The 54,522-nt window shown below is 68.0% G+C and carries 53 protein-coding genes (2 of these 53 cut by a window edge); 26 read left to right on the top strand and 27 right to left on the bottom strand.

Annotation, left to right across the window (positions count from 1 at the left end):
* A protein-coding gene (gene dkgB, locus ACUXVE_RS02055; protein WP_093819486.1) for a 2,5-didehydrogluconate reductase DkgB crosses the window boundary here: on the bottom strand, positions 1-166 show its 5' portion. It extends 644 nt beyond the left edge of the window; only the first 166 of its 810 coding nucleotides appear in the window; its start codon is at positions 164-166; the stop codon falls past the left edge of the window.
* Positions 167-251: 85 nt separating this feature from the next.
* Entirely contained in the window at positions 252-1,466 is a 1,215-nt protein-coding gene (locus ACUXVE_RS02060) for an MFS transporter (RefSeq protein WP_093819484.1), read from the bottom strand.
* A 105-nt stretch (positions 1,467-1,571) separates the two neighbouring features.
* Here ACUXVE_RS02060 and ACUXVE_RS02065 point away from each other — a divergent pair, with 105 nt between their 5' ends.
* Positions 1,572-2,474, top strand: coding sequence for a LysR substrate-binding domain-containing protein (locus ACUXVE_RS02065; RefSeq protein WP_445513715.1), 903 nt, complete (start codon positions 1,572-1,574; stop codon positions 2,472-2,474).
* Positions 2,475-2,576: 102 nt separating this feature from the next.
* Here ACUXVE_RS02065 and ACUXVE_RS02070 read toward each other — a convergent pair whose 3' ends face one another.
* Positions 2,577-4,697, bottom strand: a complete 2,121-nt coding sequence (locus tag ACUXVE_RS02070; protein WP_445513716.1) for a methyl-accepting chemotaxis protein — start codon at positions 4,695-4,697, stop codon at positions 2,577-2,579.
* A gap of 183 nt (positions 4,698-4,880) precedes the next feature.
* Between ACUXVE_RS02070 and ACUXVE_RS02075 the strand changes: the two genes are divergently transcribed.
* Together ACUXVE_RS02075 and ACUXVE_RS02080 are read left to right on the top strand one after the other, a co-directional pair.
* Complete coding sequence (locus tag ACUXVE_RS02075; protein WP_117311710.1) at positions 4,881-5,336, top strand: Rrf2 family transcriptional regulator; 456 nt, start codon at positions 4,881-4,883, stop codon at positions 5,334-5,336.
* Complete coding sequence (locus ACUXVE_RS02080; RefSeq protein WP_445513717.1) at positions 5,326-6,231, top strand: NAD(P)/FAD-dependent oxidoreductase; 906 nt, start codon at positions 5,326-5,328, stop codon at positions 6,229-6,231. The genes ACUXVE_RS02075 and ACUXVE_RS02080 overlap by 11 nt, the downstream gene beginning before the upstream one ends.
* Before the next feature lie 65 nt (positions 6,232-6,296).
* Here the strand turns inward: ACUXVE_RS02080 and ACUXVE_RS02085 are convergent, their stop codons facing one another.
* Positions 6,297-7,253: an aldo/keto reductase gene (locus tag ACUXVE_RS02085; RefSeq protein ID WP_445513718.1), complete on the bottom strand. Its 957-nt coding sequence runs from the start codon at positions 7,251-7,253 to the stop codon at positions 6,297-6,299.
* A 169-nt stretch (positions 7,254-7,422) separates the two neighbouring features.
* Here ACUXVE_RS02085 and ACUXVE_RS02090 point away from each other — a divergent pair, with 169 nt between their 5' ends.
* Together ACUXVE_RS02090 and ACUXVE_RS02095 are read left to right on the top strand one after the other, a co-directional pair.
* A complete protein-coding gene (locus tag ACUXVE_RS02090) occupies positions 7,423-8,280 on the top strand; it encodes a class I SAM-dependent methyltransferase (RefSeq protein ID WP_445513719.1) in 858 nt (285 codons plus the stop codon).
* 80 nt (positions 8,281-8,360) lie between these two features.
* Entirely contained in the window at positions 8,361-8,900 is a 540-nt protein-coding gene (locus ACUXVE_RS02095) for a pseudouridine synthase (protein WP_093819472.1), read from the top strand.
* A 90-nt stretch (positions 8,901-8,990) separates the two neighbouring features.
* Here the strand turns inward: ACUXVE_RS02095 and ACUXVE_RS02100 are convergent, their stop codons facing one another.
* Together ACUXVE_RS02100 and hrpB are read right to left on the bottom strand one after the other, a co-directional pair.
* Positions 8,991-9,380, bottom strand: a complete 390-nt coding sequence (locus ACUXVE_RS02100) for a hypothetical protein (protein ID WP_093819471.1) — start codon at positions 9,378-9,380, stop codon at positions 8,991-8,993.
* Between the two features lie 128 nt (positions 9,381-9,508).
* The gene (hrpB, locus tag ACUXVE_RS02105; protein WP_445513791.1) at positions 9,509-12,016 is read right to left on the bottom strand and encodes an ATP-dependent helicase HrpB; all 2,508 of its coding nucleotides are present in this window, start codon (positions 12,014-12,016) and stop codon (positions 9,509-9,511) included.
* Positions 12,017-12,084: 68 nt separating this feature from the next.
* On the opposite strand from hrpB, the gene ACUXVE_RS02110 reads away from it, so the two are divergent.
* Complete coding sequence (locus tag ACUXVE_RS02110) at positions 12,085-12,882, top strand: TatD family hydrolase (RefSeq protein WP_025877584.1); 798 nt, start codon at positions 12,085-12,087, stop codon at positions 12,880-12,882.
* A 17-nt stretch (positions 12,883-12,899) separates the two neighbouring features.
* On the opposite strand, the gene ACUXVE_RS02115 is transcribed toward ACUXVE_RS02110, so the two are convergent.
* From ACUXVE_RS02115 to ACUXVE_RS02130, 4 genes are all read right to left on the bottom strand, one after another.
* Positions 12,900-13,817 carry an NAD-dependent epimerase/dehydratase family protein gene (locus tag ACUXVE_RS02115; protein ID WP_445513792.1) on the bottom strand — a complete coding sequence of 306 codons (918 nt, stop codon included), beginning with the start codon at positions 13,815-13,817 and terminating at the stop codon, positions 12,900-12,902.
* A 10-nt stretch (positions 13,818-13,827) separates the two neighbouring features.
* Positions 13,828-14,766, bottom strand: a complete 939-nt coding sequence (panE, locus tag ACUXVE_RS02120) for a 2-dehydropantoate 2-reductase (RefSeq protein WP_445513720.1) — start codon at positions 14,764-14,766, stop codon at positions 13,828-13,830.
* A gap of 233 nt (positions 14,767-14,999) precedes the next feature.
* Positions 15,000-15,800: an ABC transporter permease gene (locus ACUXVE_RS02125; RefSeq protein ID WP_088101854.1), complete on the bottom strand. Its 801-nt coding sequence runs from the start codon at positions 15,798-15,800 to the stop codon at positions 15,000-15,002.
* Entirely contained in the window at positions 15,797-16,765 is a 969-nt protein-coding gene (locus tag ACUXVE_RS02130) for an ABC transporter ATP-binding protein (protein WP_177177050.1), read from the bottom strand. The genes ACUXVE_RS02125 and ACUXVE_RS02130 overlap by 4 nt, the downstream gene beginning before the upstream one ends.
* An 84-nt stretch (positions 16,766-16,849) precedes the next feature.
* Here ACUXVE_RS02130 and ACUXVE_RS02135 point away from each other — a divergent pair, with 84 nt between their 5' ends.
* Complete coding sequence (locus ACUXVE_RS02135; protein WP_080149594.1) at positions 16,850-17,599, top strand: ferredoxin--NADP reductase; 750 nt, start codon at positions 16,850-16,852, stop codon at positions 17,597-17,599.
* 65 nt (positions 17,600-17,664) lie between these two features.
* Here the strand turns inward: ACUXVE_RS02135 and ACUXVE_RS02140 are convergent, their stop codons facing one another.
* Both ACUXVE_RS02140 and ACUXVE_RS02145 read right to left on the bottom strand, forming a co-directional pair.
* Positions 17,665-18,834 carry a lytic polysaccharide monooxygenase gene (locus ACUXVE_RS02140; protein WP_093819463.1) on the bottom strand — a complete coding sequence of 390 codons (1,170 nt, stop codon included), beginning with the start codon at positions 18,832-18,834 and terminating at the stop codon, positions 17,665-17,667.
* 236 nt (positions 18,835-19,070) lie between these two features.
* Positions 19,071-19,556, bottom strand: coding sequence for a DUF1203 domain-containing protein (locus ACUXVE_RS02145; RefSeq protein ID WP_445513721.1), 486 nt, complete (start codon positions 19,554-19,556; stop codon positions 19,071-19,073).
* 145 nt (positions 19,557-19,701) lie between these two features.
* Here ACUXVE_RS02145 and ACUXVE_RS02150 point away from each other — a divergent pair, with 145 nt between their 5' ends.
* The 4 genes from ACUXVE_RS02150 to ACUXVE_RS02165 all read left to right on the top strand — a co-directional run bounded on the left by ACUXVE_RS02150 (position 19,702) and on the right by ACUXVE_RS02165 (position 24,465).
* Positions 19,702-20,895 carry a GGDEF domain-containing protein gene (locus ACUXVE_RS02150; RefSeq protein WP_445513722.1) on the top strand — a complete coding sequence of 398 codons (1,194 nt, stop codon included), beginning with the start codon at positions 19,702-19,704 and terminating at the stop codon, positions 20,893-20,895.
* Positions 20,896-21,014: 119 nt separating this feature from the next.
* Positions 21,015-22,541, top strand: a complete 1,527-nt coding sequence (locus tag ACUXVE_RS02155) for an alpha/beta hydrolase (RefSeq protein ID WP_445513723.1) — start codon at positions 21,015-21,017, stop codon at positions 22,539-22,541.
* Positions 22,538-23,284, top strand: a complete 747-nt coding sequence (locus tag ACUXVE_RS02160; protein ID WP_025877565.1) for an ABC transporter ATP-binding protein — start codon at positions 22,538-22,540, stop codon at positions 23,282-23,284. Before ACUXVE_RS02155 ends, ACUXVE_RS02160 begins: the two co-directional genes overlap by 4 nt.
* Complete coding sequence (locus tag ACUXVE_RS02165) at positions 23,281-24,465, top strand: ABC transporter permease (protein WP_445513724.1); 1,185 nt, start codon at positions 23,281-23,283, stop codon at positions 24,463-24,465. Before ACUXVE_RS02160 ends, ACUXVE_RS02165 begins: the two co-directional genes overlap by 4 nt.
* Positions 24,466-24,537: 72 nt before the next feature.
* Here the strand turns inward: ACUXVE_RS02165 and ACUXVE_RS02170 are convergent, their stop codons facing one another.
* The gene (locus ACUXVE_RS02170) at positions 24,538-25,341 is read right to left on the bottom strand and encodes an AraC family transcriptional regulator (RefSeq protein WP_445513793.1); all 804 of its coding nucleotides are present in this window, start codon (positions 25,339-25,341) and stop codon (positions 24,538-24,540) included.
* A gap of 75 nt (positions 25,342-25,416) precedes the next feature.
* Here ACUXVE_RS02170 and ACUXVE_RS02175 point away from each other — a divergent pair, with 75 nt between their 5' ends.
* Entirely contained in the window at positions 25,417-25,671 is a 255-nt protein-coding gene (locus ACUXVE_RS02175) for a hypothetical protein (protein ID WP_105164841.1), read from the top strand.
* 74 nt (positions 25,672-25,745) lie between these two features.
* On the opposite strand, the gene ACUXVE_RS02180 is transcribed toward ACUXVE_RS02175, so the two are convergent.
* Complete coding sequence (locus ACUXVE_RS02180) at positions 25,746-26,753, bottom strand: energy transducer TonB (protein WP_025877557.1); 1,008 nt, start codon at positions 26,751-26,753, stop codon at positions 25,746-25,748.
* A 200-nt stretch (positions 26,754-26,953) separates the two neighbouring features.
* Positions 26,954-27,583, bottom strand: a complete 630-nt coding sequence (locus ACUXVE_RS02185) for a TIGR00645 family protein (protein WP_117311696.1) — start codon at positions 27,581-27,583, stop codon at positions 26,954-26,956.
* 113 nt (positions 27,584-27,696) lie between these two features.
* Here ACUXVE_RS02185 and ACUXVE_RS02190 point away from each other — a divergent pair, with 113 nt between their 5' ends.
* The 4 genes from ACUXVE_RS02190 (at position 27,697) to ACUXVE_RS02205 (ending at position 33,183) form a co-directional block, all read left to right on the top strand.
* On the top strand, positions 27,697-28,386 hold the full coding sequence (locus ACUXVE_RS02190) for a glutathione binding-like protein (protein ID WP_033832494.1): 690 nt from the start codon (positions 27,697-27,699) through the stop codon (positions 28,384-28,386).
* Between the two features lie 157 nt (positions 28,387-28,543).
* Positions 28,544-30,769, top strand: coding sequence for a S9 family peptidase (locus ACUXVE_RS02195; RefSeq protein ID WP_222388163.1), 2,226 nt, complete (start codon positions 28,544-28,546; stop codon positions 30,767-30,769).
* 25 nt (positions 30,770-30,794) lie between these two features.
* Positions 30,795-31,310, top strand: coding sequence for a cytochrome c oxidase assembly factor Coa1 family protein (locus tag ACUXVE_RS02200; RefSeq protein WP_222388164.1), 516 nt, complete (start codon positions 30,795-30,797; stop codon positions 31,308-31,310).
* A gap of 76 nt (positions 31,311-31,386) precedes the next feature.
* The gene (locus tag ACUXVE_RS02205; protein WP_049467778.1) at positions 31,387-33,183 is read left to right on the top strand and encodes a DUF885 domain-containing protein; all 1,797 of its coding nucleotides are present in this window, start codon (positions 31,387-31,389) and stop codon (positions 33,181-33,183) included.
* A 76-nt stretch (positions 33,184-33,259) separates the two neighbouring features.
* On the opposite strand, the gene ACUXVE_RS02210 is transcribed toward ACUXVE_RS02205, so the two are convergent.
* Positions 33,260-33,718 carry a hypothetical protein gene (locus ACUXVE_RS02210; protein ID WP_025877548.1) on the bottom strand — a complete coding sequence of 153 codons (459 nt, stop codon included), beginning with the start codon at positions 33,716-33,718 and terminating at the stop codon, positions 33,260-33,262.
* Between the two features lie 181 nt (positions 33,719-33,899).
* On the opposite strand from ACUXVE_RS02210, the gene ACUXVE_RS02215 reads away from it, so the two are divergent.
* The 4 genes from ACUXVE_RS02215 (at position 33,900) to ACUXVE_RS02230 (ending at position 36,501) form a co-directional block, all read left to right on the top strand.
* Positions 33,900-34,148, top strand: a complete 249-nt coding sequence (locus ACUXVE_RS02215) for a hypothetical protein (protein ID WP_032952021.1) — start codon at positions 33,900-33,902, stop codon at positions 34,146-34,148.
* Positions 34,149-34,271: 123 nt separating this feature from the next.
* Positions 34,272-35,189: a bestrophin family protein gene (locus tag ACUXVE_RS02220; RefSeq protein ID WP_445513725.1), complete on the top strand. Its 918-nt coding sequence runs from the start codon at positions 34,272-34,274 to the stop codon at positions 35,187-35,189.
* 19 nt (positions 35,190-35,208) lie between these two features.
* On the top strand, positions 35,209-36,198 hold the full coding sequence (gene hemB / locus ACUXVE_RS02225; protein WP_025877543.1) for a porphobilinogen synthase: 990 nt from the start codon (positions 35,209-35,211) through the stop codon (positions 36,196-36,198).
* 33 nt (positions 36,199-36,231) lie between these two features.
* Positions 36,232-36,501, top strand: coding sequence for a gas vesicle protein GvpG (locus tag ACUXVE_RS02230; RefSeq protein WP_025877541.1), 270 nt, complete (start codon positions 36,232-36,234; stop codon positions 36,499-36,501).
* 159 nt (positions 36,502-36,660) lie between these two features.
* Here the strand turns inward: ACUXVE_RS02230 and ACUXVE_RS02235 are convergent, their stop codons facing one another.
* Complete coding sequence (locus tag ACUXVE_RS02235; RefSeq protein WP_445513726.1) at positions 36,661-37,524, bottom strand: hypothetical protein; 864 nt, start codon at positions 37,522-37,524, stop codon at positions 36,661-36,663.
* 48 nt (positions 37,525-37,572) lie between these two features.
* On the opposite strand from ACUXVE_RS02235, the gene aroE reads away from it, so the two are divergent.
* The 3 genes from aroE (at position 37,573) to dinG (ending at position 41,027) form a co-directional block, all read left to right on the top strand.
* Entirely contained in the window at positions 37,573-38,418 is an 846-nt protein-coding gene (gene aroE / locus ACUXVE_RS02240; protein ID WP_033832490.1) for a shikimate dehydrogenase, read from the top strand.
* 3 nt (positions 38,419-38,421) lie between these two features.
* A complete protein-coding gene (locus ACUXVE_RS02245) occupies positions 38,422-38,772 on the top strand; it encodes a hypothetical protein (protein ID WP_032976849.1) in 351 nt (116 codons plus the stop codon).
* 152 nt (positions 38,773-38,924) lie between these two features.
* Positions 38,925-41,027, top strand: a complete 2,103-nt coding sequence (gene dinG / locus ACUXVE_RS02250) for an ATP-dependent DNA helicase DinG (RefSeq protein ID WP_025877533.1) — start codon at positions 38,925-38,927, stop codon at positions 41,025-41,027.
* 40 nt (positions 41,028-41,067) lie between these two features.
* Here dinG and ACUXVE_RS02255 read toward each other — a convergent pair whose 3' ends face one another.
* Together ACUXVE_RS02255 and ilvD are read right to left on the bottom strand one after the other, a co-directional pair.
* Entirely contained in the window at positions 41,068-41,679 is a 612-nt protein-coding gene (locus ACUXVE_RS02255) for a hypothetical protein (protein ID WP_222388169.1), read from the bottom strand.
* 81 nt (positions 41,680-41,760) lie between these two features.
* Positions 41,761-43,599 (bottom strand): dihydroxy-acid dehydratase, encoded by a 1,839-nt coding sequence (gene ilvD / locus ACUXVE_RS02260; RefSeq protein WP_445513727.1) that lies wholly within the window; start codon positions 43,597-43,599, stop codon positions 41,761-41,763.
* A gap of 322 nt (positions 43,600-43,921) precedes the next feature.
* Here ilvD and ACUXVE_RS02265 point away from each other — a divergent pair, with 322 nt between their 5' ends.
* The 3 genes from ACUXVE_RS02265 to ACUXVE_RS02275 are packed head-to-tail and all read left to right on the top strand — an operon-like array spanning position 43,922 to position 46,327.
* The gene (locus ACUXVE_RS02265) at positions 43,922-44,491 is read left to right on the top strand and encodes a DUF1190 domain-containing protein (RefSeq protein WP_032976852.1); all 570 of its coding nucleotides are present in this window, start codon (positions 43,922-43,924) and stop codon (positions 44,489-44,491) included.
* 7 nt (positions 44,492-44,498) lie between these two features.
* On the top strand, positions 44,499-45,677 hold the full coding sequence (locus tag ACUXVE_RS02270; RefSeq protein WP_025877526.1) for a glutathionylspermidine synthase family protein: 1,179 nt from the start codon (positions 44,499-44,501) through the stop codon (positions 45,675-45,677).
* Positions 45,677-46,327: a hypothetical protein gene (locus tag ACUXVE_RS02275; RefSeq protein WP_222388171.1), complete on the top strand. Its 651-nt coding sequence runs from the start codon at positions 45,677-45,679 to the stop codon at positions 46,325-46,327. Before ACUXVE_RS02270 ends, ACUXVE_RS02275 begins: the two co-directional genes overlap by 1 nt.
* Before the next feature lie 147 nt (positions 46,328-46,474).
* Here the strand turns inward: ACUXVE_RS02275 and ACUXVE_RS02280 are convergent, their stop codons facing one another.
* The 8 genes from ACUXVE_RS02280 to ACUXVE_RS02315 all read right to left on the bottom strand — a co-directional run.
* Positions 46,475-47,773 (bottom strand): DUF58 domain-containing protein, encoded by a 1,299-nt coding sequence (locus ACUXVE_RS02280; RefSeq protein WP_059065525.1) that lies wholly within the window; start codon positions 47,771-47,773, stop codon positions 46,475-46,477.
* Complete coding sequence (locus tag ACUXVE_RS02285) at positions 47,770-48,756, bottom strand: AAA family ATPase (protein WP_025877520.1); 987 nt, start codon at positions 48,754-48,756, stop codon at positions 47,770-47,772. Before ACUXVE_RS02285 ends, ACUXVE_RS02280 begins: the two co-directional genes overlap by 4 nt.
* A complete protein-coding gene (locus ACUXVE_RS02290) occupies positions 48,753-49,943 on the bottom strand; it encodes a DUF4350 domain-containing protein (protein ID WP_154881221.1) in 1,191 nt (396 codons plus the stop codon). Before ACUXVE_RS02290 ends, ACUXVE_RS02285 begins: the two co-directional genes overlap by 4 nt.
* Positions 49,940-51,574, bottom strand: a complete 1,635-nt coding sequence (locus ACUXVE_RS02295) for a DUF4129 domain-containing protein (protein ID WP_445513728.1) — start codon at positions 51,572-51,574, stop codon at positions 49,940-49,942. Before ACUXVE_RS02295 ends, ACUXVE_RS02290 begins: the two co-directional genes overlap by 4 nt.
* Positions 51,564-52,556 (bottom strand): stage II sporulation protein M, encoded by a 993-nt coding sequence (locus ACUXVE_RS02300; RefSeq protein WP_032976855.1) that lies wholly within the window; start codon positions 52,554-52,556, stop codon positions 51,564-51,566. Before ACUXVE_RS02300 ends, ACUXVE_RS02295 begins: the two co-directional genes overlap by 11 nt.
* Positions 52,553-53,242, bottom strand: coding sequence for an RDD family protein (locus ACUXVE_RS02305; protein WP_445513729.1), 690 nt, complete (start codon positions 53,240-53,242; stop codon positions 52,553-52,555). Before ACUXVE_RS02305 ends, ACUXVE_RS02300 begins: the two co-directional genes overlap by 4 nt.
* A 124-nt stretch (positions 53,243-53,366) precedes the next feature.
* Complete coding sequence (locus tag ACUXVE_RS02310) at positions 53,367-53,897, bottom strand: gamma carbonic anhydrase family protein (protein ID WP_093819425.1); 531 nt, start codon at positions 53,895-53,897, stop codon at positions 53,367-53,369.
* Between the two features lie 145 nt (positions 53,898-54,042).
* Positions 54,043-54,522: the 3' portion of a nucleotidyltransferase domain-containing protein gene (locus ACUXVE_RS02315; RefSeq protein WP_445513730.1), read on the bottom strand. 339 nt of this gene lie beyond the right edge of the window; only the last 480 of its 819 coding nucleotides appear in the window; its start codon lies off the right edge, out of view — the gene reads right to left on this strand; the stop codon is at positions 54,043-54,045.

The following is a 54,522-nucleotide window of genomic DNA, read 5'->3' on the forward strand; positions in this document are numbered from 1 at the left end:
GCGGCACGCCGGACTCGGCGATGGCCTGGCCGACCTCGGCTTCGTTGCCGTAGATCTGCGCGGTGTCGATGGCGCGGTAGCCGACGTCCAGCGCGTTGCGCACCGAGTCGATCACGGTCTGGTCTTTCAGGCGGAAGGTGCCGAGGCCGAAAGCGGGGACAGTCATGGAGAACTCCAAAGCGGGGGAAGGAGATGATGGGAAAGGGTAGGGCAGGGGCCGTGTGCATGCCGGCAACGGTGCATTGCACGCATCAGTGCGCGCTCACCGCGATGCCTTCGGCGCGATCATCGATGCCGTCGCGACGGTCCAGGCGGCCGCTGAGTGCCGTCAGGGCGAACGCACCGACCACCACCAGCGCACCCAGCCACGGCGTATGCATCAGGCCGATGTGCTCGACCACCAGGCCGCCCAGCGACGCACCCAGCGCGATGCCGATGTTGAAGGCGGCGATGTTCAGGCCCGAGGCCACATCGGTCGCCTGCGGTGCGTAGCGCTGTGCCTGCTTGACCACATACACCTGCAGGCCGGGCACGTTGCCGAACGCCACCGCGCCCAGTGCCAGCACGGTCAGCAGCATCAGCCAGGTGCTGTGGGCGGTGAAGGTCATGACCAGCAGCACGATGGCCAGCAGCGCGAAGATGCGCTTCAGTGCGGGAATCGGGCCCATGCGGTCGGCCATGCGGCCGCCCCACAGGTTGCCGATCGCCACCGACACGCCATACACCAGCAGCACCAGGCTGACCGCGTTGGCCGAGAAGCCGGTGACGTCCTGCAGGATCGGCGCCAGGTAGGTGAAGGACAGGAAGGTACCGCCGTAGCCAAGCGCGGTGATGGCATACACCATCAGCAGGCGCGGCTGCGCAAGCACGCCCAGCTGCTGGCGGAAGGTGGCCGGCGCGCTCTGCGCCAGCCCGCGCGGCACGAACAGCAGGCTGCCCAGCAGCGCGATCACGCCCAGGCCGGCCACGGCCAGGAAGGTCGCGCGCCAGCCCAGGTGCTGGCCGATGAAGGTGCCCAGCGGCACGCCGGTCACCAGCGCCACGGTCAGGCCGGTGAACATGATGGCGATCGCGCTGGCGGCTTTCTCTTTCGGCACCACGGCGGTGGCGATGATCGAGCCGATGGAGAAGAACACGCCGTGCGCCAGGCCGGTGAGGATGCGGGCGACGATCAGCGAGGTGTAGCCCGGTGCCATCCATGCGATGACGTTGCCGAGGGTGAACAGCACCATCAGCGCCACCAGCAGGGTCTTGCGCGGCACGCGGCCGGTGAGCGCGGTCAGCACCGGCGCGCCGACGGCCACGCCCAGGGCATACAGGGAGACCAGCAGGCCGGCCGAGGGCAGGCTGACCTGCAGGTCGGCAGCGATGGTCGGGATCAGGCCGACGATGACGAATTCGGTGGTGCCGATGGCAAAGGCACCGAGGGTCAGCGCCAGCAGGGCGAGCGGAATGCCACGGATCATGACAGTGTCCAGAGGGAAGGAAGGCGCGCAGTGTGCGCGGCCGACCTTTGCCGAAAAACCGGTCTTCACGCCAATCACTCTTGCCGCCTGGTCAATAATGGCGCCATGAAAACCACCCTCGACGAAATGCAGGCCTTCCTGGCGGTGATCGACAGCGGTTCGATCAGCGCGGCTGCCGAGCAGCTGGGGCAGACACCCTCGGGTGTGAGCCGCGCGCTGGGTCGGCTGGAGGACAAGCTGGGCACGACCCTGCTGACCCGCACCACCCGCCGCCTGCACCTGACCGCCGAGGGCGAGGCCTACCTGCGCCATGCGCGGGCGATCATCGATGCGGTGGAATCGGCCGAGGAACAGATGGCGGCGCGGCGCGAGCGTCCGGCCGGCCGGCTGCGGGTGGATGCAGCGATGCCGTTCGTGCTGCACGTGATCGCGCCGCTGGTGGCGGGTTACCGCGCGCGCTATCCGGACGTGCAGCTGGAGTTGAACAGTTCCGAGCGCTACATCGACCTGCTGGAACGGCGCACCGATCTGGCGATCCGTATCGGCCCGCTGGCCGATTCCACCCTGCATGCGCGGCCGCTGGGGCGCTGCCGGCTGCAGGTGCTGGCCAGCCCGGCCTATCTGGCCACGCACGGCCAGCCGGCCAGCGTGATGGCACTGGGTCAGCACACGCTGCTGGGGTTCAACGAGCCGGAGTCATTGAACCGATGGCCGCTGCCGGGTGATGCCGAGGGGCAGCTGCTGGTGCGGCCGGACATCGCGGTGTCCAGCGGCGAGACCCTGCGCACGCTGGCGGTGGAGGGCGTGGGCATCACCTGCCTGTCCGACTTCGTGACCGAACGCGACCGCGCGGCCGGCACCCTGGTGCCGGTGCTGGCCGCGCAGACGCTGGATGTGTACCAGCCGATCCATGCGGTGTACTACCGCAACACGGCCGTGTCGGCACGGATCAGCTCGTTCCTGGATTACCTGGGCGAGGCGATGGCCGCATCGGATTACCTGCGCTGATGGAGTGTCCGGGTTGCCGGCCAGCGGCCGGCACTACCGGGAATCGCACGCATGGTAGTGCCGGCCGCTGGCCGGCAACCCCCACACTGCCCGGTGGTTCCGTCAGGCCGCGCGCGCCAGCGCACCCTTGCTCGCCGTCGCGGTTCCCAGATCAAACACATCCACCGCTTCGATCAGGCGATCCGCCTGCTGTTCCAGGCTGCGTGCCGCGGCGCTGGCTTCTTCCACCAGCGCGGCATTCTGCTGGGTGGTGCCATCCATCTGGATGATGGTCTGGCTGACCTGCTCGATGCCGGCCGACTGTTCCTGCGACGCAGCGGAGATCTCGGCCATGATGTCGGTCACGCGCTGCACCGACGCGACGATCTCGGCCATGGTGTCGCCGGCCTGGCGCACGCGCTGCGCACCGTGGCCAACCTGTTCCACCGACGCCTCGATCAGCGATTTGATTTCCTTGGCCGCTGCCGCCGACCGCTGCGCCAGCGTACGCACTTCACTGGCGACCACCGCGAACCCGCGGCCCTGCTCGCCGGCACGCGCCGCTTCCACCGCGGCATTCAGCGCCAGGATGTTGGTCTGGAACGCGATGCCGTCGATGACGCTGATGATGTCGGCGATCTGCCGCGATGAGCCTTCGATCGCATCCATCGTCGCCACGACCTGGCCGACCACTTCACCGCCGTGCGAGGCCACGCTGTGTGCACCGATCGCCAGCTGGTTGGCCTGCCGCGCATGCTCGGCGTTCTGGCGCACGGTGGAGGTCAGTTCCTCCATCGACGCGGCGGTTTCTTCCAGGTTCGCCGCCTGCTGTTCGGTGCGGCGCGACAGGTCGTTGTTGCCGGCGGAAATTTCCGCAGCGGCGGTGTGGATGCTGCCGGAGGCGTGCTTGATGTCGCTGACGATCGTCGCCAGCTGTGCAGCGGTGGCGTTGGCATCCCCCGCAATGCGGGCGAACACGCCCTGGAAGTCGCCGTCCATACGCGCACCCAGGCGGCCATCGGCAATGGCACGCAGCATGGCCGAAACCTCCCCCAGGTTCTGTTCGGTGGTCTGCATCAAGCGGTTCAGGCCATCGACCATCGCGCGGAAATCATGCTCGAAGCGCGCACTGTCGCCACGCTGGCTGAAGTCGCCTGCGGCAGCGCCTTCGGCCAGGCGGCGGATCTCGCCGTTGATCGCGCCCAGGTTGGATTTGACCGCATCCAGCGCCTGGGTGATCACGGCCTTCTCGCCGGGCAGGCGCTCCATGTCCAGGCTGAGATCGCCCACGGCATAGCGGCCCATGATCGTGATCGCGCGCATTTTCACCTGGATGTGTGCATCGACCAGGGTGTTGGTGTCGGCCACCATCGTGCCGTAGGCGCCGGGGAAGGCGCTGCTGTCCATGCGGTGGCTGATCGTGCCGGCGTCGTGAGCCCTGGCCATCGCGGTCTGCGCATCAAGCACCCCACGCAGGGTGCTCTGCACGGCCTGCATCGCCTGTGCCAGGCGACCGATCTCGTCGCGGCTGCGCACCTGCACCACGTGGTCGAGGTCACCGGCGGCGACCGCACGCGCGGCCGCTTCCACCGCCAGCACCGGCTGCACCACGGCGCGCCGCAGCCACCAGCCAAGGGCGATCAGCAGCAGCACGGCGGCGCCGATGGTCAGCGCGGCGCACAGCAGCAGCGTCTGCCGTGCCTGGTGCGAACGCGCGGTCACCGCGGCTTCGGCCACCTCGGTGGCCTGCGTACCCAGCGCATCCAGCGCGGCCGCCACCGGACGGTCCTTGCCACGCACCAGGGAATCGCCCACCGCCGGGTCGTAGCTGGCGTCAGCGAAGGCCTGCAATGCGGCGTGGTAGTCCTGCTGCAACTGTGCGTGCCGGCCGGAAAACGCCTGTGCCAGTTCGCGCGTGCGCGCATCGGGGCTGGCGGCCAGGCCCGTGGCCAGTTCGGCAACGATGCGGCCCTCGTTGTCGAAGGCCTGCAGGTGGTGCTGGCGCAACGCGTCATCGTGGCCGCGCAGCAGCACGTTCTTCCACTCCTGCACCTGCCCGCGGAATTCGCGTTGCAGGCGCTCGGCATCGCGGCTGTGGGCAACCTCCGGCGGTACGTCGGTGGACAGCTTCAACCAGGCCGACGCCAGGCCCGCCAGGGCGCATACCAGGACAACAGCCAGACCTACGGAAACGGCACCGAGCAGCTTCGACTGCAGCCGCGGCGCATGGGAAGAGGCGTTCATGGGACGAGATCTCGGAAGGGGTGCGATGCGGTATCGACCATCCTTTAGGTCTCTGAAGTGCGATGTCTGTCACATTACCGTTCTGTTTAGTGATGTGAAGGATATGTTTACTTGGACAAATGTGTCCATTTGGAACAAAAGCAGACCCTCGACAGGTGGATTAAATGTAACTACTGTAGTTACATGAAATCCGCCAACCCGCTTTCCGACGCCCTGCACGTGATGGCCCATCTGGTCGGCCAGCACGGGCCGCGAACCTCCGAACAGCTGGCGACCTGCCTGCCGACCCATCCGGTGGTGATCCGCCGCCTGCTGGCGCAGATGCACAAGGCCGGCCTGGTACGCAGCACGCGCGGTCACGGTGGCGGCAGCCAGCTCGCCCGCGATGCGGCGACGATCACCCTGCACGACGTCTACCAGGCCATCGGCGCGCCGCCGATGGTCCAGGTCGGTACCCGCGAAGGCAGGGGTGGCTGCCCGATCCAGCAGCTGGTCAACCAGGCCCTGCTGGACAGTGCCCGCCAAGCGCAGCGCCTGCTCGAGCAGCGGCTGCAGGCAACCACGCTCGACCAGCTTGGCGCCGACTTCGCCCGCCATCTTGCCCATCACCGTTCCCTGGAAGGTCACCATGAATCCTGATGTCCTCATCGTCGGCGGCAGCTACGCCGGCATCGCCGCCGCACTGATCCTGGCGCGTGCGCGCCGGGCGGTCACGATCATCGATGCGGGTTCGCCGCGAAACCGCTTCGCCAGCCATTCGCACGGCGTGCCGGGCCTGGATGGCATCAGTGGCGCCGAGTTGCTGAAGAACGCGCGCCAGCAACTGCTGGACTACCCGACCGTGCGTTGGCTGAATGCCGAAGCGGTGCAGGCCACGCTCCGCACCGAAGGTGTGGAGGTGCGTACGGCTGACGACCAGGTACTGACCGCGCGCAAGCTGCTGCTGGCCACCGGCATCGCCGACCAGCTGCCCGATCTGCCCGGCCTGGCCGAGCGCTGGGGCAGCACCGTGCTGCACTGCCCGTACTGCCATGGTTATGAAGTGGGGGGCGGCTCGATCGGCCTGCTCGGCGGCCATCCGATGTCGGCCAGCAAGGCGCCGCTGTTCGCCGACTGGGGCAACGTCACCTTCTTCAGCCAGGGCCTGCCGATCAGCGACGAGGAACTGGCCGCCATGCAGCAGCGCGCTGTGCAGGTGGAAACCACGCCGGTGGTAGCTGTGCACGGCGAGCAGCCGACGTGGCTGGAAGTGGAGCTTGCCGACGGTCGCCGTGTTGCCCAGCGTGCGCTGTTCGTGCCGGCCATGCAGCAGATGGCCACGCCGCTGGTGCAGCAGCTGGGCTGCGCGTTGGTGGAGGGTCCGCTGGGCGTGCTGATCGAGGTGGACATGATGAAACAGACCTCGGTGCCGAATGTGTACGCCGCCGGTGATGCGACCACGGTCGGCAACATCACCCTGGCCATGGCCGAAGGCGTGCGCGCGGGCATCGGCATGCACCATGCGCTGGTGGCCGAGGACAGCCTGCCGCGCTGAGGCAATGCATCCACGCAGGGCGCGGATCCATTGAAGGGTGCCGACGTTGCCGGCACCCTCCGCCTTCAACCTTCCACGCTGGCCGCGTCCAGCTGCGCCACATCCTGCCCGCTCAACGCCACGTTCGCCGCCGCCAGCAGGTCGTGCAGCTGCTCCACGCTGGTGGCACTGACGATCGGTGCGGTGATCGACGGCCGTGCCATCTGCCATGCCAGTGCGATCTGCGCGGCAGTGGCGTTGTGCTTGCTGGCCACGTCATCCAGTGCCTGCAGAATGCGCAGGCCGCGCGGGTTCAGGTAACGCTTGACCACGGTGGCGCCGCGCGCGGAACTCTTGCCGGCATCGTCCGGCGTGCGGTACTTGCCACTGAGGAAGCCGCTGGCCAGTGCGTAGTAGTTGATCACGCCGATCTGCTCGCGCTGCACCAGCGGTTCCAGTTCTTTCTCGTAGCCGGCGCGGTCGTACAGGTTGTACTCCGGCTGCAGGGTTTCATAGCGTGGCAGCCCGTAGTCGGTAGAGACCTTCAAGGCATCGGCAAGACGCGTGGCGCTGTAGTTGGACGCACCGATCGCGCGCACCTTGCCCGCTTCGATCAGGCGACCGAACGCGGCCAGGGTCGCTTCCAGCGGCGTGGATTCATCGTCCTCGTGGGCCTGGTACAGATCGATCACCTCGGTCTGCAGGCGACGCAGCGAATCCTCCACCGCCGCATTGATGTTGTCCGGGGTGAGGCCGGGGCGCTCGGCCCATTTGGCCACCTTGGTCGCCAGCACCACCTTGTCGCGCTTGCCGCTGCGCGCGAACCACTTGCCCAGCAGTGTCTCCGACTCGCCACCCTGGTTGCCCGGCACCCACGCCGAGTACACGTCGGCGGTGTCGACCAGGTTGAAGCCGGCATCGACGAAGGCATCCAGCAGGGCGAAGCTGGCCTTCTCATCAGCGCTCCAGCCGAACACGTTGCCACCGAAGGCGAGCGGAGCTACATGCAGGCCTGAACGGCCCAGTTCGCGGTTTGCCGTCATGGGCACGGACTCCTTGGGGGAAGTCCTTCAGGATAGAACGCGATGTGTGACCGCGCTGCGGCGCTGACCACAAAACTGTGTTCCGCACCGCGCACGCGGCTAACGTTTTGTGAACACCTGCGGCGCGGCGGCTGCTAGTCTCGCCGCATCTTCCGCTGGAGTCGCCCCGATGATTGCTGCCTCATCCCTGCGTGGTTGCCGCCTGCTGCTTGCTTCGGCCCTGCTGGTTGCCGTTCCCGCATTCGCCGCGCCAGCCACGGTCGCACCGGCAAAGATGCAGGTGTCGCCCGCGATCGATGCCGCGGTCAACGCCTCGACCCGCGACCCGGCCAACGTCAAGCGCGACGGTTTCCGTCATCCTGCGCAGACCCTGGGCTTCTTTGGCGTCGCGCCGGAAAAGACCGTCATCGAGATCACCCCGGGCAATGGCTGGTACTCGGAGATCCTGGCGCCGCTGCTGCGCGACAAGGGCCATTACATTGCTGCGGTGGTCGATCCGCAGGCCGTGGCCGAAGGTCGTGGCCGCGACTACCAGCAGCGCAGCCGCGACAGCCTGGAAAAGAAGTACGCCGCCGCACCGGCACAGTTCGACAAAACCACCGTGGTTGCCTACGACCCGGCCAAGCCGGTGTTCGGTGCAGCCAACTCGGCCGATGTGGTGCTGACCTTCCGCAACGTGCACAACTGGCGCAAGGCCGGCCAGGCGCAGGGCATGTTCCAGGGCTTCTTCAACGTGCTCAAGCCGGGCGGCGTGCTCGGCGTGGTCGAGCACCGCGCCAAGGCCGACGTGGCCGACGCTGACGACACCGGTTATGTGGGCCAGCAGCAGGTGATCGCGATGGCCGAGGCCGCCGGTTTCAAGCTCGACGCGCGCACCGAGGTCAATGCCAACCCGCGCGATACCAAGGACCATCCGAATGGCGTGTGGACCCTGCCGCCGACCAACCAGCATGACAAGGCGGATGACGCCAAGTACCAGGCCATCGGTGAAAGCGACCGCATGACCCTGCGTTTCGTGAAGCCGTGACCCGGTAGCGCCGGGCCATGCCCGGCGAGCACGCGGCGTGGCATGGGACAATGCCCTGCCCGCCGCCTGCCGTCCCCGCGATGCTGATTGCCTTCAACAAGCCGTTCAACGTGCTCTGCCAGTTCACCGACCGCAGCGTGCCACCGCGGCCGACATTGGCCGGCTTCGGTTTGCCGCCGCGCGTCTACGCTGCCGGCCGTCTCGACCATGACAGTGAAGGCCTGCTGCTGCTGACCGACAACGGTACGCTGGCGCACAAGTTGACCGACCCGAAGCACAAGGCGGACAAGCTCTACTGGGTGCAGGTGGAAGGCACGCCCAGCGACGGGCAGCTGCAGCAGCTGCGCGATGGCGTGGTGCTCAATGATGGGCCGACGCTGCCGGCGAACATCGAGCGCCTCGATCCTGCGCCTGAACTGTGGCCGCGCGATCCGCCGGTGCGCTTCCGCAAGACGGTGCCCGACAGCTGGCTGGCGATCACGATCCGCGAGGGGCGTAACCGCCAGGTGCGGCGGATGACCGCTGCGGTGAACCTGCCGACGCTGCGGCTGGTACGCGCTGCAATGGGGCCATACCGGCTGGATGACCTGCAGCCCGGGCAGTGGCGGCAGATCGGCTGAAAAAAAGGCCGGAGGCCTTGCGGCGTCCGACCCTCGTGCAGCGTCATGGGGTCAGAGCCCTTCCTGCGGAAGGGTTCCGACCCCGGTCAATCAGGCGTCGCTGCCGATATCGCTGTGCTCGTCGACCACGGTGTCGTTGCGGCGATCGCGCGCGTTGATGCGCTGGGCCTGGCCGTTGACCACATGGCCATTGGCGGCCTTCTTCTTCTGCTGCTTGCGGTACAGCGCATAGCCCAGCAGGCCTACGCCCACGGCAGCTGCCGCGATGGTCACCGCCGGATTGCGGCGGGCGAACCTGGTGGCGACCTTGCCGCCGGTCTTCACCGCGCCAAGGGCGGCACCGGTCTTGATCCAGTCGCTGGCCTGCGGGCCGAGGTGACGCAGGCTGCCGCCCGCGCTCTTCAGGCCATCGCCTGCGGTATGGGCCAGGTCGAGGGCGCGCTCCAGGGCGCGGTCGGTGATTACGGTCAGCTTGCTCATGCGGGGGTGTCCTTGCCTCGGGTCGAAGTCCAGTGTCGCCTGTTGCCCGTAAACGGTATGTCAGTCAGGCGGGCGCGTGGTGTGACTCTACCGCAGCCATTCAGGAACGGGCGGGGTGTCGGCGCGCATTACGTCCCGCGTGGCTTGGCCCGGTGGGTCGCCGTAGCCGTCCAAGGGTCGTCCGGCCACGGGTGGCGCGGGTAACGGCCCTTCATCTCCTTCTTCACCTCGGCGTAGGTGTTCTCCCAGAAATTTCGCAGATCCTGGGTGACCTGCAACGGCCGGCCACCCGGCGACAGCAGGTGCAGGGTCAGCGGCACCCGGCCATCGGCGATGCGTGGCGTATCGGCCAGGCCGAACAACTCCTGCAGCTTCACCGCCAGCACCGGCGGCAGCGGCTCGCCGCTTTCGCCGTCCAGCGCATAGCTGATAGGCCGCTCCAGCCCCGACGGCACGGTGATCCGGGTGGGCGCGTGGCGCTCGACCAGCTGCCGTTGCGACCATTCCAGTGGCGACTTCAGCGCTTCGCCGAAACTGGCCTCGTCCAGTGCATCCAGCCGTGTCCTGCCCGCGAACGCCGGCTGCAGCCACTGCGCACGGTTGGCCAGCAATGCGCCATCACTGCAGTCGGGCAGGCCCAGCTCGGGCATCCAGCGCCGCAGCGATTCCACCCGTGCCTGCCACTGGCGCAGACCGTCGGTCCATGGCAACGCCTGCAGGCCGAGCTCGGCAACGGCGTCGGTCAGCGCCTGCGCCGCCAGCTGCGGATCAACCCGGCCAGCCGAACGGCTGTCCATCACGATGCGGTCGAAGCGTGTTTCGCGCAGCGCGACCAGGGCGCGGCGGGTGTCATCCCAGCGCACCGCGTCTTCGGTTACGAAGCGCTCGGGCCAGTGCCTGCGCAGATAGCCTTCATCCACCGGTGCGGCGCGCAGCAGCAGCGCATCGCGGGCTTCGAAGCGCAGCTCGCTGGCCACCAGCCACGGTTCTCCCCGCAGGTCGCTCAGTTCATGCAGGCGGGCGCTGCGGCCGTTGGCCAGCAGGTAACGCAGCGGGTCGTTCGGATGCTGGAAGGCAATGCGATCGGGGAAGGCATGGGCCAGCAGGTCGCCCAGTTCGTGGGCCTCGATGCTGGCGGGCGGTGTAGTGTCACAACGCAGGCGACGGCGCCACTGTTTGGCAGCGCCATCGATGGCGGCCAGGCCACTGCGATTGGCATCGGCCGGCGCACGGCCGTTGCGGAAGGCCGCCAGTGCGCGCCAGCGTGCGGCCAGTGCATCACCGCCCTGGCGCAATGGGTCACGAGCTTCCAGCAATGCCGCCAGATCGGCGGCCAACGCCTGCGCGCGGGCATCAGCTGCGGCCAGCAGCATCGCGGCCATCCGCGGGTGGGTGCCCAGCGCCAGTACGCGACGGCCGAGTGCAGTGATCGCGCCGCTGCTGGACAACGCGCCCAGGCGCTGCAGCAGTTCGCGTGCGGAGGCCATCGGCCCGGTCGGTGGCGGGTCAAGGAAGCGCAGGTCGCTGCTGCCCCAGGCGGCCAGTTCCAGCGCAAGGCCGGCCAGTTCAACCTGGTCGATCTCGGCGCGACGCTGCGGTTCCAGCCGCTGCGACTGCGGCCACAGCCGCCAGGCCACGCCCTCGGCCACGCGCCCGGCACGGCCGGCACGCTGGTCGGCCGAGGCCTGCGCAATGGCGACCACGTCCAAGCGGGTGAATCCACTGTTGGGGTCGTAGCGGGGCTCGCGCGCCTGGCCGCTGTCGATCACCACGCGCACGCCGGGCAGGGTCACCGAGGATTCGGCGACGTTGGTGGCCAGCACCACGCGGCGGCGGCCGTCGCTGGCGGCCTGCAGCACGCGCGCCTGCTGTTCCACCGGCAGTTCACCGTGCAGGGCCAGTACGTCCACCGCAGCGCCAGCAAGGCTGTCCTGCAGGCCTGCCTGCACGCGTGCGATCTCACGTTGGCCGGGCAGGAACACCAGCAGGTCACCGGGGTGCTCGGCCAGCGCCTGCTGTACCGCGCGCCGCACCTGCAGTTCCAGCGACTCGTCACGCCGGGCAGGGAAGTGGCTGATTGCCACCGGATAGCTGCGGCCTTCGCTGCTCAGTCGTGGTGCATCGAGGAAGCGCGCCAGGCGTTCGCCATCGAGCGTCGCCGACATCACCAGCAACCGCAGGTCATCGCGCAGCTGCGACTGCACGTCCAGCGCCAGCGCCAGGCCCAGGTCGCCACTGAGGTGGCGCTCGTGGAATTCATCGAACAGGATCGCACCCACGGTTTCCAGCATTGGATCGTCCTGCAGCATCCGGGTCAGGATGCCCTCGGTGACGACCTCGATGCGCGTGCGCGCCGATACCTTGTTCTCGAAGCGGATGCGGTAGCCGACGATGCCGCCGACCTCCTCACCGAGCTGGCGCGCCATGAACATCGCGGCACTGCGCGCGGCCACCCGGCGTGGTTCCAGCAGGATGATCCTGCGGCCCTCCAGCCACGGCGCATCGAGCAGCGCCAACGGCACCTGGGTGGTCTTGCCAGCGCCGGGCGGGGCTTCCAGCACCAGCCGCGGGTGCACGGCCAGGTGCTGTTGGATCTGCGGCAGCAGCGGAGAGATGGGGAAGTGCGGGGCGTTCATCTGCAAAGGATAAGGGGCCATGGCGGGCACGGGTACAATGCGCGGGTTTTCCTGCCTCTGCTGCCCCCATGCATCTGATCGATATCGGCGCCAACCTGACCCACGACTCCTTCGACCGCGACCGCGATGCCGTGCTGGACCGCGCACGCCAGGCCGGTGTGGTGCAGATGATCATCACCGGTGCCAGCCGTGAGCATTCGCCGCTGGCCCTGCAGCTGGCGCAGCAGCACCCGGGCTTCCTGTACGCCACTGCCGGCGTGCACCCGCACCACGCGGTGGAGTACACCGACGAGTGCGATGCGGAGATGCGCGCGCTGCACGCCCATGCCGAAGTGGTGGCGGTGGGTGAGTGCGGGCTGGACTACTTCCGCGATTTCTCGCCGCGCCCGGCGCAGCATCGCGCGTTCGAGCGCCAGCTGCAGCTGGCTGCAGACAATGGCAAGCCGCTGTTCCTGCACCAGCGCGACGCGCATGCCGATTTCATGGCGCAGATGAAGAATTTCGAAGGCCGCATCGGTCCGGCCGTGGTGCACTGCTTCACCGGCGAGCGCCAGGAGCTGTTCGATTATCTCGACCAGGACTGGTACATCGGCATCACCGGCTGGCTGTGCGACGAGCGACGCGGCGGTCACCTGCGCGAGCTGGTGAAGAACATTCCGGCCAACCGGTTGATGATCGAGACCGACGCACCGTACCTTCTGCCGCGCACCTTGAAGCCGATGCCGAAGGATCGCCGCAACGAACCGGTGTTCCTGTCGCACATCGTGGAAGAGCTGGCGCGGGACCGTGGCGAGGATGTGCAGACCACGGCCGCAAACGCCACGGCTGCCACGCGTGCGTTCTTCCGGTTGCCGGACGCCGCCTGATCGGCCGGCACTACCCGTCAGCCGGGAGCGCCCGGATCCGGTAGCGCCGGGCCATGCCCGGCGAGCGAAGCGGCAAGATCCGTCAGCCCTTCCCGATACGTTGGAAACCGCGGCGTCCAGCCCAGCGCGTCGCGCGTGCTGCGGCTGTCGATGCGCTTGCTGCTCTGGTAGAAGCGCCGCAATGTCGCGCTGACTGATGGATCGTCCCAGGCCACCGCGGGTGGCATGGCGAAACCCCCCAGCTGCGCAGCGAAGGCCAGTACATCCTGCGGCGGCGCCGGTTCGTCATCGCTCGGCAGATACAGTGCGTTGGCCATGGGGCGTTGCATCGCGGCGATCACCACCGCAGCCAGGTCGTCCACGTGCAGGCGATTGAACACCAGCCCTGGCCGCACCACGTGCCGTGCGCGGCCCTGCGCCAGCTGCAGCAGCGCGTTGCGCCCGGGTCCGTAGAGGCCGGGCAGGCGGAACATCGCCGAGGCGATACCGCGCGCCTCCGCCAGCGCACGCCATTGCGTTTCGGCCAGGCGACGCTGCATGCCTGCCGGCCCGGTGGCATCGGCCACGCTGTGCTCGTTGATCCAGCCACCGTCGCGGTCGCCGTAGACCGAGGTCGACGACAGGTAACCGAGCCAACGCAGTGAACTGCTGTCGCCCAGCGCGGCATGCAGCAGGCGCAGCGCCGGGTCGCCCTCGGCATCGGGAGGTACGCTGCACAGCACCGCGTCGGCATGGGCAATCGCAGCGAGCAGGCGGGGGGCAAGCGCGGCGTCGGCACGCAGCTGATGACGCAGCAGGCCATCGTCAGGTGCCGACGCCGGATCGCGCACCGTGCCTTCCACGTGTACGCCCTGGGCTTGAAGGCGCGCGGCCAACACGCGGCCACTCCAGCCCATGCCGAGGATCAGTACGCGCTTCGGCAACGGGCCAGGCATGTTCATCGGATCACACCGCGCGCTGGGCCTGGTAGGCCTGCAGGCTGCTGTAGGCCACCTGCAGCAGCAACGCCTCCTGGTCTGCGGCACGCGCACGCGCCAGCATGTCGCCGACGATCTGGGCCGCTTCCACCTGCTGGCCTGCTTCCAGGTCGCGCAGCATCGACGCCTTCAACGCCGAACCGGCCTGGGTCAGGGTGCCACGCGCGGTGTCCTGCGCCGCCTGCGGCACCGGCTCACCCGCTGCTTCGGCCACCGCCAGGCATTCGTCATAGAGCCCACGCACGATGGCGTCGCCGTCGTCGGTGGCCACGATCGTGCCGATGTCCGCACGCAGCAGGCAGGTGGCCGCCGCCAGCGCGGTCAGGAAGGTGTACTTGATCCACTGCTCCTGGCCGATGTGTTCACTGGCCAGATGATCGAGATTGGCCTGCGCACACGCTGCTGCGAACGCCTGCACGCGCGCGGAGATCCCACCGCCATCGCGCTCGCCGAAGGTCAGCTTGGCCGGCTTTCCCAGGTGCAGCACGGCCCCATCAGGCGCCTTGGTCGCACTGATGAAGCACAGCCCGCCGAGCACGGCGTCGCGGCCGAAGCGCGCGTCGAGCGCGTTGTAGTGATGCAGGCCGTTGAGGATCGGCAGCACGGTGGTACCCGCGCCCACCGCCGGGGCGATGGCATCGATCGAACTGTCCAGGTCGTAGGCCTTGCAGCTGAGGATCACCAGATCGAACGGCGTGTCCGCAGCCAGCGCAGGCAGGGCATCAGCGATGACGTGCTGTACCGGGAACGTGGCATCGCCCACCGGGCTGCGCAGCACCAGGCCATCACGATCCAGCTGCGCGGCGCGCGCGGGGCGCACGAGGAAGGTCACGTCCACGCCAGCCTGGGCCAGGCGACCACCGAAGTAACCGCCGGTACCGCCGGCGCCGAGGATCAGGATACGCATTGCACGCTCACTGCAGTTGGGGGATTCACTGCAGCGATTGTGCCGGAGTTTGCGGCCAAGCCTACAAGGACGTACTTGCGGCGTCCCCGCAACCCGACACCATCCCGCCATCCCACGGATATCTCGCTTTTGACGTTGACGTTGACGTTGCTGTTGACGTTGCTGTTGCTGTTGCCGGCCAGCGGCCGGCACCACCACTGCGGGTGCAGGGCCGCAGGCCCTGCAGAACATCCTCAGCTGCGCATGCCCACGCCACGGCGCAACAACCACAGCGCCAACGCCGTCAGCACCACCACGAAACCGATCATCAGCGCATACGCCACCACCACCGGCACATCGCTGCTGCCCAGCAGGCCATAGCGGAACGCGTTGACCATGTAGAAGATCGGGTTCGCGTGCGTGGCCGCCTCCGCCCATGGCGGCAGCAGCTTCACCGAATAGAACACGCCGCCCAGGTAGGTCAGCGGGGTCAGGATGAAGGTCGGCACGATCGCCACATCATCGAACTTCTTCGCATACACCGCGTTGATGAAGCCGGCCAGCGAGAAGATCGTCGCGCCCAGGATCACCGTGGTCAGCGTCACCAGCGGATGCGGGATGCGCACCGGCGTGAAGAACATCGCGATGATCAGCACGATCACGCCCACCATCAGGCCGCGCAGCACCGCACCGGCCACGTAGCCCCACAGGATCACCCAGTTCGGCATCGGGCTGACCAGCAGCTCTTCCACGTGGCGGCCGAACTTGGCGCCGAAGAACGAGGAGCTGATGTTGCCGTAGCTGTTCTGGATCACGCTCATCATCACCAGGCCCGGCACGATGAACTGCATGTAGGTGTAGCCGCCCATGTCGCCCACGCGCGAACCGATCAGGCCGCCGAAGATCAGGAAGTACAGGGTCATGGTGATCGCCGGCGGTACCAGGGTCTGGCCCCAGATGCGCATGATGCGGGCGACTTCGCGGCGCACGATGGTCATCAGTGCGATGCGGTTGCGCTGGCCGTCGGTCAGGACCGGGGTCGGGGTGCTGCTCATGCGGACGTCTCCTGGTTGCCGGTGAGGCGCACGAACAGTTCCTCCAGGCGGTTGCTCTTGGTACGCATCGAGCGCACGCGGATGCCCGCCGCGTTCAGTGCCTCGAACACGCGGTTGAGGTCCATCGCACGTGGCATGTCGATGTCCAGCGTATGGCCGTCGGTAGCGGTCAGGGTTGCCCCCTCGATCACCGGCAGCTCGGCGGGCAGGGTGCCGTCGATGTCCAGCAGGAAGCCTTCCACGTCAAGCTTGGCCAGCAGTTCGCGCATCGGGCCCTGGGTAACGATCTGGCCGTGGTCGATGATGGCCAGGTTGCGGCACAGGTGCTCGGCCTCTTCCAGGTAGTGGGTGGTGAGGATGATCGTGGTGCCGGCGGCGTTGATCTCCTTCAGCACCCGCCACATGTCGCGACGGATCTCGATGTCCACGCCAGCGGTCGGTTCGTCCAGGATCAACAGGCGCGGCCGGGTCATCATCGCGCGGGCGATCATCAGCCGGCGCTTCATGCCGCCGGACAGGGTGCGGCTCATCACCTGCGCCTTCTCCCACAGGTGGGCGCGCTTGAGCTCGACTTCGGCCATCTGCTCGGCTTCGGCGCGCGGCACGCCGTAGAAGCCGGCGTAGTTCACCAGGATGTCGAAGGGCTTTTCAAACAGGTTGAAGTTGATCTCCTGCGGCACCAGCCCGATCAGGCGCATGGTGGCGCTGCGGTTGCGCACCAGGTCGCTGCCGAACACTTCCACCTGGCCCTCGCTGAGGTTGACCAGGGAACTGATGATGCCGATCAGGGTGGACTTGCCGGCACCGTTCGGGCCCAGCAGGGCGAAGAAGTCGCCCGGGGCCACTTCCAGCGAGACCCCTTTCAGGGCCTGGGTGCCGTTGTCATAGGTTTTACGCAGGTCGCGCACGCGCAGGGCGGGCGCCGTATCGTTCAGGGAAGCCAAGCTCGAAGCCTTCGCGCCCATGGGCTGGCGCTGGAGAGGGGCGGGGAAGGTCTATTATAGAAGACCCCGAGGGCTTGCCCCGGCTACACACTGTCCCGAAAAGTCGTGCCTGTCCAATTCCCCATCAAACTGGTCGACCGCCGCATGCTGGCGCCCTCCATCGGCCATTACCAGTTCGTGCGTGACGACGGCCAGCCGCTGGATTTCCAGCCCGGCCAGTTCATCCAGGTCCATTTCAGCTACGCCGATGGCACCGAAACCAAGCGCAGCTATTCGCTGGCGACCATCCATGACCACGCGCTGGGGCCAGGCGAGGCGGTGGATATCGCGGTCAGCTTCGTACCCGGTGGCGCCGCCACGGCGCTGTTCGAGGCGCTGGACATCGGCGGCCAGGTCAGCGCGTCCGGTCCCTACGGTCGGTTCTGCCTGAACCCGGGCGACCACAACGGCCGCTACCTGCTGATCGCCACCGGTACCGGCGTCACCCCGTACCGCTCGATGCTGCCGTTGCTGGCAACGGCGATGGCCGAGCGAGGCGTGCAGGTGGTCCTGCTGCAGGGCGCACGCAGCCCTGGCGAGCTGCTGTACAGCGAAGATTTCTACAGCTTCGCCGAAAAGCACCCGAACTTCCGTTATGTGCCTTGCCTGTCGCGGGAACTGCCGGCCGAGCCGCACCCGGACGTACACCATGGCTATGTGCAGCAGGCGCTGGCGGCGTTCACGCCGGACCCGGCCACCGATATCGCCTACCTGTGCGGCAACCCGGACATGGTCGACGCCTGCGCCGAAGCGCTGAAGGCGGCGGGCCTGGGTAATCCGCAGATCCGCCGCGAGAAGTACGTCAGCAGCAAGTAGTGCCGGCCGCTGGCCGGCAACCCCGCACACCGGAGGCGGCATCACGCCGCCCCCGGGACCATGCCTCAGTACGGCACCCACGCATCGCGCCAGGCCGAACCCACGCCCGGCCGGTACGCCTCGGCATTGACGTTGCACCACGCGCCTTCCGGGAACGGGCGGCAGGCGTAAAGCTTGCCGTCGCTGCTCTTCACCACGGTCTGCCCGGGCACGTAGCTGCCGATACCGGCCGGATACACATGGTCGAAATCACCGCCGGGTGACGGCGTACCCGGGTCTGGCACCTTGGTGTCCAGCTGGAAGCGGTTGCCGTCCTTCAAGTACACGCGGTTGTCGGTGGCCGAGGCGGTCGGCGTGATCGCGCCATTGCTGAGTACGCCGACGCGCGCATGCTGGGCACTGGCGTTGACCTTGCGCGCAAGCGCCAATGGCCACTGCGCCGGCGTGGTCTGGCCTGCGGCCAGGGTGGCTTCCACGCGTTCCACGTCGTTGCCGTTGGCATTGAACACACGCAGCGCCAGGGTGGTGCCCACCGGAAGCTCGGTACGCGCGGTCACCGGCCCGGCATCCTGCCACTGCGGCACCGGCGTGGTACCGCCGCCGCCTTCAAAGCGCACGTCCATGCAGGTATAGAACGCTTCGGTGGAATCGGCGCGCTGCCAGGTGTTGTAGATCACATGCTGGCCGCTGCGCTGCGGCAGCGTGCACTGCAGCTTGTAGGTGCCATCGGCCGACAGCGGCGTGTTGCCCAGCGAGCAGAATTCCTGCAGGTCGGCCCAGCGCAGCGGGCTGCCCGGTTGCCAGCCGGCGCGGGTGACGAAGAACTTCCAGTCGCGCGTAGCGTGCGGGGCGGTCGCCTTGAACACGAAGGTGAACCTGCCGTTCGCATCGGGCTGGATCGGCGTGGTCTGCCAGTCGCTGCGCTCCAGGTCCAGGCCGCGGAAGGTCGGGTTGTTGCCGCTGCACAGCTTGCCGTCGGGTACCACGGCCTGGTGGTTGCCGTTGGCATTGGCCTGGTTGATGCCGTTCCAGTCGTAGAACGCCTGCGAGCCGGCCACTGCCTTGGCGGCCGCGCAGGCCGGGTTGGTGGGGTTCTCCGGGTTGCCCTGGAAGCAGGCATAGACGCGGCTGGCCGGGGTGGTCATCGTGCCGTGTGCGGCGGCGTTGCCGGCAACGCCAACACCGGCGCCAACGAAGACGGTGGCCAACAGCAATGGGGTGTATCGCAGAGACATGGCGCATCCTTGTGTTCGTCGAAGGGAGCGGTGACCGCAGCACCCACGCCGTGTCGCGCGACGGACGATGAGCGGTACCGCCGCGAGTATCGAGCTGCAATACGCAGTGGGAAACCACGTCAACGCCGATCCGTGACTACGCGTGTGAAGCCCTTCCCGCAGGCTTCACGCCACACTGAACGAACACGCTGGCGGTCACGCCTGCGGCGCGGCGACGATCACGTTCCTGTGCAACGTCATTGCCGCGGGTGGCCGACCCGATCCACCTGGCACGAAAAGCATCCATGTCCTGCGTTGTGCAGCTGCACGAAGGCCACCGTCGTATCGGCGAACAGCCGGTCCAGGTGCGCGGCAACCTCGGTGCCCTGGCAGACCAGGCCGCTCAGCATGAAGTCCGCGCTGTCATAGGCGCGCACCGAGATCAGCCGACGTTGCACGTAGGCAGGTACCACGCCCACGGGCAGCACGCAGCGGGTTGCACCGCGCTGCACGAAGATCGGGCCCGAGGCGCGGTAAGGCGACAGCGTGGCCAGGTGGGTGTAAGGCAGCAGAAGCAGTTCTGCACCGGCAGGCGCGTCGGTCAGGCTGATCCTGCAGGGGTAGCCGCCGCTGTCGCCCGCGCGCCGGCGCACGATTCCCCGAGCGGCCAGCGCATCATCGCTGGATTCGAAAAGTGCCTCGAACGGCTGGTGGTCGATGCCACTGAGTTGCCACGGATGCATGAATGTCTCCCGGTTCTGCGCGCATTCTGTCGCCGCCACGAGGCACCTGCTCGCCATTTTCCGCCACCGGATTCGACAGGTTGCATGGTCGTGGCTGTTCCCGCGCTGGCTGCAGCGGCCCGGGCCAGCGCCACAAGGCGCTAAGATGCGCGCGCCGCCCTTCTTCCAGCGCCACATGTCCCTGGATTTCCCCACCGTCGCCGTCCTTGGCTTCCTGCTCTGCGTGGGCATCGCGCTGGGGTTCTCGTTGCTGCTGCTGGTGCTGCGCGGGCAACCGGTGCTGCGGCTGTGGACGATCAGCCTGTGGGCCCTGACACTGGGGGTTACCCTGCTGGCGCTGCGTCCCTACCTGCCGCAGGTGCCGGCGATTCTGGCCGGCAATGCGGCGATGGCCGCATGCGCCGTGCTTCTGCTGCGGGGCGTGGCCCTGCATCTGGACCAACCCTTGCCGGTGTGGCGACCGCTGTTGCTGGTGGCTGCATTCATGGCCGGCATCTTCCTGTTCCTGGTGCCGTGGCCGAACCTGGTGGTGCGCCTGCATGTGTTCAGTGTGTTCGCCGCGCTCATCGATGGTTGGATCGCCTGGCTGCTGTTGCGCCATGCTCCGGCACAGCAGCGCACCAGCTGCAGGCTGGCCGCTGCGGTGTTCCTGGCAGAGGGCCTGCTGTACATGGTGCGCCTGTTCCTTCCGGTGGCGGCCGACGCTGGTGAGGACATCATGCGCACCGGCACGCCGATGTTCGTGACCTACCTGGCCGGAGTGATGCTGGAGCTGGCACGCTGTTTCGCACTGGTGCTGCTGCTGGTCGAACGGATGCTGGTGGAACTGCGCCAGGCTGCACGGATCGATGGTCTCACCGGCCTGCTCAATCGCAGCGCGGTACTGGCTGATGGCCAGCTGCAGCTGGAGCAGGGGCGCCGGCACGGTACGCCGTTGGCGGTGCTGTTGCTGGATGTGGATCATTTCAAAAAGGTCAACGACCGCTGGGGTCACCTGGCCGGTGACCGCGTGCTGCAGCATTTCACCGGGGTGTTGCAGCGCTGTGCGATGGGGCGCGTGCATCTGCTCAGCCGCTATGGTGGCGAGGAATTCCTGATGCTGCTGCCTGGCAGCAGCGGCAACGAGGCGACGGCGCTGGCCGACGCGATCCGCCAAGGGTTGCAGCAACGTCCGGCCATGCTCGATACCGGTGCGGTGGCGGTGACTGCCAGCATCGGGCTGGTGTTGGACGATGGCCGGACCGATCTTTCCGGCCTGATCGCGCTGGCTGACGCGGCGCTGTATCGGGCAAAGGCCGAGGGTCGAAACCGCCTGGTGGCTGTGCCGACGCCGGCCTAGGACATCCACCTGTCGCCGTCAGCGTCCGGCGCGTGTAAGTTGGGTCACATTCGATTGGTCACATCCGCCGCGACAGACCGTCGTGGTGGACAGGAACGTTCCCAGGGGAATCACGCACGATGCAAAGACACCATTTCGCGCGGGCCGGGTTGCTGGCCAGCATGCTGATTGCCGGCTGCAGTGCGCCACCGCAGGCAGGACTCGACGGCGCGGGCGATACACCCAGCCGCCGCTACGGCCAGATTGATTTCCGCCCCTGCACGCTGGCCACCGAAGGCGCCAATGCCAACGTCGAGGCGCAGTGCGCGACGTTCCAGGTGCCCGAAGACCGGAGCAGGCCGGATGGCCGCAGGATCGACCTGCGCGTGGCCTGGCTGGAGTCGGGCAACAGCGGTTCGGGCCTGCCGGACCCGGTGTTCTTCCTGGCCGGCGGACCTGGCCAGGCGGCCAGCGAGGTGGCCGTCATCGTCGATACCGCACTGCGCCAGGTGCGCAAGCAGCGCGACATCTTCCTGATCGATCAGCGCGGCACCGGCGGCTCCAATCCGCTCAGCTGTCTGGGCGCGGACGGCAAGGAGCTGCCGATGGATGAAGACGCTGCGCCCAGCGAGGCGCTGCTGCGCGAGTACGCGGAGCGCTGTGCCGCGTCGCTGAAGGGCCGTGCCGACCCGCGCTTCTATACCACCGCCGAAGCCATCGCCGATCTGGACGCGGTACGCCAGGCGCTGGGCGCGGACACGCTGAACCTGGTCGGTGGCTCGTACGGCACCCGCGTTGCCCAGCGCTACGCGGCCGCGTACCCGCAGCACACCCGCAGCATCGTGATCGATGGCGTGGTACCGAACGAACTGGTGGTCGGCGGCGATTTCGCCACGACCTTCGACAACGCGATCACCCTGCAGTCCGAGCAGTGCCGCAAGGATGCTGTCTGCAGCAAGCGCTTCCCGGTCGACACCCGTGCGCAGCTGCGCAGCGTGGTGGACACCCTGCGCCGCGCACCGGTCACGGTCGACTACCGCGACCCCGGCACCAACGCACCGCGGCAGGAGGTGCTGACCCCGGACAGCGTGGTCGGCCTGGCGTTCGCCTTCTCCTACGTACCGCAGTACTCCTCGCTGTTGCCGCTGGTGCTGGATGAAGCGGCACAGGGTCGCTATGCACCACTGGCGTCGCTGGCGCGCGGTGCGACCCGCAGCATGGATTTCCAGATCAACCGCGGCATGCAGTGGTCGGTGATCTGCAGCGAAGACGCTCCGCGCTACCAGGCGCCGGTCGAAAGCAGCGACAGCCTGGTCGGCCCGGAAGTGGCGCGCGCGTTCTTCGCCGCCTGTCCGGTGTGGCCGCACCAACCGGCTGCGGCGGCTGCGGCAGTGCCGCTGCACAGCGACCTGCCAGTGCTGCTGCTGTCCGGCGAACTGGACCCGGTGACGCCGCCGCGTTACGCCGAGCAGGTGCTCAAGGGCCTGCCGAAGGGACGCGCGCTGGTTGCCCGCGGCCAAGGCCACGGCACCCTCACCGCCGGCTGCATGCCACGCCTGCTGGGCCAGTTCATCGACACCACCGATGCCAAGGCGCTGGATGCCAGCTGCCTGGACACGCTGAGCTACGTGCCGGCGTTCACCTCGTTCAACGGATGGGCCCCATGATCGTCGCCGACAACCTGCACAAGGCCTTCAATACCCGCACCGGTCGCATCCAGGCGGTGGCCGATGTCGGCTTCCGCGCCGAGGATGGCCGCATCACCGGCCTGCTCGGGCCGAACGGCGCCGGCAAGACCACCACCATGCGCATGCTGTACACGCTGATGACGCCCGATGAAGGCAGCATCACCGTCGATGGCATCGACGCGGCCCGCGACCCGGTGGAAGTGCGTCGCCACCTCGGCGTGCTGCCGGATGCACGTGGCGTCTACAAGCGGCTGACCGCACGCGAGAACATCGCCTACTTCGGCGAGCTGCATGGCCTGTCCGCGTCGCGCATCCGCGAACGCATCGAGGTGCTTTCGCATGCGCTGGACATGGCCGACATCCTAGATCGGCAGACCGATGGCTTCTCGCAGGGCCAGCGCACCAAGACCGCCATTGCCCGCGCGCTGGTGCACGACCCGCGCAACGTGATCCTTGATGAACCCACCAACGGCCTGGACGTGATGACCACCCGCGCGCTGCGCCGCTTCCTGCTGGGCCTGCGCGAAGAAGGGCGCTGCGTGATCCTGTCCAGCCACATCATGCAGGAGGTCGGCGCGCTGTGTGACCACATCGTGATCATCGCCAAGGGTACGGTGATGGCCGCCGGCAGTGCCGATGAACTGCGCGCGCAGTCCGGCGAACCCAACCTGGAAGATGCGTTCGTGAAACTGATCGGCAGCGAAGAGGGCCTGCACGCATGAGCAAGATGTCGACCCTGATGACGGTGATGCGCAAGGAACTGCGTGACCTCTCGCGTGACCGCCGCACCCTGCTGCTGACCCTGCTGTTCGGCCCCGTGCTGTACCCGCTGCTGATCCTGGGCATGGGCAAGCTGGCGGAAAGCCGCGTGCGGATCCAGATCGAACAGCCGCTGCAGATTCCGACCATCGGTGCGGAGAATGCGCCGAACCTGGTGCGCTTCCTGGCGGCGCAGGGATTGAACGCCGCGCCGGCACCGAAGGATCTGGCCGAAGCGATCCGCTCGCAGGAGATCGACGTGGCCCTGCGCATCAGCCCTGAGTTCGGCAAGGACTGGGCCGATGGCAAGCCCGCGCTGGTGGAAGTGATCCGTGACAGCACCCGTCGTGCCGCCGAAGTGCCCAGTGCGCGGCTGCAGGCGGCCTTGGCAACCTACAACGGCCAGGTTGGTGCGCTGCGGCTGATGGCGCGTGGCGTCGACGCACAGGTTGCCCGACCGCTGGATGTGGCCACCCAGGACATGGCCAGTGCCGAGGCCAAGCGCGGCATGATGCTGTCGATGCTGCTGCCGGTGCTGCTGACGCTGACCTCGTTCATCGGCGGCGCCTACCTGGTGATGGATGCCACCGCCGGTGAGCGCGAGCGGCAATCGCTGGAGCCGTTACTGGCGACCCCGGGTTCGCGCAGCGCCATCGTCAGCGGCAAGATCGCCGCCGCCTGCGTGGTCGGCTTCGCCTCGTTGCTGCTGACCTTGATCGCGTTCAAGGCCAGCGCACAGATCGCGCCCGGCAACGTCGGCCGGCAGCTCAACATGAACATCGGCTCGATGCTGCAGATGCTGCTGGTGATGGTGCCGATGCTGCTGATCGGCACCTCGTTGCTGACCTTCCTCTCGGCCGCGGCCAAGAGCATGAAGGAAGCGCAGAGCCACATGACCTGGCTGGTGCTGCTGCCGATGCTGCCCGGCTACGCGCTGATGGCTTACCCGGTGAAGAGCGAGCTGTGGCAGTACGCGGTGCCGTTCCTGTCGCAGAACCAGATGCTGCTGAAGGTGATCCGCCACGAGGACATCAGCCCGACCATCTGGGCGATCTACCTCGGCGCCAGCCTGACGCTGGCTGCCGTGCTGTGGTTCGCCGCCGTGCGCCGCTACCACAACGAGCGGCTGGCGATTTCCGGCTGAGCGTAACCGGTAGCGCCGGGCCATGCCCGGCGGATTTGAAACGAGGCCCGGTCATGCCGGGCCTCGTGCATTTCAGCGCTGTGAAGCGTTTCCGTCTGCATACCGCGCCGGCGTCACTCCCATCTCGCGCTTGAATACCGCGATGAAAGCGCTGGGCGTGTCGTAGCCCAATGACAGCGCGACGGTAGTGACGGATTCACCGGCCAGCAATCGCGGCAGCGCCAGCAGCACGCGCAGGCGCTGCCGCCAGCGGGTCAGGGTCATGTTCGTTTCGGCCTGCCAGCGGCGGGCGAGGCTGCGACTGGACAGGCCGCTGGCCGCTGCCCAGTCCTCGACGGTGCGGGTGTCATGTGGCGCACGTGCCAGGGCGGCGGCGATGCGGCGCAGGCGGCGGTCACCGGGTTGCTGCAGCGCAAGTGGCAACGGCGTGCCTGCAGCAATCTCATCGGCGATCACCCCGGCCAAGCGCTGTTGCCGCGCATCCAACGCCTGCCCGCACCAGTGCAGTGCCCGCGGTACCGCCACCTGCAACACGTCGCTGGGCTGGAAGATGCGCGGTGCGGTGGGCAGGTCCGCGCAGGCCGCCTTGCTGAAGTACAGGCTCCAGCCATCGAAGTTGCCGATGCTGGAAAGCGCATGCGGATGCTGTGGCGGAAGCCACGCCACGTGCCCGGCCGGAAGCAGCCAGTGGGTGTCGCCCACCTCGATCCGCAACAGGCCGGTGTGGGCGCCCAGCAGTTGCCCGCGCGCGTGCTGGTGGCGAGCGGTGCGCCGTGAACCCTGCATCGCCAACTGCGTGCCGAGCAGGGCCGGCCCCTCACTGGCATCGGCCAGTGCAGGATCGATCAGTGGTGTCTGGAGTGTCTGTTCTGCCATATCCATTGGCAGTTATACGGCAGAACCGCCGGTAGCGAGCGTCGACACTGAGCGCCCACCTCCCAGGAGCACGCCATGCAGCCGCACGACATCCTTCCCGACCACCAGAACGAGGTGCAGGTGAACGGCCTCACCGTGCGCAAGGGCAGCGTCGGCGCCTTTCTCGCCACCGTGCGGGAGTGGCAGGACCCGGCCCGTGATGCTGACCTCCGTGCCGCCGCCGAAGCTGATCTGCGCGGTCTGCTGCCCGGGCTGCACGCGCTGGGCCTGTTCCAGGTGCTGACCGCGCGTGATCCTGCGCTACAACGGCTGATCGACAGCGCAGCCTGAAACGCACAAGGCCCGGACATGCCGGGCCTTGCTCCAGAACCGCCGGGCGCGGCCCGGCGCTACCGCCCTGGGCATCAGCCGCCCGGTGCGAACACCAGCGTGCGGCGGGTGGTGACCGGGGCCGTGACCGGCTCGAAGCGCCAGCGCTTGACCGCGTTGAGGGCTTCGCGATCGAAGACACGCGATGGCGTGGCGCGCAGTACGCGTGCATTGGTCACCGAGCCGTCGGTGCCGACGGTGATCTCCACCAGGACTTCGCCGGAGGTACCCGAACGCAGTGCTTCGGCCGGGTAACGCGGTGCCGGCGTGCTGACCGGGCGCAGGCTTGGCGCAGCGGCGGTCGCGGCTTGGCGGGCGGCGTTGGCCTGCTGCGCAGCGGCCTGCTGCTGCTTCTGCTCGGCATCGCGACGCGCGGCAGCCTGGCGCTCGGCCTCCTGGCGCTCGCTGTCACGGCGGGCAACGTCCTGCTGCGCAGCAATCTGCTTGGCCGCTTCGGCTTCCTTGGCACGCTGTTCGGTCAGGCGCTGCTGCTCGGCCAGCTGCTTGGTGCGGTCTTCAGCGTCCTTCTTGACCTTCTCGGTCTCGTCTTCGGTGCGCTTGGCGGCGACCTGCACGCCCTTGGTCAGACCTTCCTTCAGGCGCGGCAGGGCCGGGGCCGAGGCATCGACCTTTTCGATCAGGGCGACCAGCCGCTGCGCTTCAGTGAAATCCTCGCGGCCCAGATGCTGCTCGGCGGCGATCAGGGTGTACGGCAGAAGATCGGTCAGCGCGCTCTTCACCGAGGCATCGTCCGGCGTCTTGTCGCGCAGTGCCAGGTAGTACTCGATGGCGTTGTCGCCGGCCGGAGCGTACATGCGGTTCTCGCGCAGTGCCTGGCTGGCCGATTCGCGCAGCTGCTCGGTCCCCATCGACTGCACCTTGGCGGCCACTGCCGGTGCGGCTGGTGCTGCAGCGGCGGGGGCAGCGGCGCCCTGCGCGGCCGGAGCCGGTGTTTCATCCTTGCCCGAGCAGGCAGCCAGGGCCAAAGCCAGAGCGACCGGCAACCACCGGCGCGCGGCAGCGATCATTGCGACGTGCGACATCCTGCTCCCCTCTAAGAAGACGACGTTACGAAAAACGTAGATACGCATGGCCGGGACGCAAGGTCCGGGCGTGGCGGGGGACGTTTCCCAGCGTCACCGTCGCCTGTAGCGAGGGTGCAATCTAGCATCCCGGCCACCCTTGCGCACAAGGGCCGGCAGCGGGGCCGGCGGCGGCAACCGTGCCGCCGCCGGCGTTGATGTCAGTGCGCGGCGGCCTTGCTGTGGCTGTTGGACATCAGCTTGTCGGTCCAGGCGATGCCGATCGCCGACAGGATGAACACGCAGTGGATGATGGTCTGCCACAGCACGCCATCGGGGGTCAGGGTGGTGCAGGTTTCGGCGCCGGCGTTGTAGAAGCTTGCCGATGCCGACGAAGCCGCCGCAGCCCATTGCTCCGGCTTGCACAGCGGCAGGCCGTTCAGCGGGCTGGCTGCGATGAACGTCTTCAACAGATGGATCGAGGAGATGCCGATGATCGCCATCGCCAGCTTCACCTTCAGCACGCTGGCGTTGACGTGGCTCAGCCATTCCGGCTGGTCCGGGTGGCCTTCCAGGCGCAGGCGCGAGACGAAGGTTTCATAGCCGCCGACGATCACCATCACCAGCAGGTTGGAGATCATCACCACGTCGATCAGGCCCAGCACGATCAGCATGATCTGCTGCTCGCCCATCGACACCGAGTGCGAGATCAGGTGCCACAGTTCCTTGCCGAACAGGAACACATAGACGCACTGGGCCACGATCAAACCCAGGTAGAGCGGCAGCTGCAGCCAGCGCGAGGCGAAGATCAGGGTGGACAGCGGGGAGAGCGGCGGACGGTTTGCACTCATGCGGAGGATGCTGCGTTTCGGGGGAGAGGCGAGGTTACCGGCCCGCCATGACGGTGCCAAGCCAACGCACGCACTAGACTTCAGGTTCCTTTCCGTACCCCAGAGCCGCCGCCATGATCGACCTGTATTACTGGCCTACCCCGAACGGCCACAAAGTGACCCTGCTGCTGGAAGAAGCCGGCCTGGAGTACCGCATCCATCCGGTCAACATCGGTTCGGGCGACCAGTTCAAGCCGGAATTCCTGGCCATTTCCCCCAACAACAAGATGCCGGCCATCGTCGACCACGCCCCGGCCGACGGCGGTGCGCCGCAGAGCGTGTTCGAGTCCGGTGCGATCCTGCTGTACCTGGCCGAGAAGACCGGCCGCTTCCTGCCGGCCGACCCGCGTGGCCGCGTCACCACCCTGGAATGGCTGTTCTGGCAGATGGCCGGGCTGGGCCCGATGAGCGGGCAGATGGGCCACTTCAATGTATACGCGCCGGAGAAGATCCCGTACGCGATCGAGCGCTACGACAATGAAGTGCGCCGCCTGCACGGGGTGATGGACAAGCGCCTGGCCGAGCACGCCTTCCTGGCCGGCGAGGAGTACACCATCGCCGACATGGCCAGCTACCCGTGGGTTGGCGCCTACGACAAGCTGCCGGCGGACTTCGACGCGTTCCCGAACCTCAAGCGCTGGCACCAGGCCATCGCCGCCCGCCCGGCGACCCAGCGCGCCTATGCGCTGCGCCAGCAGGTCAACCCGGACGCGGGCAAGCCGCTCAGCGACGAAGAACGCAGGCACCTGTTCGGCAAACGCTGACCCGGGACGGTGGGTGCCGACCGTTGGTCGGCACGCATTATGGGAAGACCTCATGGGCAGAAGGTCATGCTGTCTTCCTGCACCGGCTTGGTTAGGATGGACGCTGACCGTCCCGCGCCTGTCGCGGTGGCGGACCTGCCGTTTGCCGGGATCCTCCATGCGCCATCTGTTCGCCTCGCTCGCCCTCATGCTTGCCACCAGTACCGTCGCCCACGCTGAAAAACTTACCCTTGAAGCCATCACCGGCCCGCTGCCGTTGTCCGGCCCGACCCTGATGAAGCCGAAGGTGGCGCCGGATGGTTCGCGCGTGACCTTCCTGCGCGGCAAGGACAGCGACCGCAACCAGCTGGACCTGTGGAGCTATGACATCGGCAGCGGCCAGACCCGCCTGCTGGTGGATTCGAAGGTGGTGCTGCCCGGCACCGAAACCCTCAGCGACGAGGAAAAGGCCCGCCGCGAGCGCCAGCGCATCGCCGCCATGACCGGCATCGTCGACTACCAGTGGTCGCCGGATGCGCAGCGCCTGCTGTTCCCGCTGGGCGGCGAGCTGTACCTGTACGACCTCAAGCAGGAAGGCACGGCCGCGGTGCGCCAGCTGACCCACGGCGAAGGCTTTGCCACCGACGCCAAGCTGTCGCCCAAGGGCGGCTTCGTCAGCTTCATCCGCGGCCGCAACCTGTGGGTGATCGACCTGGCCAGCGGAAAGCAGATGCAGCTGACCGGTGATGGCAGCACGACCATCGGCAACGGTATCGCCGAATTCGTCGCCGACGAGGAGATGGATCGCCATACCGGTTACTGGTGGGCACCCGACGATTCGGCCATCGCCTACGCCCGCATCGATGAAAGCCCGGTGCCGGTGCAGAAGCGTTACGAGGTCTATGCCGACCGCACCGATGTGATCGAACAGCGCTACCCGGCCGCCGGCGATGCCAACGTGCAGGTGAAGCTGGGCGTGATCTCGCCGGCCGAACATGCGCAGACGCAGTGGATCGACCTTGGCAAGGAACAGGACATCTACCTGGCCCGCGTCGATTGGCGTGATCCGCAGCACCTGAGCTTCCAGCGCCAGTCGCGCGACCAGAAGAAGCTCGACCTGGTGGAAGTCACCCTGGCCTCGAACCAGCAGCGCGTGCTGGCCCACGAGACCAGCCCGACCTGGGTGCCGCTGCACAACAGCCTGCGTTTCCTCGATGACGGCAGCGTGCTGTGGTCGTCCGAGCGCACCGGCTTCCAGCATCTGTACCGCATCGACAGCAAGGGCAAGGCCACCGCGCTGACCCACGGCAACTGGTCGGTTGATGAACTGCTGGCGGTCGATGAAAAGGCCGGCCTGGCGTACTTCCGTGCCGGCATCGAATCGGCGCGCGAAAGCCAGATCTACGCCGTGCCGCTGCAGGGTGGCCAGCCGCAGCGCCTGTCGAAGGCACCGGGCATGCACAGCGCCAGTTTCGCGCGCAACGCCAGCGTGTACGTGGACAGCTGGTCCAACAGCAGCACGCCGCCGCAGATCGAACTGTTCCGCGCCAATGGCGAGAAGATCGCCACCCTGGTCGAGAACGATCTGGCCGATCCCAAGCATCCGTATGCGCGCTACCGCGACGCGCAGCGCCCGGTCGAATTCGGCACGCTCACCGCGGCCGACGGCAGGACGCCGCTGAACTACAGCGTGATCAAGCCGGCAGGCTTTGATCCGGCCAAGCGCTACCCGGTGGCGGTGTACGTCTATGGCGGCCCGGCCAGCCAGACCGTCACCGACAGCTGGCCTGGCCGTGGCGACCATCTGTTCAACCAGTACCTGGCCCAGCAGGGCTATGTGGTGTTTTCGCTGGACAACCGCGGCACCCCGCGCCGCGGCCGTGACTTCGGCGGCGCACTGTATGGCAAGCAGGGCACGGTGGAAGTGGCCGACCAGCTGCGCGGCGTGGCCTGGCTGAAGCAGCAGCCGTGGGTGGACCCGGCGCGCATCGGCGTGCAGGGCTGGTCCAACGGCGGCTACATGACCCTGATGCTGCTGGCCAAGGCGTCGGACAGCTACGCCTGTGGCGTGGCCGGCGCACCGGTCACCGATTGGGGCCTGTACGACAGCCACTACACCGAGCGCTACATGGACCTGCCGTCGCGCAACGACGCCGGTTACCGCGAAGCACGCGTGCTGACCCACATCGAGGGCCTGCGTTCGCCGCTGCTGCTGATCCACGGCATGGCCGACGACAACGTGCTGTTCACCAATTCGACCAGCCTGATGAGCGCGCTGCAGAAGCGCGGCCAGCCGTTTGAACTGATGACCTACCCCGGTGCCAAGCACGGCCTGTCCGGTGCCGACGCACTGCATCGCTACCGCGTTGCCGAAGCTTTCCTGGGGCGTTGCCTGAAGCCTTGATCATCATCCGGGAAGGAGCCCGCCCATGACCCTGCCGCCGCCGATTCCTGCTCCCTCCAACCTGCGATCTGGCTGGTGGTGCCGGCATTGGCGCTGGGCGATGCCGTTGGCGGTGCTGCTGTTCCTGATCGCACTGGGCGGTGCCATCGCCTGGAGCGTATTGCGCTGGACCGAAGCCGCGCACGACAGTGCGCCGATGCGCGAGGCGATGCGTCGCGCCGGCTGCAGCGTCGAACTGGTGCAGGTGTTCGGCGAACCGCTGCAGGCCGGCACGCTGCCGCTGGGCAGCATGCAGACCGCCATCAACGGCGAGCGCGACGTTGGCCTGACCGTGGCGCTGGAAGGGCCGCATGCGCACGGCCGCCTGTTCGTGAAGGGCACCCGCAGCGACGACGTGTGGGATTATCCGGTGATGTATGTGCTGGCCGAAGACAAGCAGACCTTCGACCTGAGCGCGCTGGATGATGCCGAGGCGGCCGGCGAATGCGAACTGCAGGCCTGTCGGGAGCGTGGCGAATGCGCGCTGACGGCAGCGCTGTAGATGGCGTGACCTCCGGCCGATTGTCGCCACCGCCGTGAGCGCGTAGGGTGCGGGCAACCCTGTCCTGGAGTGCTCCATGAAGCCGATCGCGCTTGCCATCGCCCTGGCCCTGACCGCCGCCCCGCTGCTGTCGGCCCCACCGGCCCTGGCCGCACCGGCCGCCAAGGCCTCCACGCCGGCCAGCCCGGCCTGGGTCGCGCGCAGCAATGCGCTGGCGCAGATCCTGCTGGATGCCCAAGGCCCGTTCCAGCCCGAGGAGACCGGCTTCTTCGGCGTGCCCGGCTACGACGACAAGGTCGCCGACCTCGGCCCGGACAACGACCAGCGCTACCGCGCCGCGATGGCCAAGGCCCGCGACGAACTGAAGGCCAAGCTGGCCAGCGAGAAGGATCCCAACGTCCGCCAGGACCTGGAGATCATGATCGCCGCCGCCAACCAGAGCATCGAAGGCAGCGAGCTCAACCAGAAGTACCTGCTGCCGTGGCGTGATGCGCCGCAGAGCGTGTTCAGCGGCCTCAACCTGCTGCTGTCCGACCAGGTGCCGGCCGAGCGCCGGGCCAAGGCGGTCGATCGCCTCAAGGCGTATGCGGGCCTGCAGCCGGGCGGCACCGCGTTCACCACGCTGGCCCGCCAGCGTTACGAAGAGCGGTTGAAGGACAGCACGCTGCTGCAGCCGACGAAGATCGAAGTGCAGCAGTCGCTGGACAACGTCGAGACCTACATCACCGGCATCGAGTCGTTGCTGAAGAAGTACCAGGTCACTGGTGCCGACGAGGCGATGAAGGCGCTTGCCGCACAGATGAAGGACTACGCCGCATGGACCCGCAAGGAGGTGCTGCCGAAGGCACGTGCCGATGCGCGCCTGCCGGCTCCGCTGTACGCCTACCAGCTCAAGCAGGTCGGCATTGATATCGACCCGAAGCTGCTGATGCAGCGCGCGCAGCTGGAGTTCATGGAAACCCGCTCGGCGATGCGCCAGCTGGCGCCGCTGGTGGTGAAAGAGAAGGGCCTGAAGGTCAGTGATCCGAGCGACCCGGTGGCGGTGATCCGCGCGCTGAAGGGCGAGAAGATTGCCGATGACCAGCTTGAAGGCCACTACCGCAAGGTGATCGATGCCATCGATCCGTTGATCCGCGAACACCGCATCGTCGACGTGCCGCAGCGCGCGATGCAGATGCGCCTGGGCTCGGCCGCCGAAAGCGCTGCCAGCCCGGCACCGCACTTCCTGCCTGCGCCGCTGGTCAACAACACCGGGCAGCAGGGCACCTTCGTGCTGCCGCTGGGCAACCCGGCTGCCGGTGCGGGTGCGCAGTACGACGACTTCAACTTCGGTTCGGCGGCCTGGACGCTGAGCGCGCATGAAGGACGCCCGGGCCACGAGCTGCAGTTCACCGCGATGGTCGAGCGTGGCGTGTCGCTGGCGCGCACCATGTTCGCGTTCAATTCGGTGAACGTGGAAGGCTGGGCGTTGTATGCCGAGGCGGAGATGGTGCCGTACGAGCCGCTGGACGGGCAGATGATCGCGCTGCAGTTCCGCCTGCTGCGTGCCGCCCGCGCGATGCTGGACCCGATGCTCAATCTCGGCCTGACCGACCGTGCCAACGGCGAGCGCGTGCTGATCGAGCAGGTGGGTCTGTCCAAGGCGATGGCCACCCAGGAACTGGACCGTTACATGGTGCGCATGCCGGGCCAGGCGGGCAGCTACTTCTACGGCTACACCCGCATCCTCGAACTGCGCATGCAGACCGAGCTGGCACTGGGCGCGAAGTTCGACCGCCTGGCGTTCAACAACTTCCTGCTCGACCAGGGCCTGTTGCCGCCGGACCAGCTGGCCGAAGCCGTGCAGCAGCAGTTCGTTCCGAAGTACCGGTAGCGCCGGGACACGCCCGGCGAGTGCAGCGGAAGAGACGCCGGGCATGGCCCGGCGCTACCCGCGGTGACGCTGCCGCTCAGCGCTGCGGGGTGATCGTCTGCGTCGGCAGGCGTGCCGGCGGCGCCGGATCCGGTACCCAGATCGCCACGCCGGCGGCGCGCTTCTGCGTCGTCGGTATGCCGATGCCCACGCCGCCGCCCACGTGCGAACCGTAACTGCCGGCACCCACCGACATGCCGACCGGCGAGCCGCTGCTGCCCACGCCCATCAGGATCACGCCGTTGGCACCCAGTGCAGCCGCTTCGCGCTTGAGGCGAGCCACGGCGGCATCGGTCTGGCCCTGGGTGCCGAAGCCCACCGCCGAAGACGACTCCAGCTGGGCGATTTCCTGCGAACCGGCGGGCGGCGTCGAATAGATCTGCACCTGGGACGGATCGATCGGCGCGCGGGCGCGGCCCAGCATGACCTTGGAGGTACTGGCGCAACCGGCAACGGTCAGCAGCATGGCCGCCAAGGCGACCCAACGGATGTTCATGGCGTATACCCCTGTAGGACTGGTTCGGATCATCAGCCGGGCACTCTGAATCGGCGCCAACATCGGGGCTCGACCCATGGCCGCACGCTAGCACGGGGCCGGTGAGGCTGACGGCAACGGCGGTAGGCGGCGCTGCCGGGAACGGCTATGGTTGGCGCATGAACAACCACGGGAGGGCGCTATGGGTGTGATCAGTCTGTTGTGGGGCGTGCTGGCGCTGCTGTGGATGATCCTGGCGTTGATACCGCTGCTGGGCTGGGGCAACTGGTTCCTGATCCCGTTCGCCGCGGTCGGCGCGATCATCGCCGCGCTCGGCATCCTGTTCACCCACCCCAGCAAGCGCGGCCGTGCGTGGACCGGGCTGATCCTGAACGGCATCGTGGTGGTGGTCGGCATCCTGCGCCTGGGGCTGGGCGGCGGCGTGATCTGAGCCGGCCGGGCCGGTGCGACCGGGCGTCGCAGGGACACGGCCGCCGGCCGGGCAGGGAGTAGAATGGGCGGCTGCGCGAGCCCCCCGCGTGCCTGTCGAACCGCGCCCTGCGCGGCTGCTCCCATGATCATTCGTTCCCGTCCCCACGGCTGGCAACTGCTGTACATCCTGCGTGGCTCGATCGTTCCGGCCATCGCGCCGAAGGTGCTGGCCATCCTCGTCCTGTCCATCGCGGTCGCCGCGGTGGTGGAAATGGCGCCGCCGATCGGCATCGAGCGCGTCTCGGTCACCCCGTTCACCCTGCTCGGCCTGGTCCTGTCGATCTTCCTCAGCTTCCGCAACAGCGCCTGCTACGACCGCTGGTGGGAGGGCCGCAAGCTGTGGGGCCAGCTGGTGTTCGAATCGCGCTCGCTGGCACGGCAGGTACAGGTGCTGCTGGCCGATGACGCACCGCGCCGCCAGCGCATCGGCTACCTGACCACCGCCTTCGCCCATGCACTGGCTGCGCGCCTGCGCGCCCGCGACGTGGCGCTGGCGGCGGTGCCATGGCTGGGCGAGGAACAGCGCGGGCAGCTCGCCCAGCGCGGGAACGTGCCCGATGCGTTGCTGGCGATGATCGCCGCCGAACTGGCCCAGGCCCGTCGCGCCGGCACGCTCGATTCCATTCTTTACGTCCAGCTGGAAGAGCGCCTGCACGCGATGTCCTCGATCCAGGCTGGCTGCGAACGCATCCTGACCACCCCGCTGCCGTTCGCCTACACCCTGCTGCTGCACCGCTGCGCGTGGATGTTCTGCGTGCTGCTGCCGTTCGGCCTGGCCAGCTCGCTGGGCTGGGCCACGCCGGTGCTGTCGGCGGTGCTGGCCTACGCCTTCTTCGGCCTGGACCAGCTGGGCGAAGAAATGGAAGACCCGTTCGGCCTGGAGCCGAACGACCTGCCGCTGGACGCGCTGGTGCGCACCATCGAGATCGACCAGCTCGACGCCCTCGGCGAACGCCCGTTGCCCGCACCCCTGCTGCCGCAGGGCTACCTGTTGCAATAGCCACTCCCCGGAGCCTGCCATGCCTCATCCCCATTACCGCCCGCGGCGCATGCGCCATGACGAATTCTCGCGCCGCCTGATGCGCGAGAACACGCTGACCACCGACGACCTGATCTATCCGGTGTTCGTGCACGAACCGGCCGGTCGCGTTGCGGTGCCGTCGATGCCGGGCGTGGAGCGGCTGTCGATCGAAGAGCTGCTGAAGGTGGCCGAGGAAGCGCTGGAACTGGGCATCCCGGTGATCGACCTGTTCCCGGTGCTGGACGCCTCGCAGAAGTCGCTGGACGCCTCGGCGGCGTGGGCCGAGGACGGCCTGGCGCAGCGTGCGATCCGCGCGCTGAAGTCGCGCTTCCCGGAGCTGGGGGTGATGACCGACGTGGCCCTGGATCCGTACACCACGCACGGCCAGGACGGCATCATCGATGACAAGGGCTACGTGCTCAACGACATCACCGTCGAAGCGCTGGTCAAGCAGTCGCTGTCGCATGCCGAGGCAGGCGCGGACATCATTTCGCCGTCGGACATGATGGATGGCCGCATCGGTGCGATCCGTCGTGCGCTGGACGCCGACCACCACCTCAACGTGCGCATCATGGCCTACTCGGCCAAGTACGCGTCGGCGTTCTACGGTCCGTTCCGCGATGCGGTGGGCAGCGCGGCCAGCCTCGGCAAGGCCGACAAGAAGACCTACCAGATGGACCCGGCCAACGGTGACGAGGCGATGCGCGAGATCGCCCTGGACCTGGAGGAGGGCGCGGACATGGTGATGGTCAAGCCGGGCATGCCGTACCTGGACCTGGTGCGGCGGGTGAAGGAAACCTTCGGGGTTCCGACCTTCGCTTACCAGGTCAGTGGCGAGTACGCGATGATGAAGGCGGCGTTCGCCAACGGCTGGCTGGACGAGCGCGCCTGCGTGCTGGAATCGCTGCTGGGCTTCAAGCGTGCCGGCGCCGATGGCGTGCTGACCTACTTCGCGCCGCAGGTGGCGCGTTGGCTGCGCGAGCGCTGACAATAGCGCCCACGACGGACGGAGGAACACGCGATGGGACCTGAAATGGGTTGGATGCAATGGTTGATCTGGGGCACCGGTACGCTGGTGTTCGGGGCCATCATCGTCGGCGTGTTCGTTGCTGCCTGGCGCGCCGCGCGGCGCCCGCCGGAGCAGCTCTCCGCTGCGGCCCGGGTCGCCCGCGAGCAGGCCGTGCCGGAAAGCGTGCAGGCCGAACTGGCCGCCCTGAACCGGCGCAAGGACAACGGCCAGCTCAGCGAAGCGGAGTACGAACAGCAGCGCGCGAAGGTGCTGTCGCGCTGAGCGCCGTGGCCCGGGACCCGGGCCATCCACGCATGGCGTGGATCTACTGGTAGTCGCCAACCTTGGTTGGCGGTTTTGTTTCTGTGCCGACCAAGGTCGGCACCTACCGGAGGGGGGCGGTCGGCCTCCTCCGAACGCTCATCCACGCATGGCGTGGATCTACTGCATGCACCCGGGCACTGCCGCCACCTTCGGCACGGCCAGCCGGTATACATCCACGCCACCGGCGCGGGGCGACTTCGCCGCGCTGCTGGCCACCATCATTTCGCCCGGCTTGGCGTTGTCGACCACCGGCGCGCCGGTCCAGCCGCTGGCCTGGTTGAACGACAGTCCGATCGGCTGCAGCGCAGCGCCCGTCCACGCACAACCGCTGGTCCAGACCTGCGCGGTGTCACCGCTGCCACGGCTGAAGGCCACCGCGCCAGCGCTGCCCAGCCAGTCGCCATCGGTTTCATCGGCGGGGCTGTTCAATGCCTGCAATGCCGTCGCCGGGCCTCGCACGCCCTGCGCGTCCAACGAGGCCACGAACAGGTCCCAGCCGGCACCACGGCCCTGCTGGCGGGCAAACAGCAGCTGTCGCCCGTCCGCGCTCAATGCCGGCCCGCGCTCTTCATGGCGGCCACCATCGCCTGCCAGCGCTTGCGGCGCCCCCACGCTGCCATCGGCGGCGATCGCCGCCCGGTACAGCCCCGACCGGCCCTCGCGGCCTGCGGCGAACAGCAGCCAACGGCCATCGCGGCTGAAATACGGATCGCGCACCTCGCCGGACACCGCCAGCGGCAACGCCTGCGCCTGCTGCCAGCGGCCGTCGACCACGCGCGCCTGCCACAGCCCCCAGCCGGCCTCGCCACGGCGGGCGAAGACGATGCGCTGGCCATCGGCGCTGATCGTGGCCCGGCCTTCATCGGCACGGCTGGAGACCACGCCCATGCCTTCGATGCCGTACTCGTTCAACGCCATCGCCACCGGGGCAGAGAGTAGACTGGCGGCGAGCACCAGCAGGGTCGGGGCGATACGCATCATCCAGGTCCATGCACGAAAGAGCACCAGTCTAGCCAGCTTGAGGATTCCATGACCGATCGTTACGCCGTCTTCGGACACCCCGTCGCCCACTCGAAGTCGCCGCAGATCCATGCGGCGTTCGGTCGCCAGGAAGGCATCTCCCTCGACTACCGCAGCATCGATCTCGCCCCGGACGCATTCCTGGCCGGGCTGGAGGCGTTCGCCTCCGAAGGCGGTGTCGGTGCCAACGTCACTTCACCGCACAAGGAAGCGGCGTTCTCGGTGTGCACTACGCTGACCGCACGCGCGCGCCGCGCCGGCTCGGTCAATACCCTGCTGCGCAAGGGCGACCGCTGGCACGGTGACACCACCGACGGCATCGGCCTGGTGCGCGACCTCACCGACCGCCACAGCCTGGACCTGCGCGGCCGCCGCGTGCTGCTGCTGGGTGCCGGTGGTTCGGCGCGCAGCGTCGCTCCGGCGCTGCTGGATGCCGGCATCACCGAACTGGTGGTGGTCAACCGCACGCCGGAACGTGCCGATGAACTGATCGATGCCATGGGCGAGCCGGGCCGCGCGCTCAGCCGCTACTGGGACGATCTGCGCGACCTCGGTGATTTCGAACTGATCCTCAACGCCACCTCGGCCGGCCGCGATCGCGACGCCGAGTTCAAGCTGCCGCTGTCGCTGGTCAATTCGATGACCACGGCCGTCGACCTGAACTACGGCGAGGCCGCCATCGCCTTCCTGGCCTGGGCGCGCGCCGCGCAGTGCCGCAACACGGTCGATGGCCTGGGCATGCTGGTCGAGCAGGCGGCGGAGAGCTTCCTGCAGTGGCATGCCGTACGCCCGCAGACCGACGAGGTCTACCAGCAGCTGCGCGCCGGTGCCGGCGCCTTCGCCGGGCAGGACTGATCGATGGATACCCAGGCTCTGATGGTCTCCCTGCTGACCATGGTCGGCGTGCGCCTGCCGGTGCTGATTGCCCTGTGCGTCGGCCTGGTCTGGGTGATGGGCGCGCCGCGCGATCCGGCACGTACCGGCGCGCTGACCGGCCTGCTGCTGTTGCTGGCGTCCAGCATGGGCAGCCTGCTGGCCAACCTGGTGCCGATGTGGATGGTCAGCAACGGTGACTTCGGCGCGATCTCGCAGCTGAGCACCGTGCTGGGCGTTGTGCACTTCGGCCTGGCGATGCTGGATGCCGTCGGCACGGTCCTGCTGGTCTGGGCACTGGTACGGTTGCTGCGGCAGCGCACCGCTACACCCTGACTCCGATGGCGGCCTTGGCCGCGTCGGTAGTGTTGCGGGGCGCGCATCCAGCCATCGCGCGACGCGGCTGACCCTGTTCAGCGCCCGCGCCTCGGAGCCCGTGGCCGGCCATGCGACAATGGCCGGCCTGACCCCGCTACGGTAGTTCTGGCGTGACCGAAACCGTCGCCGCTCCACGCAAGCTCGATGACACCTTGAAGGACGCGATCCGCAAGGCGTACACGACGCTGCAGGCCAATACCCCCGGCTTCTCCACCCGCCGCTCGCAGAGCCAGATGATCGGCGTGGTGTCGCGTGCGCTGTCCACCAGCGGTGGCGTGGGCGTGGTCGAGGCGCCGACCGGCGTTGGCAAGAGCCTGGGCTACCTGACCGCCGGGGTGCCGATTGCCCTGGCCAGCAAGAAGAAGCTGGTGATCAGCACCGGTACCGTGGCGCTGCAGTCGCAGCTGGTCGAGCGCGATATTCCGAACTTCCTCAAGGCCACCGGCCTGGAGGCGACCGTTGCCCTGGCCAAGGGCCGCACCCGCTACCTGTGCACGCGCAACGCCGCCGAGGCGCACGGCGAGGGCGCGCAGAACGGCATGTTCGAGGACGAGCAGCCGCTGTTCGACCGCCCGCTGGCGCCGATCGAGATGGACATCGCCAAGCGCCTCACCGTGGCCTTCACCAGCGGCAGCTGGGACGGCGACATCGACAACGCACCGGAAACCATCAGCCCCGGTCTGCGTAGCCGCATCACCACCCCGGCCTCAGGCTGCGCGGGGCGACGCTGCGCGTACTCGGCGCAGTGCGCGGTACTGCGCTCGCGCAACACCGTGCGCGATGCGCAGATCGTGGTCACCAACCACGCGCTGCTGCTGTCGGCGCTGTCCATTGGTGACAGCGACAACGGCCAGCCGATGATCGCCGCGCCGTCGGACATGCTGCTGGTACTCGACGAAGGCCATCACGTGGGCAACGTGGCCATCGACCAGGGCGCGGCCAGCCTGGCATTGGATGAAATGGCCAAGCGCACCGGCCGCCTGCAGATCCTGATCGCCGGTGCCTACCGCGCGGTCGACAAGGATCGCCTCGGCAACCTGCTGCCGAACGAAGCCATCGACGCGGCCAGCAACGTGGCCAAGGGCCTGCGTGCGTTCCGCGACCACGTCGAGGCGGTATGGATGCCGGCGCCGGCCGACGAGGAGCCGATGTGGCGCGCGGCCAACGGACGCCTGCCCGAGGCCTGGCGCGAGCCGATCGAGGCGCTGGCCGACGATACCCGCAGCCTCTACAACTGGGCGCACGCGGCCACCGCGCAGGTCGCCAAGGGCAAGCCGGACGATCCGGCGCGCGAGCGCCTGCAGCGCAACCTCGGCATGGCCCTGGAGATGATCGAGCAGCAGTACAACCTGTGGCAGGTCTGGCGCCGCGAAGACAAGGAAGGCGCGCCACCGATGGCGCGCTGGGTGACCGCCACCCGCGATGGCGACCTGGTGCTGCATGGCTCGCCGGTGTCGGCCGCGCACGTGCTGCGCAAGCTGTTGTGGGATGAAGTGGATTCGGTGGTGATGACCTCGGCGACGCTGACCGGTGGCGGCGATTTCCAGGCGCTGGCGATCGACAACGGCATCCCCGAAACCGCCGAGATGGTCTCGCTGTCCTCGCCGTTCGACCTGCCCAACCAGGCCGAGCTGATCGTGCCGCCGTTCCCGGTCACGCCCGATGACCGCGAAGGCCATCCGCGCGAAGTGGCGCGCTACATCGGCAAGGAACTGGACTGGACGAAGGGCTCGATGGTGCTGTTCACCTCGCGCTGGAAGATGGAGAAGGTGGCGGGCCTGATGCCGGCCGCCAAGCGCAAGCAGGTGCTGGTGCAGGGCGAGATGTCGAAGACGCGCATGATCGACGAACACCTGCGCCGTGTCGCCGCCGGCGAGGGTTCGGTGCTGTTCGGGCTGAACTCGTTCGGCGAAGGCCTGGATCTTCCCGGTGAGGCCTGCACCACGGTGGTGATCACCCAGGTGCCGTTCGCGGTGCCGACCGATCCGCAGACCGCCACCCTGAGCGAATGGGTGGAAGCGCGCGGGCTCAATGCGTTCAACCTGATCGCGATCCCGCATGCGCTGCGCACGCTGACCCAGTTCGCCGGCCGCCTGATCCGCACCTCCACCGACACCGGGCGGGTGATCATCCTCGACTCGCGCCTGCTGACCCGCCGTTACGGCAAGCGCATCATCGACGCGCTGCCGCCGTTCAAGCGCACCATCGGCTGAGCCCGCACTGGTAGCGCCGGGCCATGCCCGGCGGAGACCCTCAACCGCCTTCCGGCTTCCGGCACGCCGGGTTGCCCATCGCATTGTGGTAATCGCGGTCGAAGCAGCGCAGGAAGGCATCGAGCACATCGAGATTCGGCGGCCAAGGGGCATCCACCTGCTGCCCGCCTTTGGTAGTGAAGTGGAAACGACCGTTCTTGATGTTCTCCGCCATCGTGGGTGGCGTCGGTATCGCGACCAGCGCGGCACGTGCCTTTTCCAGTCCGCTGCGATCACGCCGCAGGAACGCGATCGTGCCGTCCACGTAGGCGTTCCAGTAGCCGGGGTCGGTGTCCTTCGGCTTGTAGGTGCGCTGCATCAGCGCAATCGCCTGCGCGGTTTGCCCAAGCTCCGCGCGCAGCTGCCCTTCGTGCCAGATGAGGGTGGTGTTGCCCGTCGCCTTGGGCAATGCCGCATACGCGGCCAGCAGGTCCGCGGCTTCCTGGGTGCAGCCGCGATCGGCCAGCGGGCGCCAGCCCCCGTCCATGTCCTGGTCGAACATGCCCGGTTCCATCGCCAGCATCGCCGCGCGGTCGTAGCCGCAGTCAGGAGCCTGCGGCGGTTCGGCGCTCGCGCCCATGGCCACGGCCAGTGCGAGGAAAAGCGGCGTCATCACAACCTCCGTGTCGATGATATTGGGATACCTTAGCGGACTACGAGGGAGGCTGCCGGCCAGCGGCCGGCACTACCGTCTTCAGTCGCCGAGCAGGGCGGTGTTGCGTACGGCGCCCTTGTCGGCGCTGGTGGCCAGCAGGGCATAGGCCTTCAACGCGCTGGTGACTTTGCGTGGTCGCGGTGCGCGCGGCTTCCAGCCCCGTGCATCGGCGTCGGCGCGGCGCTGGGCCAGCGTCGCCTCCTCCACCAGCAGGTCGATGCGGCGGGCCGGGATGTCGATGCGGATGCGGTCGCCATCCTCCACCAGTCCGATCACACCGCCGCTGGCCGCTTCCGGCGAAACGTGGCCGATCGACAGGCCCGAGGTGCCACCGGAGAATCGGCCGTCGGTCAGCAATGCGCACTGCTTGCCCAGGCCTTTCGATTTCAGGTAGCTGGTCGGGTACAGCATCTCCTGCATGCCCGGGCCGCCCTTCGGGCCTTCGTAGCGGATCACCACCACCTCGCCGGGCTTCACTTCATCGGCAAGAATGCCGGCCACGGCGGCGTCCTGGCTTTCGAACACGCGCGCATTGCCTTCGAACACGTGGATCGATTCGTCCACGCCTGCCGTCTTCACCACGCAACCGTCGACGGCGAGGTTGCCGCGCAGCACGGCCAGCCCGCCTTCCTGCGAATAGGCATGTCCGAGTGCGCGGATGCAGCCTTCGGCGCGATCCTGGTCCAGCGACGGCCAGCGCGTGGCCTGGCTGAAGGCCTCCTGGGTGGGAATGCCGGCGGGACCGGCCTTGAAGAAGGTGTGCAGGGTGTCGTTGTCGCTGCGCATCACGTCCCAGCGATCGAGTGCTTCACCGAGCGTGGCGCTGTGCACGGTCGGCACCGAGGTATCCAGCAGGCCGGCGCGATCCAGTTCACCGAGGATGCCGAACACACCACCGGCGCGGTGCACGTCCTCGATGTGGTACTTCGGCGTGTTCGGCGCCACCTTGCACAGCTGCGGCACGCGCCGCGACAGTGCATCGATGTGGGTCAGGTCGAAGTCGACCTCGCCTTCCTGCGCGGCGGCCAGCAGGTGCAGGATGGTATTGGTCGAGCCGCCCATGGCGATGTCCAGGGTCATGGCGTTGGCGAACGCGGCCTGGGTGGCGATGCCGCGCGGCAGCGCACGCGGGTCTTCGCCGCCATACCAGCGGTGGCAGAGTTCGACGATCAGGCGGCCGGCGCGACGGAACAACGCTTCGCGGTCGGCATGCGTGGCCAGCGTGGTGCCGTTGCCCGGCAGCGACAGGCCCAGTGCTTCGGTCAGGCAGTTCATCGAGTTGGCGGTGAACATGCCCGAGCACGAGCCACACGTGGGGCAGGCGCTGCGCTCGTAGTCGGCGACCTTCTCGTCCGAAGCGCTGTCATCGGCAGCGACGACCATCGCGTCGACCAGGTCCAGCTTGTGCTCGGACAGCTTCGTCTTGCCGGCTTCCATCGGTCCGCCGGAGACGAACACCACCGGGATGTCCAGGCGCAGCGCCGCCATCAGCATGCCGGGGGTGATCTTGTCGCAGTTGCTGATGCACACCAGCGCATCGGCACAGTGGGCGTTGACCATGTATTCAACGGCGTCGGCGATGATCTCGCGGCTGGGCAGCGAGTACAGCATGCCGTCGTGGCCCATGGCGATGCCGTCGTCCACGGCGATGGTGTTGAATTCCTTGGCGACGCCGCCAACCTGTTCGATCTCGCGCGCGACCAGCTGGCCAAGGTCCTTCAGGTGCACGTGGCCGGGCACGAACTGGGTGAAGGAGTTGGCGATGGCGATGATCGGCTTGTGGAAGTCGCCATCCTTCATGCCGGTGGCACGCCACAGGGCGCGGGCACCGGCCATGTTGCGGCCGGCGGTGGAGGTGCGGGAGCGGTATTCGGGCATGGCTGGCGGAACGGGCGGGCCGTACGACGTGGGGGTCGGTTGATCATGGCCAATTTTTTCGGTTGCTGCTGCAACCACCGGAGGCGGTCCGGCAGGGCTGCGCCCTGCACCTGCCGAATCAACGTCAACGTCAAAATCAAAAGCGGGCTATCCGCGGGATGGCGGGGTGGCCGTGGGCCAGTAGATCCACGCCATGCGTGGATGGATCGAGGGAGAGGACGACGAAAATGAAATTCCGTTCATCTTTCCTACTTTGCCGATTCCGGTTGTTGGCCCGGATTTGGCATGATGGGGCATTGTTCCGACTTGAAGGCATGAGGCCATGAAACGTTCCCGCACCACCGCGCTGCTGCTGATGAGCGCTGCGCCGCTGCTGTTCACTGCCTGCCAGAAGGAAGAGCAGGTGCAGGTGCAGGAAGGCCTGTATACCTCGGTGGAGGCCTGCACCACGGCTACCGCTGATCCTTCGGCGTGCCGCAACGCGTTTGCCGAGGCGCAGAAGAAGTCTGCCGACGCAGCGCCGAAGTACGCGACCAAGGAAGCCTGCGAACAGGATTACAAGCCTGAGCAGTGCGTGCAGCAGCACACCTCGGCCGGCACCTCGTTCATCGGTCCGATGATGATGGGGTTCTTCATGTCGCAGATGCTGAGCAACCGCGGTGGCCTGGCCCCGCAGGCGCCGGCTTCGGCGCCGGCCTACCAGGACAAGAGCGCCGGTTGGGCGCGTCCTGCGCCGGGCGGCAGCGGCGGCCTGAACACCGCCAGCGGCATCGGCGCGGGCAAGGCCGGGCTGGCCCCGGTCAGCAGCGAACCGAACCGTGCGGTGACCGCCAGCCGCAGCGGCTTCGGCAGCACCAGTGCGCGCCGCAGCGGCAGCAGCGTCGGCGGCTGATCGACCCATGCAACGTATCCGTATTGCCGAGCGCGCCCAGTGGCGGGCGCGCGCGGAGGAAGCCGGTTTCCGCTTCCACACCATCGACGGCCAGCCGTACTGGGATGAAAGCGCGTATTACGCGTTCACCCTGCGCCAGATCGAACAGGACATCGAAGACCCCAGCGCCGAACTGCACCAGATGGCGATGGACCTGGTCGGCGATGTCATCGCCAGCGAGCGCCTGATGGACCAGCTGGCGATCCCCGCGCATTACCGCGACTGGATCGCCGACAGCTGGCGCCAGCGCCAGCCGCACCTGTACGGGCGCCTGGACCTGGCCTACGACGGCACCGGCCCGGCCAAGCTGTACGAACTGAACTACGACACGCCGACCTCTCTGTTCGAAGCCAGCTTCTTCCAGTGGCAGTGGCTGGAGGACCAGCGCAACGCCGGCCGCCTGCCGCAGCACGCCGATCAGTTCAACGCGATCCATGAAGCCCTGGTCGAACGCTTCGGCGAACTGGCCACGCAGCTGCCGCCGCCGCTGTATTTCAGTGCGGTGGGCAGCTCGGACGAAGACCGCGGTACGGTCGAGTATCTGCGCGACTGCGCGTCGCAGACGGGCCTGCACGGGCAGGCGATCGCCATCGAGGACATCGGCCTGTCCGAAGACGGGCGCTTCACCGCGCTGGACGATACGGTCATCGGCACGCTGTTCAAGCTGTACCCGCTGGAAGACCTGATGGCCGAGGAATTCGGTCGCGCGCTGCCGGGCTCGGGCGTGCAGCTGCTGGAGCCGGCGTGGAAGGCGGTGCTGAGCAACAAGGGCATCCTGCCGCTGCTGTGGCAGCGCAACGTCGGCCATCCGAACCTGCTGGAAGCACACTTCGATGACGGCAGCGCGCTGGCCTCGGGCTGGGTGCGCAAGCCGCTGTTCTCGCGCGAAGGTGCCAACATCGAGATGCACCTGGCCGACGGCAGCACGCAGCGCAGCGACGGTCCGTACGACGGTCCGGCGATCCTCCAGCGTGCGCATCCGCTCACCCGCTTCGAAGGCGGTTACCCGCTGATCGGCAGCTGGGTGATCGGCGACCACGCCTGCGGCATCGGCATCCGCGAGGACGACAGCGCGATCACCCGCGACAGTGCGCGCTTCGTGCCGCACGCGATCATCGACGAAGCGCCGACGCGGATCTACGTCTGATGGCGGTGCAACGCCCGCCCGGTCGGCGCGGGCGTCCTGCTCCCGTGCCGGGCCGTCACTTCGACGATGGTCGCGGCCTGAAAGCGTTCGCCGACCGCATCGCGGTGCGCTGCCACCGCTGCGATACGCCGGGCTGGGTGCTGGCGAGCTGGCAGCCCTACCGTTGGACGGTGCGTTTCCGCTGCACCGGCTGCAGCGTTGCGCTGGACAGTGGCGACTGGGTGGGCGCGGTGTGCATGCAGGGACGCCGGCCGTGCGGGTACTGCGGGCACCAATGGCTGTATGTGCATCGCCGGATAGCGTCGGGCGTTCGTTCGCCGGCCACCTTTCCCGCGCGATGTGGGCAATGTGGGCGCAGCAGCGATGTCGACGTGTCGGCCACCCCGCTGCGCGATGCCGAGCCGGCTGATCCGCACTTCGGCCTGCCGCTGCATCTTGTTGAACCCACCCGTGCCGGCTTGCTGTGGGCCTACAACGCCGAACACCTGCAGGCGCTGCACGACTACGCCGCAGCCACGCTGCGTGAGCACGGCGGCGTACGCAACAGTTCGATGTTCTCGCGCCTGCCGCAGTGGATGAAACTGGCCCGCAACCGGGTGCTGCTTCAGCGCGCGGTGGAACGATTGCAGCGGCGGCGGCTGCAGGGGTAGTGCCGGCCGCTGGCCGGCAACCGCTGTGGGTAGAGGCCGACCTTGGTCGGCGCCGTTGATGGTGTGCCAACCAAGGCGATGTGTCGGTAGCGCCGGGCCATGCCCGGCGGTTGTGGTGATCCGCCGGCCAGCGGCCGCCACTACCCTTTACAGCAGCCCTTCGCGCTTCACCGCCAGATAGCGCTCCACCAGTGCGGCGGGCAGCGCGTCGGCGGTCACGTCCAGCACCATCACCCGTTCGGCACGCAGCGCGTCATGCGCCTGCGCGCGCTGTTGCAGGTACAGCGCGGCCGCACCGGCCTGCGCGGCATCTTCCACCGTGTGCACCTCACCTTCCAGGGCAGCATCCAGTTCGCGCTCGCGCAGGCTGGCTACGCATACCAGATGACGGCGCTGCAGCAGGCGCACCGCCGCAAGCAGGTCTTCGATGTCCTCGTCGCGCACGTTGCTGACCAGCATCACCAGCGCGCGCCGGGGCTGGCGCAGTGAGACTTCGGTGGCGGCAGCCAGGTAATCGGTGGCCACGGCCTGTGGCTGCAGGTCGTAGCTGGCGCGCAGCAGGTGCTGCACCGTGTCCATGCCGCGCTGCGGCGCCACCCAGCGACGCTCGCCGCCTACCGCGAACAGGCCGGCAGCATCGCCCTGGCGCAATGCCAGGTAGGCCACCACCAGCGAGGCGTTCAAGGCATGGTCGAAATGCGAGAGCCCACCTTCGCTGGCCAGCATGCGCCGGCCGCTGTCGAGCATCAGCAGCAGCTGCTGGTTCTTCTCGTCCTGGTACTCGCGCGAGATCAGCTTGCGCGCGCGGGCCGTGGCCTTCCAGTCGAGCTGGCGCAGGCTGTCGCCGATGCGGTACTCGCGCATCTGGTGGAAGTCGGTGCCTTCGCCGCGGCGGCGCTTCACATGGGCACCGACCAGGCGCGAGGCCTGGTCGGCGCTGAACAGCGCAAATCGGGTGAGTGGCACGAAGTTGGGATAGACCCGCACCTCCAGCGCCGGTGGCAGCGTGCGTTGCTGCCACCACAACCGCCACGGCGAGCGGATGCGCAGCTGCACGCCTTCGAAGGCAAAGCGGCCGCGCTGCTGCGGCTGCACGTGGTAATGCAGCGAACTGGCATGGCCCGCCCGCAACTGCACGCGTTGCGGCAGTGATTCCAGTGGCCAACCGCCTGGCACCAGATCGAATACCTGTACCTGCATGGCCTGCCCGGATTGCAGGCGCAGGCCGATCTCGCGGCGCACGCCCAGTGCCAGGGCTTCGGGCACGTCGCGCTCGACGCTGGGCGATGGTCGTCGCCGCTGCCGCCACAGATCAACCAGTGCCAGCACCGCAACCAGTGCACCGGCCAGTGCCCAGCTCCAGCGTGGCAGCAGCCCGGCCAGCACCACGCCGCCCAGCGCGGCCCAGGCCAACAACAACGCCAGCAGCAGCGGCGCAGGCCTCATCGGCGCGGCGCTTCCACCTTGGCCAGCAGCGCACCCAGCACGTCGTCGGCACCCTGGCCTTCGATCTGCAGCTCCGGTGCCAATGCGATGCGGTGGCGCAGGGCAGGGCGGGCGATGTCGCGCACATCATCGGGGGTGACGAAGTCACGACCGGCCAGCACCGCCTGCGCGCGCGAGGCACGCACCAGGGCAATGCTGCCGCGCGGGCCGGCACCGACGGCGATGCCTGGCCACTGCCGGGTGGCGGCCACGATGCGCACCGCGTAGTCGATCACTTCGTCATCCACGGTGATTGCCGCGGTGGCCTGCTGCAACGCCAGCAGTTCGCCGGCACCGAGCACGCGCGGCACCTGGCTCAGGTCGAAATCACTGGCGGCACGGCCGCTGGTGATCGCCGCGACCATGCGCTTCTCGTCCTCCAGCTGCGGATAGTCGATCAGCACCTTCAGCAGGAAACGGTCCAGCTGCGCTTCCGGCAGCGGATAGGTGCCTTCCTGTTCCAGCGGGTTCTGCGTGGCCAGCGCCATGAACGGCGGTGCCAGGGTGAAGGCCTTGCCTTCGATGGTGACCTGGCCTTCCTGCATCACTTCCAGCAGCGCGGACTGGGTCTTGGCCGGGGCCCGGTTGATCTCGTCGGCCAGCAGCAGGTTGGTGAACACCGGGCCGCGACGGATCTTGAAGCTCTCGCTCTTCGGGTCGTACACCGCATGGCCGCTGACGTCGCTGGGCATCAGGTCGGGGGTGAACTGCACGCGGCCATAGTCCAGTTCCAGTGCCTGCGCCAGCGCGCGCACCAGCAGGGTCTTGCCGAGGCCGGGCACGCCTTCGATCAGCACGTGGCCACCGGCCAGCAGGGCGACCAGGATCTGGTCGAGCACATCGGCCTGGCCGATGAAGGCGTGGCCGACGGCCTGGCGGATGGCGTCGACGCGTTCGATCAGGCGGGCGGTGGCGGCCGCCGGAAGTTCAGGGGCATCGGTCATAGCAGGGATCTCATCTGGAGCAGCAAGCGGATGCGCTCGCGCAGGGCGGAGGAATCATGCGGCGAAGGCGGAGTGAGTGCACTGGCGACTCGACTGACGGGCCATTGCAACACTGCGGCGATGGCCTGGTCACGCGCAGCACCGTCGAGCGCCGCAGCGACGGGCGCGCGCAGGCGCAAGCGGTGCAGGAACAGCGCCTGCACGGCCAGGTACAGGCGCGTGCCATGGCCGAAGCGCAGCAGCAGTTCGCCACTGGCGCGGACGTGTTCCAGCAACGAACGGCGTTCGACCACCGGCGCGGGCAGGGCACTGCCGAAGCGTTGCGCGCGTGACCACAGCCAGCCGAGGATCGCCAGCAGCAGCGGCACCCACAGCGGCCAGCCCTGGTAGAAGATGCGCGCGCCCAGCGATGGCGGGCGGCTGCCGTACACCAGCCACATCGTGCCGCGCCCATAGTTGGGATCGAGCAGGTAGCGCGTCAGGTCGCGGTGGGAGAGGTCATGCAGGCCATCGCGGGCAACGGCATCGGCGTCGACCGTGCGGCGGCGTGTTGATGCGGACGGGCCTTCACCGCGCATGACGTCCATGTCCGCCAGCACGTCGATGCGGCCCTTGCCGTGCGGCAGGCGCGCGAACACCAGTCCTTCCTGGCCACCCCAGCGGCGCTCGGCCGTGGCGTTGGCCTGGAAGCCCAGGCTGAAGCGCCGGCCGCCGCAGAACTCGACGTGGCTGGGATCATCCACCACGTGGAAGGGTTGGCAGTCGCTGCCATGGAACAGGCTGTCCACGCCGATCCTGTCCAGCAGGGGGCCCTGCGTGCTGCTGGCATCGTCCTCGGCCGGTGGCTGCGTGCGCAGCAGCAGATGGCCACCCGTGCCGACCCAGTCCAGCAGGGCCTGCGCAGTGCGCGGCGGCATGTCGGCGGTATCCTGCAGCAGCACCACCGTATCGGTGGCGGCCAGTGGCATCTGTGCCAGGTCCAGCCGCTGCCGGGACTGCACCTCGATGCCGTCGGCGCGCAGCGCCTGGCCCAGCACATACAGCGGGTTGTAGCTGGCTTCGCCCTGCGGCGGCAGCACGATGGTCTCGGTCACCTTTTCATGCGTGCGCAGGAACAGGATGGTCAGCGGCACCCCGAGCAGGACCAGCGCGCCGAGCAGCAACGACCAGAACAGGCGCGGGCTCATGCCTGCCACCCGTACTGCTGGCGCAGCGTGCTGGCCAACGCGTCGAAATCGCTGCGGGTAGGCAGGCGCCCGCCGTAGGCGGCGTACTGCCACATGCGCACGATGCGCGCGAACAGTTCACGGTCGGTGCTGTCGGACATGCGCCGCGAGGCACGCAGGCACTGTGATTCGGTGGCACCGGGCGGCAACGCGATGCCGGTGCGCTCCACCAGCGTGCGCACGCTGGCGCGATACAGCAGCGCCAGTGCCTGCCGCGGCCGTCCTTGGTCCCACAGCAGCCCGGCCTGGGTCGCCACATCCGGCGGCAGCACCACCGGCATTTCCACCTGCTCTTCGGTAATCTGCGGTGCCTGCTTTTCCTTGCGGCGGCCGGAACCGCGCAACCACGGCAGCCACAGCCGCGCGGTCAACAGCAGCACCAGCAGCAGGACCCCCAACAGCCCCCACAGGCCCCATTCGGCGAGCCGGGCCAGCCACAACTGGCCGCTCTTGCGCGACGTACGGTCCGCGTTGCTGCTGCTGTCCTTCTGCAGCTCTTTCTTGTCTTTCTGCTTCTCGGCGGCGTCTTCGATCGGCTTCCATCGGCTGACCTGCCGCGTCGGCCGCTGCAGCGGATCTTCGTAGGCGCGGTTCACGGCCTGGCGGAAGCCAGCGGTATCCACCGGCGTGTCGCCGAAGATCACCGCCGTTGTATTGGCCGGATCGTTTTCCGCAGTGGCCGCTTCTTCGGCTTCTTCAGCGTCTTCCGCTTCTGCGTCTTCAGCGGCGTTGGCCGTGGCGGTCTGCGCGGCGTCCGGCGTGTCGGCGTCCTGTGCGTGCACGGGCGCCAACGGCAGCGCCAGGCACAACAGCAGCAGCAACGAAGAGGCGACCGGCAGCAGGCGTTCGCGCAGGCGGCGCAGTGCGATTTCCACGTCCCAGGCTTCCATCTGCGTGCGTCGGTTCAAGTACAGGCCGAAGCCGGCACCCACGTAGAACGGCCCGATCAGCGCCGCCGCCAGCCAGCACAACAGGTTGAGGCCAAGCTTGGCCCACGCAGGCGCCTCCACGCTGACCATCGCCCACGCTGCGCGCCAGGATTCGGGCAGCAGTTCCAGCGGGATGAAGATGAAGATAGTGGCGATCGCGCCCACCACCAGCACCAGCTCGAATGCCAGGCAGATCACCGCCAGCACCAGCGCAGGGCCCGCAGCGCCGGCGGCGACTGCACGCCGGCGTGGGCCACGCTGGGCGGGCGCATTGCCCTCCAGCAGATTGACCGGCAGGCACAGGCTGCGCAGGCCGCTGAACCGGCGCCAGCCCAGATAGCCCCAGAAGCCGCTGCCGCCCCACTGCCGCTGTGCGCGCAGCGCATCGCGCGGGCCGACCCGTTCGCCGAAGATGCCGCGCGAGAGCACGTACAGCGGTGCGCGTTCGAACAACGGTTTGCACCACCACATCGCCAGCCACGCCCAGCCGAAGGCATCCAGCCACCAGGCCAGTGCATTGAACAGCACGAACAACGGTGCACTGGCCAGCAGCCAGCTGCCCCACACACCGCGGGCGTGGCGGCGGGCCAGCGCGCTGCCCAGCTCCATCGCTTCCCAGCTGCTGCGCGCGCGCAGCACCACGTCCAGGTGGTCAATCCGCATGGCCACCTCCGCGTCCACCGCGCCACAGCCACAGCAGCACGCCGGCCCACAGCACGCCGGCCACGCTGAACTTCACTGCGGCCGGAATGTCGGCGATGGAAGACCAGAACGCTTCCACGAACGCGGCCAGCAGCAGCATGAAGGCCACGCCCAGGCACAGCCGCGCGCCGATGCGCCCGCCTTCGACCAGCGCATCCAGGCGGCGCCGCCGCCCGGGAGCCAGCAGTTTCATGCCCAGCTGCAGGCCGGCGCCGCCGGCAATCACGATCGCGGTCAGCTCGAATGCACCGTGGCCGGCCACAAAGCGCCAGAACGGGCCGCCATGGCCGATGTGCTGCAGGTGGCCGGCGACCGCGCCGATGGTGATGCCATTGAAGAGCAGCACCAGCAGCGTGCCCAACCCCGCCAGCAGGCCGCTGGCGAAGGTGCGCAGGGCGATGCTGATGTTGTTCATGATGTAGTAGCCGAACATCATCCAGTCGGTGCCGCTGTCGCGGCCCAGGCGCTCGGCGGATGGATCGTACATGCGCTCCATCTCGGCGATCTGGCCGTTGTCCATCAGCAGGTGGATGCTGTCCGGGTACACCTGCACCAGCACGAAGCAGGCCAGCGCCGGCACTGCGAACATCGCCAGCGCTGCCCACATGCTGCGCGCCTGGCTGCGCACCAGCAGCGGAAAATCAGCAACCAGGAATTCCAGCGCGCGCCGCCAGCGGGTCGGCGGCGTGCGGTACAGCACGCCATGGCCGTGCTGCATCAACTGCTGCAGGCGTTGCACCAGCTGCGGGCTGTAGCCGCGTTCGCGGGCCAGCGCCAGCTGCTGGCACAGCCGTCGGTAACGCTGCGGGAAGCTGACATCGCCGGCTTCTTCCGCGCCCGGCCTGCGCCGGCGCCGACGCGAGGCACCGGCGCGATGCTGCAGCCACTGCTCCAGGTCATGCCATTCCTGTTGATGGCGGGCGACGAACTGCTCCTGCTTCATCGTCGTCCCAGCAACCAGTTGGCCATTGCATACAGGCGCAGCACACCGACCTGGCCGGACGCGCTGGTCAACGGCTCGGCGATGCCGGCCAGTTCCTGCTGGCGTGCGGGTGACAGGCGTGGCGCGCGCTCGGCGAAGGCCATCACCGCCGCCTGCTCCTCCGGCCGCAGCGGTTGCGGCGGCGCCAGCGCGCTGTCGATGGTGGCCGGCGGCGGCAGGTAATGCGGCGGTGCATGCACCACCATCGTGCCGGCTACCAGATCGCCCAGGCGGCGGCCATGCGGATCGAACAAGCTGCTGATCAGGCCCAGTGCGTAGCCGAAAGGCAGCATGTCCACGGTGCGCAGCAGGTTGCGGGTGATCGAGGCCATCCAGCCCACCGGCGCGCCATCCTGCGCGAGCACCCGCAGGCCCAGCACGCGCTTGCCGAGGGTATGGCCCCACAGCGCTTCGCAGACGATGGGGTAGGCCCACATCAGCAGGAACATCAGCGCCATGTACAGGCCGCGGCCGAACTCATCGAGCAGGGCCAGCGGAATGGACAGCGCGGTGAGCGCGCCGAAGCGGACGGCCAGGTCGATCAGCCAGGCCAGCGCACGCGGCATCGGGCCGGCCGCAGGCAACTGCAGCGGCACGCCTTCCGGCGTTACCACCTCGCGGTAGGTATCGAGCATCGGCGCGGCCATCAGCGCGATGGCCGCCGAAGTGGGCGCTGGAGTCCTCTCCGGCGTGCAGCCACGGGCATGGGGGTCTCGACGGTTCCTGGTCGGGCCCAGACTTTAGCAGAGCCCGGCCATCGGCGAGGCGGCCTCAGCCCAGGTATTCGTCCTTCAGCCGCACGTAGTGGTCGGCCGAATAGTGCAGCGACTCGATCTCCTTGTCGCTGAGCGTGCGCGCCGGACGGGCAGGGTTGCCCACCCACAGCTCGCCTTCGCCCACCACCTTGCCGGGGCCGACTACCGCGCCGGCACCGACGAAGCCATGGCGCTCGATCCGGGCACCGTCGAGGATGCACGCGCCCATGCCGATCAGGCTGTAATCGCCGATGCTGCAGGCGTGGATGATGCAGCCATGGCCGACGGTGACGCCTTCGCCGATCAGGGTCGGGTAGCCGGCCTTGTTGTACGGGCTGTGGTGGCTGACGTGGATGATCGTGCCGTCCTGCACATTGGTGCGTGCACCGATGCGCACGAAATTGACGTCGCCACGGATGACCGTGCCCGGCCAGATCGATACGTCATCGGCCAGTTCGACATCACCGATGATCGTGCAGGCCGGATCGACATACACGCGCTGGCCGAGCACCGGCATCTTGTCGCGGAAGGGGCGCAGCGGGGTCATCGGCATCTCCGGAAGAGCAGGGCAATCGCGATGATGATACCGCGTGCAGCACGCAGCCCAGCCGGTAGTGCCGGCCGCTGGCCGGCACCCGCAGAGGTGCTGCCGAAGGTGTATCGGGTTGCCGGCCAGCGGCCGGCACTACCCCTTAGTGCTGCGCGTGTTCGGCCAGCATCTGCCGGAACAGGGCATCCAGCCATGGACCATCGCCATGCCCGGCGGGCAGCTGCGGACCCTCGGCGCGCGTGGCCATTTCCTGGTCGATGTAGTCGCTGATGGCGATGATGCGGGGACCGGCCGTCACTTCGGCGCTGGCACGCTTGACCACCAGCAGCGCTTCGATCGCCCCGCGTACCGGGCCATCCGGCAGCAAACGCTCCAGCAGATGCTCGAATGCCATGGGCGGCGGGCTGGACTCGCTTTCGATCCACTGGCAGGCCAGCAGCGCGCGCAGCACGTACAGATACTTCTTGGTGCTGATGGCCCCGCCGCCGAGATGTCGGCTGTACGTGGTGCGCGCCATGCTCATGTAGTGCCACCAGCTGCCCAGCGGCGAGTAGAAGCGCTGGGCAGCCTCCCAGAGCTGCGCCACGGCGGCATCGTTCTGCTGGTAGATGATCGGCGAACG

The organism is Stenotrophomonas sp. 3(2025) (assembly GCF_052665395.1).

What these genes read in the sequence shown, in the direction of transcription:
- ACUXVE_RS02060 (WP_093819484.1), bottom strand. Translation starts at nt 1,466, where the DNA reads ATGATCCGTGGCATTCCGCTCGCCCTGCTGGCGCTGACCCTCGGTGCC.
- ACUXVE_RS02065 (WP_445513715.1), top strand. Translation starts at nt 1,572, where the DNA reads ATGAAAACCACCCTCGACGAAATGCAGGCCTTCCTGGCGGTGATCGAC.
- ACUXVE_RS02070 (WP_445513716.1), bottom strand. Translation starts at nt 4,697, where the DNA reads ATGAACGCCTCTTCCCATGCGCCGCGGCTGCAGTCGAAGCTGCTCGGT.
- ACUXVE_RS02075 (WP_117311710.1), top strand. Translation starts at nt 4,881, where the DNA reads ATGAAATCCGCCAACCCGCTTTCCGACGCCCTGCACGTGATGGCCCAT.
- ACUXVE_RS02080 (WP_445513717.1), top strand. Translation starts at nt 5,326, where the DNA reads ATGAATCCTGATGTCCTCATCGTCGGCGGCAGCTACGCCGGCATCGCC.
- ACUXVE_RS02085 (WP_445513718.1), bottom strand. Translation starts at nt 7,253, where the DNA reads ATGACGGCAAACCGCGAACTGGGCCGTTCAGGCCTGCATGTAGCTCCG.
- ACUXVE_RS02090 (WP_445513719.1), top strand. Translation starts at nt 7,423, where the DNA reads ATGATTGCTGCCTCATCCCTGCGTGGTTGCCGCCTGCTGCTTGCTTCG.
- ACUXVE_RS02095 (WP_093819472.1), top strand. Translation starts at nt 8,361, where the DNA reads ATGCTGATTGCCTTCAACAAGCCGTTCAACGTGCTCTGCCAGTTCACC.
- ACUXVE_RS02100 (WP_093819471.1), bottom strand. Translation starts at nt 9,380, where the DNA reads ATGAGCAAGCTGACCGTAATCACCGACCGCGCCCTGGAGCGCGCCCTC.
- hrpB (WP_445513791.1), bottom strand. Translation starts at nt 12,016, where the DNA reads ATGAACGCCCCGCACTTCCCCATCTCTCCGCTGCTGCCGCAGATCCAA.
- ACUXVE_RS02110 (WP_025877584.1), top strand. Translation starts at nt 12,085, where the DNA reads ATGCATCTGATCGATATCGGCGCCAACCTGACCCACGACTCCTTCGAC.
- ACUXVE_RS02115 (WP_445513792.1), bottom strand. Translation starts at nt 13,817, where the DNA reads ATGCCTGGCCCGTTGCCGAAGCGCGTACTGATCCTCGGCATGGGCTGG.
- panE (WP_445513720.1), bottom strand. Translation starts at nt 14,766, where the DNA reads ATGCGTATCCTGATCCTCGGCGCCGGCGGTACCGGCGGTTACTTCGGT.
- ACUXVE_RS02125 (WP_088101854.1), bottom strand. Translation starts at nt 15,800, where the DNA reads ATGAGCAGCACCCCGACCCCGGTCCTGACCGACGGCCAGCGCAACCGC.
- ACUXVE_RS02130 (WP_177177050.1), bottom strand. Translation starts at nt 16,765, where the DNA reads ATGGGCGCGAAGGCTTCGAGCTTGGCTTCCCTGAACGATACGGCGCCC.
- ACUXVE_RS02140 (WP_093819463.1), bottom strand. Translation starts at nt 18,834, where the DNA reads ATGTCTCTGCGATACACCCCATTGCTGTTGGCCACCGTCTTCGTTGGC.
- ACUXVE_RS02145 (WP_445513721.1), bottom strand. Translation starts at nt 19,556, where the DNA reads ATGCATCCGTGGCAACTCAGTGGCATCGACCACCAGCCGTTCGAGGCA.
- ACUXVE_RS02150 (WP_445513722.1), top strand. Translation starts at nt 19,702, where the DNA reads ATGCGCGCGCCGCCCTTCTTCCAGCGCCACATGTCCCTGGATTTCCCC.
- ACUXVE_RS02155 (WP_445513723.1), top strand. Translation starts at nt 21,015, where the DNA reads ATGCAAAGACACCATTTCGCGCGGGCCGGGTTGCTGGCCAGCATGCTG.
- ACUXVE_RS02160 (WP_025877565.1), top strand. Translation starts at nt 22,538, where the DNA reads ATGATCGTCGCCGACAACCTGCACAAGGCCTTCAATACCCGCACCGGT.
- ACUXVE_RS02165 (WP_445513724.1), top strand. Translation starts at nt 23,281, where the DNA reads ATGAGCAAGATGTCGACCCTGATGACGGTGATGCGCAAGGAACTGCGT.
- ACUXVE_RS02170 (WP_445513793.1), bottom strand. Translation starts at nt 25,341, where the DNA reads ATGGCAGAACAGACACTCCAGACACCACTGATCGATCCTGCACTGGCC.
- ACUXVE_RS02175 (WP_105164841.1), top strand. Translation starts at nt 25,417, where the DNA reads ATGCAGCCGCACGACATCCTTCCCGACCACCAGAACGAGGTGCAGGTG.
- ACUXVE_RS02180 (WP_025877557.1), bottom strand. Translation starts at nt 26,753, where the DNA reads ATGTCGCACGTCGCAATGATCGCTGCCGCGCGCCGGTGGTTGCCGGTC.
- ACUXVE_RS02185 (WP_117311696.1), bottom strand. Translation starts at nt 27,583, where the DNA reads ATGAGTGCAAACCGTCCGCCGCTCTCCCCGCTGTCCACCCTGATCTTC.
- ACUXVE_RS02190 (WP_033832494.1), top strand. Translation starts at nt 27,697, where the DNA reads ATGATCGACCTGTATTACTGGCCTACCCCGAACGGCCACAAAGTGACC.
- ACUXVE_RS02195 (WP_222388163.1), top strand. Translation starts at nt 28,544, where the DNA reads ATGCGCCATCTGTTCGCCTCGCTCGCCCTCATGCTTGCCACCAGTACC.
- ACUXVE_RS02200 (WP_222388164.1), top strand. Translation starts at nt 30,795, where the DNA reads ATGACCCTGCCGCCGCCGATTCCTGCTCCCTCCAACCTGCGATCTGGC.
- ACUXVE_RS02205 (WP_049467778.1), top strand. Translation starts at nt 31,387, where the DNA reads ATGAAGCCGATCGCGCTTGCCATCGCCCTGGCCCTGACCGCCGCCCCG.
- ACUXVE_RS02210 (WP_025877548.1), bottom strand. Translation starts at nt 33,718, where the DNA reads ATGAACATCCGTTGGGTCGCCTTGGCGGCCATGCTGCTGACCGTTGCC.
- ACUXVE_RS02215 (WP_032952021.1), top strand. Translation starts at nt 33,900, where the DNA reads ATGGGTGTGATCAGTCTGTTGTGGGGCGTGCTGGCGCTGCTGTGGATG.
- ACUXVE_RS02220 (WP_445513725.1), top strand. Translation starts at nt 34,272, where the DNA reads ATGATCATTCGTTCCCGTCCCCACGGCTGGCAACTGCTGTACATCCTG.
- hemB (WP_025877543.1), top strand. Translation starts at nt 35,209, where the DNA reads ATGCCTCATCCCCATTACCGCCCGCGGCGCATGCGCCATGACGAATTC.
- ACUXVE_RS02230 (WP_025877541.1), top strand. Translation starts at nt 36,232, where the DNA reads ATGGGACCTGAAATGGGTTGGATGCAATGGTTGATCTGGGGCACCGGT.
- ACUXVE_RS02235 (WP_445513726.1), bottom strand. Translation starts at nt 37,524, where the DNA reads ATGATGCGTATCGCCCCGACCCTGCTGGTGCTCGCCGCCAGTCTACTC.
- aroE (WP_033832490.1), top strand. Translation starts at nt 37,573, where the DNA reads ATGACCGATCGTTACGCCGTCTTCGGACACCCCGTCGCCCACTCGAAG.
- ACUXVE_RS02245 (WP_032976849.1), top strand. Translation starts at nt 38,422, where the DNA reads ATGGATACCCAGGCTCTGATGGTCTCCCTGCTGACCATGGTCGGCGTG.
- ACUXVE_RS02255 (WP_222388169.1), bottom strand. Translation starts at nt 41,679, where the DNA reads ATGACGCCGCTTTTCCTCGCACTGGCCGTGGCCATGGGCGCGAGCGCC.
- ilvD (WP_445513727.1), bottom strand. Translation starts at nt 43,599, where the DNA reads ATGCCCGAATACCGCTCCCGCACCTCCACCGCCGGCCGCAACATGGCC.
- ACUXVE_RS02265 (WP_032976852.1), top strand. Translation starts at nt 43,922, where the DNA reads ATGAAACGTTCCCGCACCACCGCGCTGCTGCTGATGAGCGCTGCGCCG.
- ACUXVE_RS02270 (WP_025877526.1), top strand. Translation starts at nt 44,499, where the DNA reads ATGCAACGTATCCGTATTGCCGAGCGCGCCCAGTGGCGGGCGCGCGCG.
- ACUXVE_RS02275 (WP_222388171.1), top strand. Translation starts at nt 45,677, where the DNA reads ATGGCGGTGCAACGCCCGCCCGGTCGGCGCGGGCGTCCTGCTCCCGTG.
- ACUXVE_RS02280 (WP_059065525.1), bottom strand. Translation starts at nt 47,773, where the DNA reads ATGAGGCCTGCGCCGCTGCTGCTGGCGTTGTTGTTGGCCTGGGCCGCG.
- ACUXVE_RS02285 (WP_025877520.1), bottom strand. Translation starts at nt 48,756, where the DNA reads ATGACCGATGCCCCTGAACTTCCGGCGGCCGCCACCGCCCGCCTGATC.
- ACUXVE_RS02290 (WP_154881221.1), bottom strand. Translation starts at nt 49,943, where the DNA reads ATGAGCCCGCGCCTGTTCTGGTCGTTGCTGCTCGGCGCGCTGGTCCTG.
- ACUXVE_RS02295 (WP_445513728.1), bottom strand. Translation starts at nt 51,574, where the DNA reads ATGCGGATTGACCACCTGGACGTGGTGCTGCGCGCGCGCAGCAGCTGG.
- ACUXVE_RS02300 (WP_032976855.1), bottom strand. Translation starts at nt 52,556, where the DNA reads ATGAAGCAGGAGCAGTTCGTCGCCCGCCATCAACAGGAATGGCATGAC.
- ACUXVE_RS02305 (WP_445513729.1), bottom strand. Translation starts at nt 53,242, where the DNA reads ATGGCCGCGCCGATGCTCGATACCTACCGCGAGGTGGTAACGCCGGAA.
- ACUXVE_RS02310 (WP_093819425.1), bottom strand. Translation starts at nt 53,897, where the DNA reads ATGACCCCGCTGCGCCCCTTCCGCGACAAGATGCCGGTGCTCGGCCAG.